Source organism: Rhizobium sp. BK661 (assembly GCF_024808825.1).
Lineage (GTDB): Bacteria > Pseudomonadota > Alphaproteobacteria > Rhizobiales > Rhizobiaceae > Rhizobium.
Genome location: NZ_JANTYT010000032.1, coordinates 1 through 47,572, shown reverse-complemented (window position 1 = coordinate 47,572; position 47,572 = coordinate 1). Strand labels below are relative to the sequence as shown.

Below are 47,572 nucleotides of genomic sequence, written 5' to 3'. Positions count from 1 at the left end.
GGAGCCTCACCTTGAGGACGCGGGGTGGAGCAGCCCGGTAGCTCGTCAGGCTCATAACCTGAAGGCCGCAGGTTCAAATCCTGCCCCCGCAACCACGCTACAGTATCCAAAAATAGCCGAAACTACGATCCAGCACGGCACAAGCGCTCCATGCCCCGCCATTCCTTTATCGAACGCATCGTCCAGGAAGCGCGGTTGAAGGCGCGCTGCGGTAAGTGGGTGATCTCGTACGCCGTTTCGAATATCCTGGCAAAGCTGCAGCTTAGACAGGGTCGAGCGCCGCCGATATCGCGCTCGGGACTTCATGAGTCCTCTACGATTGAGACCCAGAGCGTATCGGGTTTTTACCTGTCCCGTCGTCCAGTCCGAGGGGTTGGCTCCGAGGCCGTGTGAAAGATGTTGTGCAAATTCAAGGTTCTTAACCCCAAACACGTTTGATTGCATCGAATGCGGCCACAACAGTGGGATCACCCTTACGAGCTTCCATGCATATGAAGCTCAATGTCGTCGAAATTTTCACCGCATCGGCGATGAAGAGCCCGTGGGCCTGTTGTTCATGGAGGGCGATCGACTCGCGGCAGAGGCTCAAGCCGACGCCTGTGCGGACCATGGCGACCATCGACGCTTCCTGATCGACTTGGGAGACGATGTTCTGACGCAGGCCAAGATCGGTGAACAGTCGTGCCAGCAGCCGGTTATGCACCGAGGCGGGCGGTGTGCCGATCCATGGCAGTGCTGCCAACTGTACCCAATCCGCACCACGGACGAAGCTTGCAAGCGACGGCGGGGCAACGACGCGATAGGTCAGTTGTGCCAGTTCCTTGCCATAAAACAGTTTGGTGGCAGTTTCGTCAGAAAGCTCGACTATAGGATCGTAGTCCCTCGGGTCTCCGAGGAAGAATCCGGCATCCAGTTCATTCCGCCGAAGCCCTTCCGGCACATCGCCGCTCATGCCATGTCGCAATGTTGTCTCAATGCTCGGTCCGTTTTCGATCAGCGCCTTCAGAAACGCGCCCAGTCGCGTGAACTCCGGGTCGATGATGGTGCCGATCCGGAGTTTGCCCCGCACGCGCGTTGCCAGATGCCCGGCTGTCTGGCGGAAATCCGTCAGCGCCGCCAGCACCTGCTCGGCCTTGGCAGCCAGCAGCGCGCCCTCCTGCGTCAACTCCAAACCCGTGGAAGTCCGTCGGAACAGGGAGAGGCCGGTCTCTGCGGCAAGACGTTTCAGTTGCAGCGTCACGGCCGGCTGGGTGAGGTGCAATAGCTCCGCGGCGCGGGTGACGTTGCCCTCCCGCGCCACGGTGACGAATGCCCTCAATGTTCTCAGGTCGGCCGATTGCAGCATATTAGTTTCATTTATAATGCCTTCTATTATTTGTCATTGGATTTTCCGACCGCACCTCCGCTATGGCTCTGAACGATGTAGGCAGGGAGGCTGGCATGCAGCGACAGGATGTCGAAGCTTATGAGTGTGGGTGGTTCCGTCTGAACGGGCGGGCAGCACAATGACGCGTAACGCTTCGCTATCTACACAGCATGCTTTTGACTACATCATTGTCGGCGGCGGCTCCGCCGGCTGCCTGCTTGCCAACCGCCTCAGCCGCGATCCGGCGATGCGGGTGCTTCTCTTGGAGGCCGGCCGCAAGGACGACTATCCGTGGATTCATATTCCCGTCGGCTATCTTTATTGCATCGGCAATCCGCGCACCGACTGGCTGTATAAGACCGAGCCCGACGCTGGCCTGAACGGGCGCTCGCTGCGCTACCCGCGCGGCAAGACGCTCGGCGGCTGCTCCTCCATCAACGGCATGATCTATATGCGTGGCCAGGCCCGCGACTTCGACGGCTGGGCGGCGGCAACCGGCGATGACGCCTGGTCTTGGCAGAATTGCTTGCCTGATTTCAAGGCGCATGAGGATCATTACCGGCTGGACAACGGTGAGGACCCGAAGACTGGCGGCAACAGCCGGTTCTCGGACATGCACGGCCACGGCGGCGAGTGGCGGATCGAGAAGCAGCGGCTCAAATGGGATATCCTCGAATCCTTTGCAGAGGCCGCCGTCGAGGCCGGCATTCCGCGCTCCAACGATTTCAACAGCGGCGACAACGAAGGCGTCGGCTATTTCGAGGTCAACCAGCGCTCCGGCTGGCGCTGGAATACGTCGAAGGCTTTTTTGCGCCCCGCGAAGAACCGCCCAAACCTGGCGGTCTGGACGCAATCCCATGTCGAACGGCTGATCCTGGAAACCGACGGTTTCGGCCGCAGGCGTTGCGCTGGCGTCGTGGTCCAACGCCAACGGCAGAGCGCGGAGGTCCGTGCCCGCAGGGAGGTCATCCTGTCCGCCGGCGCAATCGGCTCGCCGCAAATCCTGCAACTGTCCGGTATCGGCCCCGCCGGACTGCTGAAGCGACATGGCATCGAGGTTGTGCATGACCTGCCGGGCGTCGGGGAAAATCTCCAGGACCATCTGCAGATCCGCGCCGTCTTCAAGGTCGGCAATGCAAAAACGCTGAACACGCTCGCCAACAGCCTATTCGGCAAGGCGATGATCGGGCTCGAATATGTTCTGAAACGCAGCGGCCCGATGAGCATGTCGCCCTCGCAGCTCGGCGCTTTCACCCGGTCGGACGACAGACAGGCCCACGCTAATCTCGAATATCACGTCCAGCCTCTCAGCCTCGACGCCTTCGGCGAGCCGTTGCACAGCTTACCCGCCTTCACCGCGAGTGTGTGCAATCTCAACCCGGCCAGCGTCGGAAACGTGCGCATTCGTTCCGGCAAGGCGTCGGATGCCCCGGCGATTGCGCCGAATTATCTGAGCACGGAAGAGGATCGCAGAATTGCCGCCGAGAGCCTGCGGCAAGTGCGCAAGATCGTGTCGCAGCCGGCGCTTGCAAAATACCAGCCTGAGGAATGGAAGCCCGGCTTGCAGTTCCAGAGCGACGAGGAACTGGCGCGGCTGGCGGGCGATATCGCCAACACCATCTTTCATCCGGTCGGGACGACGAAGATGGGCCGCGACGACGATCCGATGACAGTGGTGGACAGCCGTCTCAGGGTGCGCGGCATCGAGGGCCTGCGCGTCGTCGACGCAGGCGTCATGCCAAAGATCACCAGCGGCAACACCAACGCACCGACGCTGATGATCGCCGAAAAGGCGGCCGGCTGGATCGTCGCCGATGCGCGCGCATAGAAAAGTCTTGGGGAGATAAGAGCAATGACATCGATCGCACGTTCCGCGCTTCCACTTTCCGGCGTTCGGGTGGTTGATTTCGGGCAATATATCGCCGGCCCGGCCGTCGCCATGATCCTTGGCGATCTCGGCGCGACCGTCGTGCATGTCGATCCGCCCGGTGGTCCGCTCTGGGACACTCCTGCCAATGCCATCCTCAACCGCAACAAGGTGATCGTCACCCTCGATCTCAAATCGCAGCAGGGCTTGGATGAGGCGAAAGCGCTGGTGGCCGAGGCCGATATTATCGTCGAGAATTTCCGCCCTGGCGTGCTTGCCCGACTCGGGATCGATTTTGCCGAATTGCGTAAAGCACGGCCGGAACTGATCACCCTGTCGATTCCCGGCTTCGCCTCCGACGATGAGCTTCGTCGCGACTGGCGGGCCTTTGAGACGGTGATCGCGGCCTCGTCCGGCGTCTTTACGGATATGGGCCTCAATCGCGTCCTGATGGGCATTAACCCGTCTTTCTCGCCACTGCCGCTGTCCTCCGCCTACGGCACCATGCTTGCAGCGTCCGCAACGGTGCTGGCGCTTCAGGCGCGGGAGCGCACGGGTCATGGCGACCACATCGAAGTGCCGCTGGCAAGCGCGGTGATGGAGGGCCTCTCCTACAATTCCATCCTGATCGACGACTATCCGCTGCGCTACCAGACCCAGCGCGAGCGGGAGATCGAACGGCGGCGCAGCGAGGGCCTGCCGATGGATATGTCCTATGACGCCCTCCAGGAGTTCCTCGATCCCTTTTATCGCAGCTATGTGTGCGCCGACGGGCGCATGTTCTACGTCGTCTGCCCCAGCCACAAGAACCATGCGAAGCGCTGCCTGCAAGCCCTCGGCATTTACGACGAACTGGTTGCTGAAGGACTGCGCGAGGAGGAAGACACCTATCTGCCGGTGTCGCAATGGTCGTCGGACGTTTCGCTCGGCGTCTATCCGCTTCCGAAATTCTGGGCAGACAAGATTGCGGCCCGCATGAAGGAGGTTTTCCTGACCAGGACGGCGGCCGAATGGGAGTGCGTCTTCGGGGAAGGGCTGTTTCCGGGTGCGCCGCAGCGCTGGCTGAAGGAATGGATCGCCGACGATCACGCCAGGGCCGCCGGCCTGATGATCGAGGTTGACGATCCGATCCTGGGCCAAATGACCCAGCCGGGGCCGATGGCCTGGCTACAGGAGAGCGCCGAAGCCATGCTTGCGCCACGCCCGCGGCGTTGGGGGACGGCCAAGGACGCCTTGGCGATGCTTGCGGAGATGGAACGCCCTTCCTTACCGGTTCCGACCGACGCCCCCGGTGGCTGGTTGGATGGCGTCAGGGTGCTTGATCTCTGCAACGTGATCGCCGGCCCGCATTCGGTCGCCTATCTCGCCCGCTTCGGCGCAGAGGTGGTCAAGATTGACCCGGCCAAGCCGCTCTATGACTGTTGGAACACCGTGATCTTCGGCATGTCGCACATGCGTGGCAAACAGTCCTTGCTGCTGAACATCGGTTCGCCCGATGGCCGCGTCGTCTTCGAGGAGTTGGTGCGCTCCGCCGACGTCGTCGTCTGGAATGCCACCGACAGGCAGGTCAAGGCGATGGGGCTAGACGCCGAAAGCCTGAAGGTGCTCAACCGCCAAGCGATCTTCTGCCAGCTCGATTGCTTCGGCGGCGTGCGAACCGGCCCGCGCACCGACTATCTCGGCTATGACGACCTCGTTCAATCGGCGACCGGCATCATGCTGCGTTTCGGCGGATCGATGGAAACGCCGGAGGAACATGCCCATGTCGGCACCATCGATGTCATGTGCGGCTTCGGTGCGGCGCTCGGCATTGCCGCCGCCCTCTACCAGAAATCCAGAACCGGGATCGTCGGCCGCCCGCGCACGTCGCTGTCGGCGCTGACCGGCCTCGCGCAGATACCGTTCTGCTACGACTACGCCGGGCGCGGTCCCTTCGACGAGCCGTCCGGACGCGAAACCAAGGGCTATCATGCCCTGTCGCGGCTGTACGAAACGGCGTCAGGGGATCACCTTCTCTTGTGCGCTTCGGAAGCCGACCTGCCGCGCTTCCGCAAGGTTGAAGGGTTGGAGGGCATACCGGAAATGGCGGCATCGGATCGCGAGGCCTACCTCTCGCGGGCCTTCATGACTGCATCCGCTGAGACCTGGCAACAGCGGCTACAGGAAGCCGATATCGGCGTATCGCTTTGCGAGAATATCGAAACTGTCCGGAGCCGCAGCGCCCGCATTGCCGACGCTACGCCGGGGATCGATCGTGGCAGCTATTCCTTCTCGATCTTCCCGAACCATCCGAGTGGCCACACCGTCACCCAGCTCGATCCCTTCGCTATTCGTCCGACGGTCGGCAAGGTCACGGCCGTCGCGCCGGCCGAGAAGTACGGGGCGTCCACACGCGCCGTACTGAAATCCCTGAACTACACCGACGCCCAGATCGATCGGCTGATTGCCTCCGGTGCGATCAGCGAGACCTGGAGCGAGGAATATCTGCCGAGCTAGCAGAAAACGGCGGCTTCGGGTTCTGAGGAGGATACCGAAGCTGCTCGCAGCCCGCCAAGATATGCGATGGCGTTGGCGGGCCTGCAATTTCAACATCGCACATAGGGAGGAAGTGCCATGAAAGAACTCTTTGCCTCGACATGCCTTGCAGCGGCGATGCTGACCTTTGGCAATTCGGCGCAGGCTGCGGATTGCGGCGACGTCACCATCGCCAGCATGAACTGGCAGAGCGCGGAAGTGCTCGCCAGTCTGGACAGGTTCATCCTGACCGAGGGCTACGGTTGTAATGCCGAAATCATACAGGGCGATACGGTCCCGACGATCACGTCGATGACCGAGAAGGGCCAGCCCGACATCGCGCCCGAAGGATGGGTCGATCTTCTTCCCGATGTCGTCAACGCTGGCGTTGCAAACGGAAAGCTCGTCGTTGCATCGACCGTCCTGACCGACGGCGCGGTGCAGGGCTGGTGGATGCCGAAATACCTTGCTGACGCGCATCCGGATATCAAGACGATCGATGATGTCCTTAAGCATCCGGAGCTGTTCCCGGATCCCGAAGACAAATCGAAGGGTGCCATTCACAATGGCCCGCAGGGCTGGGGCGGCACGGTCGTGACCGCGCAGCTCTACAAGGCCTATGGCGGGGAAGCTGCAAACTTCACGCTCGTCGACACGGGTTCGGCTGCCGGCCTCGATGGCTCGATTGCCAAGGCTTACGAGCGCAAGGAAGGCTGGGTCGGCTACTACTGGGCCCCGACCGCGCTTCTCGGCAAGTACGACATGGTCAAGCTCGATTATGGCGTGCCGCACGAAGCGGCCGAGTGGAAGCGCTGCAACACCGTCGCGGATTGCCCCGACCCGAAAAAGAATGAGTGGCCGAGGGACACCGTCCAGACGCTCGTGACCAAGCCGTTCTCCGACGGCGCCGGCGAGGACGTCATGGGCTATCTCCACAAGCGCGCCTGGTCGAACGAAACCGTCAACAAGCTGATGGCCTGGATGACCGACAACCAGGCAAGCGGCGACGACGGCGCAAAACACTTCCTCGAAGAGAACGAGGCCATGTGGAAGGAATGGGTATCGCCTGAGGCAGCCGAGAAGATCAAAGCGGCGCTTTGAACTCGTTCAAGACGCTGCAGCGCGTCCAGAATGCGCTAGCTGTTATCGAGGAGGATAGATTTTGGATTGGCTGTTTAGCTTTCCGCACATGGATGACGCGTCTCTGCGTGATCTCAAGAAGGCAATCGACGAAGGCTTCCGCGGGTTCACGCGGGCCTATGGCGATGGTCTTGAAGCAGTTTTCGAGCCGCTGCAGCACTTTCTGATCTGGTCCGAGCGCTTCATGACCAAGACGCCCTGGCCGATCATCCTGGTATTGATCGCCGCCGTCGCGTGGTTCGCCAGCCGCAATTGGAAGATCGTCGCGGGAACGGTCGTGACACTGCTGCTCATCGGTTATTTCGACATGTGGGACGACACGATGAAGACGGTCTCGATGATCTTCGTCTGTACGGTGCTCTCGATCGTCGTCGGTATTCCCAGCGGTATCGCCATGTCGCGCTCCGACCGGGTGCAGAACGTCATCAACCCGATCCTAGACGTCATGCAGACCATGCCGAGCTTCGTCTATCTTATCCCGGTCGTCATGCTGCTCGGCATCGGCAAGGTGCCCGGCCTCATCGCCGTGGTCATCTACGCCATCCCGCCGATGATCCGCCTCACCAATCTCGGCATCCGCCTCGTCGACAAGGATGTGCTGGAGGCGGCCGATGCCTTCGGTTCGTCGAACTGGCAGAAGCTGAAGAACGTGCAGATGCCGCTGGCGCTGCCCACCATCATGGCCGGCATCAACCAGACGATCATGATGGCGCTCGCCATGGTGGTCATCGCCTCGATGATCGGCGTGCAGGGCTTGGGCCAGCCGGTTCTGAAGGCGATCTCCAACCAGTATTTCACGCTCGGCATCTTCAACGGCCTTGCCATCGTCGGCATCGCGATCATCTTCGACCGCGTCAGCCAGGCCTTCGGCGTGCGCCTTCAAAAGCACCGGGAGGTGGTCCATGGGTAACAAGAAAATTGGCGGCTTCGGCATCGAAATCAAAAAGCTCTACAAAATCTTCGGTCCAAATGGCGCCGACTGCGTAAAGCTCGTTGAGCAGGGTGTTACGAAGGCGGAACTGAACGAAAAACATGGTCATGTTCTTGGCCTGAGAGACATCAACATCTCCATGCCTGCGGGTGGCATTCAGGTGATCATGGGCCTTTCCGGATCGGGAAAGTCCACGCTTATTCGCCACATCAATCGCCTTATCGATCCGACGTCTGGTGAAGTCGTCATCGGTGAAGAGGATGTGGTCAAGATGGACGATGCGCAATTGCGTGAGTTCCGTCGGCATCAGACGGCAATGGTGTTCCAGAAGTTTGCGCTTCTCCCGCACCGCACCGTCCTCGAAAACACCCTCTATGGCTTGGAGATACAAGGGGCGCCACGGAACCGGCAGGTCGACTGCGCCATGCGATGGATCGAGCGGGTCGGGCTGAAAGGTTTTGAGAGCAAATATCCCAATCAGTTGTCCGGCGGCATGCAACAGCGCGTCGGTCTTGCCCGTGCGCTGGCGAACGATGCGCCGATCCTGCTGATGGACGAAGCGTTTTCCGCACTGGACCCGCTCATTCGCGTCGATATGCAGACCGTGCTCCTCGACCTGCAGAAGGAGATCAAGAAGACGATCGTCTTCATCACCCATGATCTGGACGAGGCGCTGAGGCTCGGGGACGGCATTGCGATCTTGCGGGATGGGGAAGTCGTGCAGCAGGGGACGCCGCAGGATATCGTGATGAACCCGGCCGACGACTACATCGCAAGCTTCGTCCGGGAAGTGAACCGCGCGCGGGTCATCAAAGTTGAGACTGTCGCCACCGCGCCGAACGGCTCGTCCGGCGAGCTGAAGATTTCGGTGCCGGCCGGCGCGACGCTGGAGGAAGCGGCAAGAGCAATGACGCTGGCCGGGGCAAGCGAGATCGCCGTCGTCGATGGCGACGGTCAGGTCACAGGTGTGCTGACGCTTCCCCAGGCGGTTCATGCCATGGTCAATGCGCAAGTCGTCTACTCGACATCCGACGCCAAGAAAGTTGCGTAGGAAAAAAGAAATCCAGAAATGGGAGCCTCAGATGTTTGACGCCGTCTTGATCAGAAAGTCCGACAGCGGGCAGGAAGCCGGTGTTTCCAAGGTCGAGACCGCGCAACTGCCACAAGGCGACGTGTTGGTGGACGTCGCGTGGTCGACCCTGAACTACAAGGATGCCTTAGCGATCACCGGCGCCTCGCCGGTCGTTCGCAGCTTCCCTATGGTGCCGGGGATCGATTTTGCGGGTGTCGTGGCTGAAAATTCCCATTCCGACTTTAAGCCGGGCGATCGGGTCGTGCTGAACGGCTGGGGCGTTGGAGAGCGGCATTGGGGTGGGCTGGCGGTCAGGGCGCGCGTAAGGGGAGATTGGCTCGTGCCTTTGCCAGAAGGGGTCAGTCTGCGGAACGCCATGGCGATAGGGACGGCCGGCTACACCGCGATGTTGTGCGTTATGGCGCTCGAGCGCAACGGTGTGCTGCCGGACAGCGGAGAGGTGGTGGTAACCGGCGCGGCCGGTGGTGTCGGCAGTATTGCAACCATGCTTCTGGCCTCACGCGGCAATAGCGTTGCTGCCGTTACAGGGCGGATGACCGAAGCGGATTATCTCACCGGCCTCGGTGCCACCTCTATCATTGACCGGGCTGAGTTCACACAGGTCGGCCGGCCCTTGGCCAAGGAGCGTTGGGCAGGAGCCATCGACGTGGCAGGCGGAGTGGTGCTGGCCAATGTACTGGCTTCGATGCGCTATCGCGGTGTCGTCGCCGCATGCGGACTAGCTGGTGGGATGGAACTCCCCACGACCGTCGCGCCCTTCATCTTGCGCGCTGTGACGTTGGTCGGGATCGACAGCGTTTTGTGTCCCAAACCCCAGAGACTGGCCGCCTGGCAACGACTGGCGCAGGAACTCGATATGGCGAAACTCGATGGAATGACAACGGAGGTCCACCTCTCTGACATTGTGTCAATGGCACCTAAATTCCTTGATGGTCAGGTGCGGGGCCGCATACTTGTGCCAATCAACCTGCAGGTTGGTTGATGTAGCCTTAGATTTTACTGTCGGCTAGGAAGCCTGGCGCAGGCAATAGCAGCGCGCATCTCCGCGCGGCGTCCTTGCGAGCAAAGGCAGCATCCAACTTCCGGAGGCGAAGGCGCTTGCATAGAGCCGCAGTTGTTGTGACCATATGGTGCCGATGCGACGGCAGTCGGACGACCGGGTCGCCTGCGCGCCAAGCGCGGATGGTGCTTATTCGGTTCGCGCCAAAGGAGGCAATCCTCGCGCCGCCTTGCTGGTAGGCTGCGGACTGAACAATCAAGAAGAGAATGTCCATTATTTGGGCAACTTCTCCCCGGTCGATGGCTGGAGAGACTATGCGTCCTATGTTCGACTATCCACGAAGCATAGCCCTAATACGTGGAGAATCGTTATGGTTGAACCAGCGTTTTCGCAACCGGAGACCGATGCTCCCCCCGACAATGGACTTGAGGCTTTGATCCAGCTCCTCTTCGAGGGCGAACGAACTTGATTGCGGGATTGCGGCACCGTGGATGGGCGCCGCACCCGATACAGAGATCACGGTAAATCGCCGAATTTGGAGAAATAAAGCATGGCCCGGCTTGTCTGGCACAGCTTCCCCTCTCGCTCCGTGAAAAATTGACCGTTGTCATGGCCGCGATGTGCTCTTCGTCCAGAATGAGGCATCATGCTAAAAGCCAAAAAAGATGCGTCCATCAGCGATTCCGCCGGCTTCCGGGGCATGTTCTCGCTTGGCCGGCTATCGCTCGGAGTGTTCTTCCCTATCGAGGCTTTCGAGAGGGACGAGCCCAGCATCCGCGATCAACCGCGTCTTGCCCGGCGCGCCGAGGAACTCGGCTTTGCCGGCCTTTGGACACGAGACGTGCCTCTGAGAGATCCGAATTTCGGAGATCTGGGACAGATCCACGATCCGTGGGTGTGGCTGGGCTGGATCGCTGCGCATACCTCGACGATCGCGCTTGCGACCGGATCGATCATTCTCCCCTTGCGCCACCCGCTCCATACTGCAAAGGCGTCCGCATCGGTCGATCAACTGACGGGCGGGCGATTCGTCCTCGGCGTCGCATCCGGCGATCGCCCCGTTGAGTTTCCGGCATTCGGTGTCGACTGGCACCAGCGCGACGTCCTCTTTCGCGAGAACCTGTCGACGATCCGCAGGGTGCTCATGGAGGAATTTCCAAGCGTCCAGTCGAGCTATGGCGCCTTGATGGGAACGGCGGACCTCGTGCCCAAACCCGTCTCTCGCCTGCCGATCCTGATCACCGGTTCGAGCCGCCAGAGTTTTGAGTGGATCGCCGAGCATGCGGACGGCTGGATCACCTATCCACGCGACCTCGCACGGCAGGCGGAGCTGGTCGCGAAATGGCGCGCAGCGGTGGAGGTCATGTCGCCTGGTGTGTTCAAGCCCTTCGTGCAGTCGCTCTATGTCGACCTGGCCGACGAGCCGGCCGAGCCGCCTCGGCCAATTCATCTCGGATTCCGAGCCGGCCGCAACTTCATGCTCGACTTCCTGAACGAACTCGCCAGCGCTGGCGTCAATCACGTCATCCTCAACCTCAAATATGGTCGGCGCGATGCGGGCGAGGTGCTGGAGGAGATCGGCCGGGAGGTCCTCCCGCACCTGGGCAAAGGTGTGGGGACGCCCCCTCTCGAGGCGGCTACTGCAAACTAGGTCGTGTACTCACAAGACCCAGCCTAACGTCCGCGTCAATCCAGGAGCGACTGAATCGCTCTAACGCCCGAAATGACGCGATGGGCCAACAACTGACATCGGAAGCTCACCTACTTTAGTGCAGCTTCGATGGCGTTAACCAAGTCGTTTTCCGTGAAGGGTTTCAAGATTATTCGCCAGTCCTTCAGTTCCTTCAGGGGGCCTCGATCGCTATAGCCGGGAGGATGACTGGCAAAGTTGGCCGCATCGCGCGTATCGCTTTCGCAAGCTCACCGCCGCTCATTTCCGGCATCGCGAAGTCCGCGAGAACGACATCTATTTCTTGATCCCTTGCGAGCAGCCGGAGCGCTTCATTGGCGCTCTCCGCTGACGCCGTTGCATATCCGAGAGCCTCGAGCAGGAGTTGATTGATGGTTGGCAGGCAAGCAGGCCTCGTCGTTCTGAGCGACGCGGATAGAAATTTCCTGTAATCTCAGGTGCGCCGGCATAAAGCGCCGCGCTCCTTGTCGGATCGATGCCGGATGGTCTTGTTGTGCGCGCAGGATCTGCAAAGCAAAGACGTTGCCGAGCGTCTCGGAGTCCACGAGCATACGGTTGGCAAGTGGCGCCGCCGGTTCCTACAAGATGGTATTGAAGGGCTGACAGATGAATATCGTGCCGGTCGACCACGAACTGTCTCTGATGCCCAGGTTGCTCAGGTCGTCGAGCGTACATTGAACACCACTCCCAAGGATGCCACGCACTGGTCCATCCGTTCGATGGCAGCCTCCAGTGGACTTTCGCATACCACCATCCGTCGGATCCGGATAGCATTTGGCCTGCAGCCGCATCGTGCCGGGACATTCAAGCTTTCCTCTGATCTGCTCTTCGTCGATAAGGTGCAGGACATCGTCGGACTTTACATGTCGCCTCCGGACCGGGCGGTCGTGCTTTGCGTGGATGAGAAGTCACAAATCCAAGCCCTGGATCGCGAGCAGCCTGTGCTGCCTATGGCGCCGGGCGTCGCCGAACGGCGCACTCATACCTATGTCCGCAATGGCACGACCGCCCTGTTCGCGCTCGACGTCGCGACTGGCGCCGTGATCGGTCATTGCTACAAGCGTCACCGAGCGACCGAATTCCCCGACTTTTTGAAGCGGATTGACGCCGAAATGCCCAATGGGCCGGACGTGCATCTGGTGATGGACAACTATGCCACCCACAAGACACCAAGGGTCAAGGCATGGCTCGCGCGCCGCCCAGACTGGCATGTTCACTTCACGCCAACGTCGGCATCCTGGATCAATCAGGTCGAGCGATGGTTCGCAGAGCTGACGCGAAAACAGTACACCGTTCCACTGCAGAACTTGAGGCCGACATCGACGCTTTCATCGAAACCCACAACGACAATCCCACCCCATATATCGCACGCAACCAGGGGCAACGGCCATTAGTGCAGCAGGTCGAACAGGCGCCCTGGTGGTCGGATTCCTGAGATTCGGGTCGATGATCCTGAAGGTCTCCGCAAGGGCGAGGCATAGTCCCCCGGCAATCTCGGAGAACCGTGCCTGGGTCTCGTCGCCGATCGTAAGATCGCTCGGCGGCAACCCGATCTGCCCGGACAGGTAATTCGTCAGGTGCAACTCCGCATTGATCAGCCGGAAGCGGTGGATCGTCTCCTGGAGCCCCTTGGTGATCGGGAGATCCCAGGGCTCGACCACGTCGCGACTGTTGGCCTTGGCGTTTGCCTCGCCGCGAACAACAAGGTCCGTGACTTTCCGACGAACGAAAGTCTCAAGCTGCTCGAGGTCGCTCTTGTCGAGATCGAGATCGCCCGCCCGGGGAAACATCTTCTCTGCCTATGAATGGTCGCCATTGCGCACCTCACCTGCTGGACCGCCACTATGAGGCCATCTGCCCGATCGCGCCTTTACGCTCGTCAGGGCGACGCGCCGCCAATTGTTCGACGACCGCGCTGCCAGAGGCTATGCAAAGGCGCCCTCAAGCCCTGTTTAGCGCCTGCTCGACCCAATCGACGATCGCCGACGTCGGCATCGCGCCCGAGGTGCGAGCGATCTCTTGCCCTTTGCTAATCATGATCATGCTCGGAATGCTGCGAATGCCGTAGCGCCCGGCAATAGCGGGTTCCGCCTCGGTGTCGAGTTTGCCAAGCCGCACCCGCGGCTCCAGCCGCGGTGCCGCACTCTCGAAATTGGGAGTCATCATCCGGCACGGACCGCACCATTCCGCCCAGAAGTCGATCACGACCGGCAGGTCGCTCTTGAGCGCGTGCGAATCGAAGTTCGCGCCGTTGAGCTCGACGACTTTGCCAGCGAAGAGGGGGTTGTGACACCTCCCGCATTTCGGGTTGCGGTCGAGTTTTGCGCGGGGGACGCGGTTCACTGATGCATCGACCGGACAGGCGACGAACAGGATCTCGCCAGATGCTTCCGGCCGGCTATCGGTGGTCGATTGGGACATCGGCGTCTCCTTGATAGGGCGCGGCAGGTAGGGTGCAGTCGGAGCGGCGCGCTAGCTTTGGCTGATCTGCACGGGAAGGCGCCGCTTCACGCTTCGATCAGTGCGCCGATCCTGTGCGTACGGCGAATGTCGACCAACTCCTCGGCTTCGCCAACGGATTGGACCATTGCGTTGACAGGGACCGGCATCACCCCCTCACCGTCTCTGGGACCAGACGGATACAGCGCGGTTGTAACCGGCTGGCAACCCCATTGGGCCAACGATCTCCTGGGCCTTATAGCAAGCCAACGCCCATCCGTCATTGACGGGCGTCAGCAATCGAGCGCGACCGGATAGTCGCCGATTCTTCATGCATGGCATGAACGATCGTTGGCCGAGCGCCGTCGTCGGTCTCGGCAGCAAATCGTAAGCCGCACTGACGGGCGTCAGTTGAGGCGGATCGCTGTGCTCCTAACATTCCGCGATGAGGGTCCTGGAGACCTGGCAATTCCAATCTCTGAAGGATGGAATATGGACGAGGCAGCTACCATTAAACAATCCCCCGGTGCTACTCATGCGCCGGACACGGACGTGCTGTTCCAGCCGTACCGGCTTGGACCCTTCAACCTGCAGCATCGCATCGTCATGGCACCGCTGACGCGCTCGCGGGCGCGCCAGCCGGGCAATGTGCCGAGTTCCCTTGCCGCCTGCTACTACGCGCAGCGCGCATCCGCGGCGTTGATCGTGAGCGAGGCAACCCAGGTCTCGATGCAAGGACAGGGTTACGCCTGGACGCCCGGCATCCACAGTCGTGAGCAGGTAGAGGCATGGCAACGGGTCACCCAAGCGGTGCATCAGGCCGGCGGATTGATGTTCAACCAGCTTTGGCACGTCGGGCGTATTTCGCATCCCGCCCTGCAGCCCGACAACATGCTCCCCGCCGCCCCGTCCGCCATCGTGCCGGAAGGGACGGCCTTCATCGAGAACGAGCGCGGCGAAGGCGAGCTGGTCCCGTTCGTGCGACCGCGCGCTCTCGACATCGAAGAAATGCCCTACATCGTGGCGCAGTATGAACGCGCCGCCAGAAACGCTCAGGCCGCCGGCTTCGATGGCGTCGAGATCCACGCCGCCAACGGCTATCTGCTCGATCAGTTCATCGAGACCGGCACCAACCGACGTACCGACTTCTATGGCGGCCCGGTCGAGAACCGAGCGCGATTGCTGATCGAGATCGCCGAGGCCGTGATGCGGGTCTGGGGGCCGGATCGCATCGGAGTGCGGCTGTCGCCGATGGGCACGGCGAACGACATCCACGACGACCAACCGGAGGCAACCTTTGGCTATGTCGCTGAGCGCCTGAGCGACTTCCGCTTTGCCTATCTGCATATCGTCAACCCGGCCATGGAGCAGATGCAGCGCGGCGACGCTCCGGATCCACGGGCGCTGGGTATGGTCGAGACGATCAGGAAAAACTTCAAGGGAACCCTGATAGTGGCGGGCGGCTTCAAGCCCGACACCGCGGCGCAGTGGCTTCGCGAAGGCAAGGCCGACCTGATCGCGTTCGGCCGACAGTTCATCGCCAATCCCGACCTGGCGGAGCGTTTGCGCACCGGCGCGCCTCTCAATGCCGAAGATCCGACGACGTATTATGGCGGCGGCGAGAAGGGATACACAGACTATCCATCACTGGCTCAGGATCGAGGCGAACAACCGAAGGCGTGCGTCGACGAGCGGTGGCGGTAAGCCGCGACGGCTTTCTCTGGAGCGGCAGTTCCCGCGATCGTTCCGGCAAACCAGCTCCTTCGAAACGGAAAAAACCAGGGCTTTCCACTGTGCCTTGAGCACGCTGTGGGTGATATGGATCCGGTCCGCGAACTCCCATACGGGCCCGCAGCCTCCGGTGCTACATCAGAGACCGGACAGATGGCAGCCTCCGACCACGTGCCAAGCTTCAAGAAACCGCTTGCGTCTCATGGGGCGTCCACAGATGGGAAGCGGACTGTCGGCTTGAGAGGGTGTCAACCGCCTCGCGCCAATTGCGGTCACTGGCCGCGAAGGCCTCTCGACGACCTGTGCAACCTTTTGCGTGCCTCCGGAGAGATGCCTTGGGCGGGGCACTGAGCGTGATACAGGTGCTTCACGCCGAGGCGGACGCAGGTGGACGTTCACCGCGGCAGCGGCCCCGCTCGCCGGGCACCGGTGGCGGCCGGGACTTTTTCACCTGTTGACATCCGTCAGGGTCACCAACCGCTCACCATTGCAGTGTGGGGGGCGGGGGAGGCCATCCGCAGGAAAGGAGCATGCATATGTCTAGCGTTGCAAGGACGGTCATAGTCACGTTGACCTTATCTGCGGGTGTCGGCCTTGGGCATGGCATGGCGCAGGACAGCACCCAGGTTTTGACCGGCACGGACGCCTTCGGCAGCTGGGAGCAGGACAAGCCTGGCGTTCGCCGCCAGTTCACGGTTGAGGATATGCCCCAGCCCACCGCCAGCGACACGCAGAATTTTGGCGCGATCGTTCCGATCCCGGAAGGCGCCAAGCCTCTCGTGCCGGACGGTTTCACCGTCGAACCGGTCGCGCTGAATCTCAAGGGGCCGCGAGCCATACGCGTTGCCCCCAATGGCGACCTGTTTATCGCAGAAAGCATGTCGAACGATGTCAGGGTGCTGCGCCTGGCAAAAGACGGCACGACGGCAGAGCCGCAAGTCTTCGCCAGCGGGCTGAACAAACCTTTCGGCATAGCATTCTATCCGCCGGGCGCCGATCCGGAGTGGATCTACATTGCCAGTAGCGACAGCGTCATCCGCTACCCTTACAAGAGCGGTGACATCGAGGCGAAGGGCGAACCTGAAGTCATTGTTCCACGCATCCTGTGGACGCATCACTATACCCGCGACATCACCTTTACGCCCGACGGCAAGATCTTGCTGCTCTCGGTGGGGTCGGGATCAAATGTCGCGCTCGATATGTTTCCAGTCTCGTTCTTGGGGGGCATCGAAGCGGTCAACAAGAACCTGCCGCTCGGCGCGACCTGGGACACGGAGGAAGGGCGCGCCATGGTCCTGGCCTATGATCCGGAGGGCAAAAACCAGCAGGTCTATGCAACCGGGCTCCGCAATTGCGCAGGCATCGCCATCCAACCGGCAACGGGTAATCCCTGGTGCGTCGTCAATGAGCGCGACGGGCTGGGCGACGACACACCATTCGAATATGCCACCGCGGTGCAGCAGGGCGCGACCTATGGCTGGCCCTGGTACTATATCGGCGGACACGAGGACCCGCGTCACGCCGGCGCGCGTCCCGACCTCAAGGACAAGGTGACGATACCGGACGTGCTGATGCAGGCCCATTCGGCGCCACTGCAGATCGCCTTTTACGAGGGCGAGATGTTCCCGGCCGAATATAAGGGCAGCGCCTTCGTTGCGATGCATGGCTCCTGGAACCGCGGCAAGCGTACCGGTTACAAGGTTGTCCGCCTCTTGTTCGATGAGGCTGGCAAGCCAACCGGCGCCTATGAGGACTTCATGACTGGAATGGTGGCTTCGGATACCGATGTCTGGGGCCGCCCTGTCGGCGTCGCCGTCGGGCAGGATGGGTCGCTATTCGTCAGCGAGGACGGTAATGGCAGCATCTGGCGTATCGCTTACGGCGGGTTGGCAAAGTAAATGGTGTCCTCGGCCGCTAGAAGCCAATTTGGGGTGATCGTCATGAGCGAGGCGTGAACCCTAGGAATGCGCGGCCCGTCTCGCAACCCAAGCCAAGTTTAGCGCTCGGAGCATCCAGAACCCGTACAGTCGGATGCGATAGGGCTCACCAATCCACCCGGCAATTTGCCACAAAGGGTGCGTCGCCCACGGCTGCAGCAGATGCAAGTTGTTGGCGGCGAAGATGGGCAACCGGCACAGCTTTGCCCTCAAGTCGAGGCACGCAACTGCCACGTCGTTTCGCCGATGTGCGACCCTCGACTAGTGAGACTGCGGCAACCGTCGAATATCCGTCGACCGAGTGGGGTGTGTTGCTGTAGCAGGGGCGCGGACCTTAAATGTACCTCCTCAGGAATGGGGCAGTCCGGCCCTTCTCGCTAGCGGCCTGGACTGGAGTTCCGTTGGCGACCACCTGCCCCCCATCGTCGCCGGCTCCGGGCCCGAGGTCGATGCCCCAGTCACTCGTGGCAGCGACGTCCATGTCATGATTCAGGATGACTACGGTGTTTTCCGAACGGCAATCGCTTCGCGTGGGAGTTTCGCAAGGACGGTGGGGCCGTCGACTACTGGCCCACGGGCCCTCTCGTCCTCGACGATCACGAGCTTATCGTCCAAGCCATACAGGGTCTGTCGGTTTGGGCTATGTCTGGGAGCAGCGTGCCACGGTCGGCCTGGCGGATGGCAGCCAAGGCAGGTGAACAAGATTGATAGTATCGTATTGCATTTGGCGCTACAAGTCGCTATTTTCCTCGTAAAGGAGATAAGTCATGGCCGCCACTGTCGAACGCAAGGAATACCCGATCTCCATGCGCTTGCCAGAAGCAGACGTCGCAATGATCGATCGTGCAGCAAGCCTGCGCGGCCGCTCGCGAACCGATTTCGTGCGGGAGGCCGCCGTGCGCGCCGCCGAGGAAGTCGTTATGGAGCAGGGACTCATCCGCATGAGCCCGGAAGGCTTTGCCGATTTTATGGGTGTCTTGTCCCGACCGGCCGCTCCTGTTCCCGAGATGGTGGAACTGGCCAGGCGCCCCGCTCCGTGGGAAGCCGACTACAAGCCGAAGCAATAAGCCGTGGCTTTATCGGCTCCAGAACCGCTTACGGCGGCGCATAATGTTTCCGAATTCTCCTGCGGCAAGCCGACGCTCGATCATTGGCTAAAGACGCGTGCGCTTTCCAATCAGGAGAAAGGTTTCACGGCGGTTCTCGTCGTCCACAAGGCGGGGCGCGTCGTCGGATATTATGGCTTGGCGCCGACCGCTGTCGTTCCTGCGATCCTGCCGCGCTCAATCCGTAACGGGCAACCGCCCGATCCGGTTCCCTGTCTTCTCCTCGGCCAGCTTGCGACGGACACGGAATGGGCGGGAAGAGGTATCGGTACAGGTCTGGTGAAACATGCCCTTGAGCGATGCGTCCAGGCCGCTGCTCTGATCGGTGGCCGAGCGTTGATGGTCAACGCCGTCGATCACGAAGCGGCTCAGTTCTGGCAGCGCCGAGGTTTCACGCCCTCGAAGGACGACCCGCTCGTCCTGTTTTGCTCGATCGCTGCAATCGCCGCATCGCTGGCGGAGGCGCGGTCGCAAGGGCAGGGCAAATAATCTGAAGTTTCCCAATCCAGCCAATCGGGCAAAAGCCAATGAACGCATTTGATAAAGGACCACGAAGAGGCTGATCACGACGGTCGGGATGAGATCACGCACCATCGGCATCAACCGCTACTTGGCATGTTCGTCGGCGATGTTGCGTGCCTAGAAGATCAGCTTGCGGATGCTGGTCTCGGCATTGGCGGGATTGAACTATTGAACTGCGCCTTCAGCTTCGCCATATTCTCATGGAAATACTCGACCGGCGCTTGCGAGTGGGCGGGTTGCAGAACCAGCGTCTCCCGCGTGACTCCAGTTCGCCCAGTTGATCATCCAGGATGGCAAAGCCGCAGCCGGCCGTCGGCATGGCGGTCCTGAATGAGTTGCACGAGGCTCGCCTGTTTCGACTTGATCGCAACAAGCTCCGCGTTCAATGGGCCCTTGCGCGAAGGCAGGCTCTTCTGCTTGCCCACCTCATAGGCGGGCGTCTTCTCTGCGGATTCCGACGTGAAGCCGGCCGCCAATCCGATCAAAGACCGGCAAGTTTTCGGCACTGAAGATCACTCCCTGGGTCAGCAACTTTGATATCAAATACCTCACGATGAACGAGGGCATGTAGATGCCGGCAAAGAGAAGGCTGAGTATGAAACATTTGCAACCAATGCTGCGCCTTGCGGCAAGCGAAACCAGCTCGCGTGAGATTGCCGTCGTGTTGGGAATTGCGTGAAGCACGGTGCAGGATAATTTGCAGCGCGCGGCGGCGGTGGGGTTAAATTAACCCCATCCCCGGGACCTAACTGACGATGCGCTCGAGAGCAAACTGTTTGCTCGGAATGGCATCAAACGGGGCACGAGAAGGAGGATCGAGCCCAATGGCTCCGATCTTGCCATCGAGCTCAAGAAGCCCGGCGTTACCGAGCTCTCCTGCGGGAGGAGCATCGTGGGTCGCACTCGACGGTTACGGCTATAGCCGCTTTGTGAACTCCTGCGTGGTTTCCAACAGCGGCTTTCACCGACGATGCGCGAGGAGCATGCGGCCGGCGACAAGGTGTTCGTCGACTATCCGGCAAAAAGATCCCGATGTTGATCGCAAGGCCCGATCCGCGAGGCGGAGATCTTCGTGGCGGTGCTCGGTGCATCGAGCTTCACCTATGCGGAGGCGAGCTGGACGCAAACGCTCCCCGACTGGGTCGGCTCGCATGTCCGGATGTTTCGCGTCTTCGGCGGCGTTCCCCGGCTGATCGTTCCCGACAATCTGAAGCCAGGCGTCCGTCGTGCCAGCTTTTTCGATCCCGAGATCAACCGCAGCTATGGCGCGATGGCCTCTTATTACGGCCTCGGCGTACTTCCAGCACGGCTAAAACGTCCGCGGGATAGATCGAAGTGGAAAATGGAGTGCGTTCGCCCAGTCCGCTGTTTTGGGCGGGGCCGGTTCCGAGAAAGGGGATGTTTCGCCTCTGTTGTCCGGTTCCGGTTGTCATGGCAGCCTACCTCCAAGTTCGTCTTCGATATGGACCCTGATGATTTCGTCGAAGGATTTTTCGGCGGTAAAGCCGAGCGCAGTTGCCCGCTTTACCTCAAATCCCGGTGCCCAGCCGGCGCACATGCGCATGATCATCTCATCAGGCTCCCGCCGGATCAGCGCCACGGCCTTCTCGCCGGCAACGCGGCGCAGCGCCTTGATCTGCTCGCCGACAGTCGCGCTGAGCCCAGGCATGGACAGGTTGCGCCGCGGGCCAACCTTCTCGACATCGATCGCCGCGCCATGGATGAGGAAACCGACGGCGGACCGAGGCGACGCATGCCAGTGGCGCACATCATCCGGTACGGGCAGAACGGCTTCCTGACCGACGAGGGGCTCGCGCAGGATGTTTGAAAAGAAACCGGAAGCCGCCTTGTTCGCCTTTCCAGGGCGAATGCAGATGGTCGGCAGGCGAATTCCGATGCCTTCGAAAAAGCCACGTCTCGAATAGTCCGAAAGCAACAACTCGCAGATCGCCTTCTGCGTTCCGTAGCTGGTCAGCGGCGTGGTGTGGAATTCGTCCGAGATGGCATAGGGCAGGGGGGCGCCGAACACGGCGATCGAGGAGGTGAAGACGACGCGGGGTTTGTAGCCATCCTCACCATGGGCCAGGCGGATCGCGTCGAACAGGAACCGCGTGCCGTCGAGGTTGATGCGATAGCCCTTGTCGAAATCGAGTTCGGCTTCACCCGATACGATGGCGGCGAGGTGGAAAATCACATCTGGACGGAGAGCGACGAGCCGCGCCGCTTCTCGGGGAGTCGAGAGGTCTGCCGTTTCCATCGCCACCTTTCCGCCGAAGCCTTGCGGCGGTTCTGGCGTAACGACATCAACGAGTGTCATGCTCTCGATCGGGCGGCTGTCCAGTGTGCCGTCTTTGGCGAGCCTCTGCGCGAGTTTGCGCCCGACCATGCCGGCGGCGCCGATGATGAGAATGTGCAACTGTTTTTCCTCCCAGCCTACGGAACACCGATCCGATGAGAGACAGGCACCACAATAAAATATATTGTAAGGTTGTCTGATAACCTTATATCATTCGTTTGAAAACAGCATATTTACTGCAGTGCCGGGTCCATCGACAGGTTTTTCGGTGCGTGCAAAAAAGTGAGGAAAACCGTGAACGAAATTGACGCTGGCATGGGCTTCGACCGGCAAAGGCATGCCATCGATGCCCTGAACCGATCCCTCGGGGCCGATATGGTACTATCGGGCGAGGCGGTCGATAAATATTGCCGGGACTGGCATGGAGACGTGACGTCCAGCGCGGTCGCGGTGTTGCGCCCGCGCACGACCGAAGAGGTGTCCGCGGCCGTAAAGGCTTGCGTCGCACTCGGCCTGTCGATCATTCCGCAGGGCGGCAATACGGGGCTGGCCTTGGGAGCAATCCCCGATCGTCCGGAGGATCAGGTGGTGATTAGTCTCGAGCGGATGAGCAAAATCCGCCGCATTGACGCTGACGACTTCTCCGCTGTGGTGGAGGCCGGGTGCATCCTGTCGGAATTCAAGGATGCTGTCGCGCGGGAGGGCATGTTCTTCCCGCTGGCGCTTGGGGCACAAGGGTCCTGCCGGATCGGCGGCAATGTGTCGACCAATGCGGGCGGTATCAATGTATTGCGCTTCGGGATGACGCGAGAGCTGGTGCTTGGCCTTGAAGCGGTTCTGCCGGACGGTTCGATTCTCGACGGATTGTCGACACTTCGCAAGGATAATCGCGGCATCGATCTGAAGCAGATCTTTATCGGCGCGGAAGGGTTGTTCGGTATCATCACCGCCGTCGCCGTAAAATTGACGCCGGAACCGGATCAGGTCGCAACCGCGCTTCTCGGGCTCAATTCGCTCGAGGATGGGATCACGCTTTTCCGCCGCGCGCGTCGCGATTGCTGCGATCTGATGTCCGCCTTCGAGTTCATGCCGCCGCTTGCTTTCGTCCTCGCCCGCGAGGCAATTCCGGACCTTGCGATGCCAATATCCGGAGATTACCCCGCCTATGTGCTTATGGAGATATCCGGGTCTGGCCTTGTCGATATCTACGACCTCATGGAGCGGTTCCTGGGTGCCGTTATGGACGAAGGGCTTGTTCCGGACGGTGTGATTGCAAGCTCAAGGACGCAGGCGCGCAACCTTTGGCTTTTCCGTGAGGCAATGAACGAGGGGCAGGCGAAGCGCGGGCCACATCTGCGGACGGACGTCTCCGTCCCGCTTTCGCGCCTTTCCGACTTCGTGCGCGACGCCGAACAGGCAGTGGCCGCTGCGGTGCCGGACGGTGTTTGTGTCTCCTACGGTCATGTCGGCGATGGCAATGTGCATCTGAACGTGCTGCCGCCGGGCGGCCTGTCCCGCGCAGAGATGGAGGCGCGCATCCAGGATGCGAAGAAGGCGATCAATGCGGTCGTCGATACCTATCACGGTTCGATCAGCGCCGAGCACGGTATTGGCCGTCTGAAGAAGGCGGACTATGAGATGCGTATCCCTCCGATCCAACGAGGATTGGTTGCAGCATTGAAAAAGGCTGTCGATCCGCAAGGCGTGATGAATCCGGGTTGCCAACTGGATTTCTAGCGGCATTCATAGGCGGCAGTGTGTTAAGGCGAAAAAGGCATGTCACTGGATTTTGGACAGATCAGGCGCAACGAGCATCTTCCGGCGCGAATTGCCGCCCAGATTGCCCGCGAGATCACGGACGGCCGTATACCGCCGGGGAGCAAGCTGCCGACCGAACACTTCCTCGCCAGCAGTTTCGGCGTCAGCCGCTCGGTAGTACGCGAGGCGATTGCTCAGTTGCGCAACGAGGGTCTGGTTGAGACCAGACAGGGCGTTGGAGCCTTCGCAACCGAGATCAAGGCGCGCCAGTCGATCCGCATCGAGCAGGATGATCTTCATGACCGCGCGAGCTTCCGGGATCTGTTCCAGTTGCGCATGCCGCTGGAAATCGAAGCCGCCGGCCTTGCGGCAACGCATCATGTCGATAGCGATCTGACAAAGCTTGACGAAGCCTTGGCGAGCATGATGGGGGCGGACAAATGGACGGATCAGGGGATCGTTGCCGACCTGATCTTTCATCGTGTCATTGCAGCTTCGACCCGCAACGAATATTTTGCCCTGTTCGTCGGCTTCATAGCAGAGCGCATCAGTCTTGCCATCAACGCCGCGCGGGCCGCAGCAGTCCTTGAAGAAATTGTGGAACTGACGATTGCCGAGCATGTGGCGATCCGCGATGCCATTGCTAGCCGCGACCCAAAACGTGCGCGCGAGGCGATGAAGCGGCATTTGCTCGGCGCGGCCAGTCGGCTGGATCTCACCCTTGAGGCGGATTGAAATCTTCCGGCGCTGCCCGCTTGCCGTTTTTATCAGGTGATTTTCGGCGCTGGACAGCGCACGGAAGTATGACTACAAAACAGGTCCATCATTGTCAGACATCCTGACAATCGGGCAAGATGACGGGAGATCATCGTGTCGTGGCTGTGAGGAGGTTTGCTTGGGTTCGACTACGTCACTTCGAGCTTCGGATATTCTGCCTACAGATGCCGCTGATGCGCTGCTTGTTGGTCGCGTCTGGTCGAATACGGCTGGCGGCCCTTGCCCAGCCTTAGTGCGGGGCGAGCGGCTCCTCGACCTGTCCTCGGTTTCCGTCACTGTTTCCGAACTGCTTGAAAAGGAGGATTTCGCCGGCGAATTGGAGGCGGCGGGAGAGCTTCCCGATCTCGGGTCGATCGATGATTTTCTGTCGGGTCAGGCTGGTCAATTACTGGCTCCGATCGATCTGCAGGCGATCAAGGCGGCCGGGGTCACGTTTGCCGACAGCATGCTTGAACGTGTGATCGAAGAGCAGGCGAAGGGAGATGCGTCCCGCGCGTCGGATATCCGCGGGCGTCTCGCGCCAGTTCTGGGCGACAGCCTTAGGGGTCTCGTCGCCGGTTCCGAGCAGGCTGCACGAGTGAAGGAACTTCTCCAGGAGATGAACCTCTGGTCGCAGTACCTTGAGGTGGGCATCGGGCCGGATGCCGAAATCTTTACCAAGTCGCAACCCATGTCGGCAGTCGGCTGCGCTTCACTGGTCGGGATCCATCCGATCTCGCAATGGAACAATCCCGAGCCGGAAGTGGTCCTCGTCCTCAGGTCCTCCGGCGAAATCGTCGGCGCCACGCTCGGAAACGATGTTAATCTTCGCGATATCGAAGGACGCTCGGCGCTGTTGCTCGGCAAGGCGAAGGACAACAACGCCTCGTGTTCCATCGGCCCTTTCATTCGCCTCTTCGATGACAAGTTCACGCTGGAAGAACTCGGCAAAGTCCGCGTTGCCTTGTCCGTCGAGGGCAAGGACGGTTTCCGAATGACAGGCGAGAGCCCAATGGAGGCGATAAGCCGCAGGCCCTCCGACCTTGCCCGTCAGTTGCTCAATCGCAATCACCAGTATCCCGACGGCGCTGTACTTTTCCTCGGCACCATGTTCGCTCCCGTGAAGGATCGGCGCGGGGCAGGGCAGGGATTTACGCATGAAATCGGCGACCGGGTGGAAATTGCGACACCGTTGCTTGGCCGTCTGGTAAACTGGGTCGATCGTAGTGATGCTTGCCCCGAATGGACCTTCGGCGTGGCTGCGCTGATGAAAAACCTGGCCAAGCGTGGCCTGTTGTAACGCAGACTGGGAGTAAAGCGTGCAGAAGGTAGTCGACCATTTCTACAAGGCTCTCGAATTCTTACTGATCATCCTGCTTTCGGGCATGGCGATCATGGTCTTCGTGAACGTCATCATGCGCTATACGTTAAACTCCGGCCTGACGGTCTCGGACGAACTCGCACGCTACTTCTTCATCTGGCTGACTTTCATTGGCGCCGTCGTGACGTTCCGGGAACATGGGCATCTTGGCGTCGAAACCCTCGTTGCGCTGCTGGGCCGCAAGGGGCGCATCCTTTGCATGATCCTGAGCAATCTGGTGATCATCGCCTGTGCGGCTATCTTCTTCTGGGGTACGTGGAAGCAACTGCCGATCAACTGGAGCATGAAGGCCCCGGTGACCGGCCTCTCCATGGGCTTCGTCTACGGCAGTGGCTTCTTTACCGGCTTCTGTTGCGCCGTCATCGCGCTGGAGCGCCTTTTCCGCCTGATCACGGGCCGTGTGACGCAGGAGGAAATCGAAGCGTTTGTGGGCGAGAATCTGACGATCGAACAGATGGCGGAGCGGACCTGATGACGCTTTTAGTTTTCGTCGCTTCACTGATTGGTGCCATGGCCATCGGGGTGCCGGTCGCATTCTCGCTGATGTTCTGCGGCGTTGTTCTCATGTGGTACATGGGAATGTTCAATACGCAGATCATCGCGCAGAACATGATTGCCGGCGCCGATACATTCACGTTGCTGGCTATCCCGTTCTTCATTCTGGCAGGAGAGCTGATGAATGCCGGCGGCCTGTCGCGGCGCATCATCGATTTCGCCATTGCCTGCGTGGGGCATATCCGCGGCGGCCTGGGCATCGTCGCGATCGTTGCGGCGCTGATCATGGCCAGCATTTCCGGTTCGGCGGCGGCCGATACTGCTGCGCTCGCGGCCATTCTCATTCCGATGATGGCAAAGGCGGGCTATAACGTTCCACGCTCAGCCGGCCTCATTGCCGCAGGTGGCATCATCGCGCCCGTCATCCCCCCGTCGATGGCTTTCATCGTGTTCGGCGTTGCCGCCAACGTCTCGATCACGCAGCTCTTCATGGCCGGTATCGTGCCGGGCCTGATGATGGGCCTTGCCTTGGTCGTGACATGGCTGATGGTCGTGCGCAAAGACAATGTCCAGCCATTGCCGCGTGTGTCGGGTGCGGAGCGCATTCGGGCAACCGGTCGCGCTCTGTGGGCGCTCGGCATGCCTGTCATCATCCTTGGCGGCATCAAGGCGGGCGTGGTGACGCCGACGGAAGCTGCCGTAGTCGCCGCAGCCTATGCGCTCTTCGTCGGCATGGTGATTTACCGGGAGCTCACGCCCAAGGAGCTTCCACGGGTTATCCTTCAGGCGGCCAAGACCACCTCCGTCATCATGTTCCTTGTCTGCGCGGCGCTCGTTTCCGCATGGTTAATCACAGCCGCCAATATTCCGGCGGAAATTACCGGCCTCATAGAGCCGCTGATCGACCGTCCGACCTTGCTGATGTTCGTGATCATGATCCTGGTGCTGATCGTGGGCACAGCCTTGGACCTGACGCCGACCATCCTGATCCTGACGCCGGTCCTGATGCCGATCATCAAGCAGGCAGGCATCGATCCGGTCTACTTCGGCGTTCTTTTTATCATGAACAACTGCATTGGTCTTCTGACGCCGCCGGTAGGGGTCGTTCTCAACGTTGTCAGCGGCGTCGGCCGCGTTCCCCTGGGCAAGGTTACGGTTGGAGTCTGGCCGTTCCTGCTCACCCAAACGCTCGTACTTCTGCTCCTGGTCCTGTTTCCAGACCTGGTTATCGTACCGGCTCGCTGGCTGCACTGAAGCCGGCTGGTCACTTCTGTTTCCAACATCCATGGGAGGATATCATGCGAAACCTGCTACTTGCCACAACTGCCATCGCCTTCACCCTGTCTGCTTCCGCGCCGGCCTTCGCCGAGTTTACCGAGCGTAACATCCGCGTCTCCAACGGCATCAATGCCGATCACCCGGTCGGTAACGGCATTGAGGCGATGCAGAAATGCCTGGACGAAAAATCAGGCGGGAAACTGAAGCTGACGGCATTCTGGGGCGGTGCCCTGGGAGGTGACCTGCAGGCGACCCAGGCACTGCGCTCGGGCGTCCAGGAAGCCGTCGTGACGTCCTCTTCGCCGCTCGTCGGTATCGAGCCTGCACTTGGCGTCTTCGATCTGCCGTTCCTCTTCTCCACCTCGGAGGAAGCCTACAAGGTGCTGGACGGCAAGTTCGGCGAGATGATGAACGAGAAGCTGGCGGCCGTGGGCCTCGTCAATCTCGCCTATTGGGAAAACGGCTTCCGTAACCTTTCCAATTCGGTTCGTCCGGTGAACAAATGGGAGGACTTGGAGGGCATGAAGGTTCGCGTCATGCAGAACAACGTGTTCCTCGATACCTTCCAGAACCTTGGCGCCAATGCGACGCCCATGGCATTCGGCGAAGTCTTCTCGGCTCTCGAAACCAAGACGATCGATGCCCAGGAAAACCCTTATGTGACCATCGACACGTCGAAGTTCTTCGAAGTACAGAAATATATCACCCAAACCAACCACGCCTACACGCCGTTCCTCTTCCTCTTTTCCAAGGCGATCTTTGATACGTACTCGCCCGAAGATCAGGCCGCTTTGCGGGAATGCGCTATTGTCGGGCGTGACGTCGAGCGTCAGGTCATTGGCGATCTGAACAAGAAATCGCTGGAGAAGATCAAGGCAGCCGGTCTTGAGGTGAACGTGCTTTCGCCGGAAGAGCAGGCCCGCATCCGCGAGAAGTCCATGGTCGTCTATCAAAAGCACAAGGCTGAGATCGGCGCCGATGTCGTCGATGGCATCCTCGCCGAGCTTGCCGCGATCCGCAAGTAAACTGCGGGCAGGCCAGATTTCGGTGTGATCGTCGTAAGAGCCCGCTGCGTCGTCAGCGGGCTCTTGGCTTTCAGGATAAACGCGTCAGGGTAGGTCGAGTGGTGCGTCGGGTTGGCGCTTCTTGAGCTGTTGCTCTCGGAAGAAGATGAACAGCCCGGAGCCGATGATCAATACCGCGCCGAACACCATCGTGAGACGCGGCACATCGCCGAAGAACATCCAGCCGAAGACGATCGCCCACAGGAGTAAGGTGTATTGCAACGGTGCGACCGTGGCGGCATCGGAGATCTTCAGCGCGCGGTTGACGAGGATGTGTGCGCCCATTGCTACTGCGCCGAGCAGGCATAGCAAGCCGACCTCCGGAGCAGATGTCAGGGGCTTCCAGTCCCATGGAGCGAAGAGAAGACCGGCAAGTCCGGCGCCGGCGAGCTGGAACAGCACCAGCGTCTTGTCTGGCGTGGCCCGAAGTCTTCGGCCGGAAAGCAGCATGAAGGCGAATGCGAAAGTGCCAACAATCGAAATGACGGCCGGCACGGTGAACATCGCACTCGATGGTTCAAGCGTGATGATCACGCCGATGAAGCCGATGAAGATCGCCGTCCACCGGCGCCAGCCGACCTTTTCGCCCAAAAGCAGAGGGGAGGCAGCCGCCACATAGATCGGCGCCGCCAGCCAGTAGGTCATGACGTCGGCCAGCGGCAGATACATGACAGCGTAATAGAAGCAAAATACCTCCAGCGTCGAGAACAGCACCCGCGCCGCCTGCATCAGCGGCCTCTCGGCCTCAATGATCGGTTTCCAGCCCGCCCGCCAGAGAAAAGGCGACAGAATGAGCAACGCCGCCAGACTCCGGATAAGGATCAGCTGACCCAGTCCGTAGCTGGCGACAAGCCATTTTCCCATCGCGTCATTCAACGCAAACATGAGCATGCCGAGCAGCATGAGGCCCGGTCCGGCAAGCGAACCAAAGCGCATCCCCGTCACGGCGGTTTCATCGTTTGTGGTCATGACTATCCTCGGACAAATCAGATGGCCGAACAATCGGAGACACGACGGCTGACGGTGAACGCCCGCTCAAGCTCCGGGTTGAGTTCCATTCCAAGCCCCGAGCCCGGCGGCACCGTAATCATCCCGTTGCGAACCTGCGGAAGCGCGGTGACGAGGTCGCGATACCAAGTGTTGTAGAAAGCACGCACGCTTTCCTGAACAAGGGCATTGGGCGCGTTGAGAGAAAGATGGGTGGACGCGCAGAGAACGACCGGACCTGTGCAATCGTGCGGGGCAACGGGAAGATGCCAGGCCTCTGCCATGGCGGCGATCTTGCGCGCTTCCGACAGTCCGCCACACCAGCTGATGTCGAGCATCACAACGCCAGCCGCGCCCGTTTCGAGATAGTCGCGGAAGGCCCAGCGCGATCCGAGGGTTTCCGAAGCAGAAATCGGTGCCGGCGAAACCTCCGCGTAGCGCTTGAGGCTGGCGAGGCTGTCCATCTTGATCGGGTCTTCATGCCAGAATGTATTGTAGGGGGTGAGCGCCTTGGCGATCTGCATGGCGGGCAACAACTGCCACATCGAATGGAACTCGACCATGATGTCCATCCGGTCCCCGACGGCGGAGCGGATTTTTTCGAATGGTTCGAGCGCCTGTTTCAGATCCGGCATGGATATGTAAGTTCCGCGCGATTTTTCGGCAGCGGTATCGAATGGCCAGATCTTCATCGCAGTGATGCCCTCTTCGAGCAGCGACTGGGCGAGTTCATCGGCGCGGTGCAGGAAGCCGTTCAGATCGTCATAGCCCTTCCCATCGGACAGGCCGTAATTGGCGGTCGTCTGCCCTGTCGCCTTCTTGATGTATTCCGTACCGGCGCAGGTGTTGTAGGTGCGGATTTCCTTGCGGGTGAAGCCGCCCAGCAACTGCGCGATCGGCAGACCCGTCGCCTTGCCGAAAAGATCCCAAAGCGCGATATCGAAGGCGGAATTGCCACGCACTTCGGCGCCGGATGACCGAAAGCCGAGATAGCCGACGAGGTCGGCTGCAAGCCTGTCGATCTCAAGAGGATCGCGTCCGATCACGCGCGGAGCAATATATTCATGCACGTAGGCCTCAACCGTTTCCGCGCCGAAGAACGTTTCTCCAAGTCCTGTCAGACCCTCATCGGTGCGCACCAGCACCCAGAGCAGGTTGGCGCGTTCCGCAACGCGAACGGTTTCCAGGCTTGTAATCTTCATCATTCCCTCCCGCCGAATATCTGCTCTGTTACGAGCACCGCCATTTCCTCATCCAACCTTATTGTCATGTTGTCGGACATCTTAGAAGCGTCAATCGGAATTGTCCCGGCAGAGACTTGAAGTTTGGCGGAAATTTTTAAGTTTGGCGGAAATTTTTTCCAGGCTACTAACTGCAAAAGCCAACGACTTGAACGGATCAGGTCAATCTTGGCTGATCCTAGCAATACTCGCCGCATCTCCGATATCGCCGCCGTCGGATTTTTGCGCGGCGATCATTTTGCCCGAGCATTCAAGCAGCGTACGGAAAAACGGCTCGGGACTTTAGAGGGTTAAATTCCGACGGGAACCCGGATACGGATAGTGTGGCGCGGGCCTCAGAGGCCAGCTTCGACGACTGGATAAGGCAACTTTCTTCGTAGCCGCCTTGGCAGACCTTGGCGGGAGAAGTTCCGTATCCACCTTTCGCGCTTTGCGTCTTTCCTCGGAGAGTTCGTTTCCTTCCCCAAGACTGTCATATCCTTCGAAAGAATGCAGGCACGAATATTACAATTCTCCGTGGACTGGCCCCCGCAACTGCCTACGCTACACCATCCCACGATAGCCGCAAACCATGACCCAGTGCGCCAGAGCGCAACCTTATCCGGTTGCTGTTTTATGCGGAGCAGGTGAAGCAAACCCCCCTTAGTCTGGTGCAGACAACAGATCGCTTCCGCGTGTGGCAGGCCGTGGCGTTGATCGCGTGCCCAAAAATACCAAAGACCAGGTAAAAAAATGTCTGTAGGCGCTGATCGAAGATGGTTTGCTTTCGGCTGATGAAAGTGAAGAAATAAGGCATCTGATCGACTACCGGAACATGGCCGGCCACGAGTTTCACGAGCTGGTTGCGGATTTCGCTTAATTGGGACATCGGTTTCAGAAAGATCCTTTGAGGTGAGTGCGTTATCGCAGCCTCACTTGCCAGAGCGACGGTCGCTATTCATTCCCATGGGATCTTGCTGAAATCCTTGTCCGGGACTTTGTGAAACCCGCAAAGCTGGTCGCAGACGTAAGTACCGACCATTCCGTCAGAGATCGGTTTGATTTCGCTATCAATGATGCCCGCGCCTATAATTACGAGCGCTCGAAAGGCTGAAACGCTATCTCGACCTGCTTCAAGAAAGGCAGGTCAGCCACCACCGCCGACGACAATGGCGGAAGCACTGAAGGCGGCTGGGCACACGCTGTTGTGCGCCATTCACAGGAGCAGATATGCAAGCTGATCTATTCTGCTCCCTGACAGCAATCTCTTCATTCAATGCAAACCGCTCAAAGATCTTAATGCGGTTGGCTTCGACCGAAAGGACCTTTTGACCGCATCGACCACGTCCGCAAGTCGACTGCGATTGTTCGATACCGCTGAAATTTTTGCTGGTCATACCTTGAAACCGAAATAGGCAAAAACCAAATCGATTTCCGCCAGCCGCTAGAACAGGGCTGGCCTTGCTGGGAGTGCTGTCTTTCGGCGCTTCATACCCATGTTGCTTCAAGGAGGATATGGCTATGGCAACATCTTATGACTACACGCCACTCTTCCGGTCGAGCGTTGGCTTTGACCGCGTCTTCAATCTCCTGGAGAACGCTCAGCGTGCCCGCTCAGTCAGTGACTGGCCGCCGTATGATATCGTCAAGACCGGCGACGACAGCTATCGAATTTCGATCGCTGTTGCGGGCTTCGCGCGCGATGATCTGGACATTATTTTCCAGTCGAATCTCCTGACCGTGACCGGTAAGAAGCAGGACTCGACTGCGGAAGGCTATCTCCATTGCGGCATTGCGTCCCGACCGTTCGAACACCGCTTCGAGCTTGCGGATCACGTCAGGGTCAACGCAGCAGAGTTGGTCAACGGTCTGCTATCGGTCGATCTCATCCGTGAGATCCCCGAAGCTCTCAAGCCGCGGAAAATCGACATTGAGATCGATCCGGCGCTGCCGGCTCCGGCGGCTCAGATCGAAGGACAGAAGGCTGCGTAATCCAACGCTGAAAATCGAGGCGCCGCTGGAGCGGCGCCTGGCAGCATGGCGGGTTGGAAAGGAGAAAAGCATGAAACCCGATATGTTCACGAAACCCGTATCCGTTCTCGTCGGCCTCGGAATGCCGGTCGAGGTGAAGTCAGTCATGGATGCTTACCGGTATCTCGTTGAGTGGCCAGTCTCGACGAGAGACGCCTCGCATTCGATTGCTATGAATGCCTGCAGAGCTGCATTGCTCGGTGAAATCGAAGCAGAGACCGTCCGCGGCCTCTTTAGGGGGTTCGCCGAGAAGCACGATCTGCTCGCGCCGACGATTGATCCCGTCGTCACATCACGGTCCCGTCGTGACCGGGACCCACACATTTGCTGAGGTTCAACGACGATGGACGCAGTGCTTCAGCAGATAGCCAACGATGCTGTAACGAAAGGGCCGACTTCTCTGGTGCCGCACCACGTAACTCTTCGACGTCCGATCGATATAGTCAATTCGCGCGTCCTGTCGGCGCATGACAAAAGGACGATCCTTGCTGCGTGGGCCTCGGATTACTACGCAGTGGAGTCCGAGCCAGCCCTGAGAAAAATACCGGGCACGCCCGCGCCGGTAACGATAGATGAGGTTCAGTCGGCTCTCCTGGAACTTGATCGACGATTCAGTTTCTAGCTGCAAGAGATTAATTCATACAGCGGCAACATGAGTTTCGATGCTGCCGCTCTATCGCGATCTCTCTCGAAAGCCTTGCGCTGGCACGCGTTGGACAGCGGTTCTCGGGTGCGCGGGGGAGGTGCGTCTAGCGGCTATATTTCCGACGGATGCACCGAGGCTGTGGTTGCCGCGGAAGCCGTGGTGGCGATCGGCAACAACTCCAGCCGCTCCTTCGCGACGAAGAATGCACGGTGTTACCCAGAGGATGCTGACACGCACTCTCCGCGAGGGATGCGCTGGTCACACCGGAACGTCGCTGCAGGACAGCCGGCTTGGAACGACGACCTTATCCGACGATGCCTCATGATGATATTCTCTCGTCGTTATTGTGCCCGCCAAGATTTGAACCCAGCGCAAATTTGTGTGTTGCCTTGATGATGTGTATAGTCCTCAGCAAGTTGCCGGCCTAGGAGGAAAGAATGTCGGACGCACTTCGGATCGCCTATGGCGATTTCGGCCGGGTTGCGCTTCTGGACATGGACCGTCCTCTGGTGCGCCATGCCCATCCTTACTGTCATGTGCTCATCAAGGTTGAAGGCGCTGACAGTTTCTTTGCCGTCGGCGACAAAATCGTACCACTGACGGAAACCCAAGCGGTCCTGGTCAATGGCTGGGAGCCGCATGCCTATGTTCACGATCCACTACGTCCGAAGACGTTGATCCTGGCACTCTATATCGAGCCCGAATGGCTGAAGATGTTTCGCAGCGGCTGGCAGGCGAGCGGCGCGCCGGGCTTTTTCGCGCAGCCCCAAGGCGAGATTTCGCCGCTCATACGATCTATCGCCCGGGATCTAGCCGCGGAGATGATGATGCGGCCGGATGCGCGAGCAAGCCATGAGCAACTGCTGGCACGGTTGATGATTGCCGTCATCGAGCGGTTTAGCGCCTGGCGGGAACATAACGGCTCGATCCGCAGCCTCGCCGCGTCACCGCTCGTCGATTTCCGCATTCGGCGCGCTATGCAAGCAATGCGGGAAGACTACCAGCACGGCGAGAACATGAATGCGCTCGCCACCAGGGTCGGGCTGTCGCGTGCCCATTTCTTCCGCCTTTTCGAAGCGCAGGCACATGTCTCCCCCCGCGTCTATTTCAACGTCATCCGCGTGGAGGCCGCCGTCGATGCCAGCGTGAATTCCGACGACAGCTTTTCCCTGATCGGCGAGCATCTCGGCTTTTCCGCTCCCACGCACTTTAATCGCTTCTTCCGTGATCACCTCGGCGTGTCGCCGGGCGAGTTCCGCAAGGTCGCAAGAGCCTCGACCGGCGTGTGAAGCAAGGCGCTTACCGCGCCGCAGCATATTAAATGATACTGCAGGGTCATGCGCGAGACTGCCGCGTATCGCCAACCTCCCGAAAATTTAGAACCCTGAGGGCCTGAACTGCGCCTTGGGATGAGGTGCGTCCGGCCTAACGCCGGAAGCGCCATGGCTTGTGGTTCGGGCAAGACCGTCTGCGAGCCGGGGACGTTTCCAAAGCCGGCGGGAGGAAGAGAATTGACCATCAGCGACACCACGGCGGGGATTTATCCGGCCGAACGCAAACAGATCGTTAGCGCCATCGTCTCATCCCTGCTGGGGTGGTCGCTGGATCTCTACGATCTCTTCATTCTTCTTTACGTCGCGCCCGTCGTCGGCGCACTGTTCTTTCCCTCGAGCCATCCGACATGGTCGCTCGCCGCGGTCTACGCATCCTTCGCGGTGACGCTGCTGATGCGACCGATCGGTTCGGCGATCTTCGGCCACTTTGCCGACGCGCGCGGCCGGAAGGGTGCCATGTTGGTCGCTATCGTTGGTGTCGGCATCAGCACTGCCGCCTTTGGCCTTCTGCCGACTATCAACCAGGTCGGCTGGATCGCCCCTGTCCTCTTCCTTCTCCTGCGTCTTGTGCAGGGCGTCTTCGTCGGGGGCGTCGTGGCCTCAACCCATACGATCGGAACGGAATCGGTTCCGGAAAACTGGCGCGGCGCCGTGTCCGGTCTTGTTGGCGGCGGCGGCGCAGGCATCGGTGCGCTGTTCGCCTCTATCGTCTTCCTGATCACCTCCACCATTTTCCCGGGCGACGCCTTTGCCGAGATGGGCTGGCGGGTGATGTTCTTCTCCGGCCTGATCAGCGCACTGCTCGGCTGGTTCATATTTAACAACCTGGAAGAATCGCCGTTCTGGAAGGAGTTACAAAGGAAGAAGGCTGCGAGTAAGACCGCAACTCAGGACACCGTCGTCGCCTCGCCCTTGAAGCGCCTTTTCTCGCCCCAGTACCGGAAGATTCTGCTCCTCAATCTGCTGATCACCACGGGCGGTGGCGCCGGCTACTACCTGACTTCCGGCTACATGCCGACCATGCTCAAAGTGGTCAACGAGATCCCCAACAGCACATCCTCACTGATCCTGATGGGCAGCAGCGTCGCCGCCTTCATCGCCGCGGTGGTGATCGGCATGCTGAGCGACCGCATCGGCCGCAAGCCGACCTTCCTGATTGTCGGCGTGCTTGCCGCCATCCTTTTGCCGGTCTGCTATCTCGGCATGGCATCGGCGACGACCATTCCTACCGTTACGCTCTATGCCATGGCGATCGCCTTTATCGGCAATGCCGGGTACGCGCCGGTGCTGATCTTCCTCAATGAGCGGTTTCCAACGGAAATCCGCGCCAGCGGAACGGGCCTGTCTTGGAATATCGGCTTTGCCATCGGCGGTATCCTGCCGACCTTCGTCTCGCTGGTAAGCGCAACGCCGGCGGATATCCCGACCTCGCTGTCGATCTTCGCTGCCTGCGTCTTCGTGCTCTTCCTGATCGGCGCGATCGCCACGCCGGAAACCAAAGGCGCTTTGCGCTGACGCGACCGTTAGCGGCCGGGCCCGCCGGCCGCCCCTCTTTCACAGCCTGAAGGTATCACAGTGAACACCACATCGCAGACATTCGATATCAAGGAGGCACGGGCGATCGCGACAGAGACATGGGTCGGCAAGTCCATCCCCCGCGTCGAGGATGGTGCCATCCTAACCGGGCGTGGCCGCTATATCGATGACCTCGCGATCAAGTCAGGCACCTGTCACGCTGCCATTCTCCGCTCCCCTCATGGCCATGCCCGGATCGAGGCGATCGACACCGAAAAGGCAAGGGCTCTGCCGGGCGTCGTTGCCGTTCTCACCGCCGAAGACATCCAGCGTCACGGCAGCTCGCTGGTCGTCGGCGTCAAGGCGCCGATCGAATGCTGGCCGATCGCCACCGACAAGGTGCGCTATTTCGGCGAGCCGGTAGCGATCGTCGTTGCCTCCAGCCGCTATGTCGCCGAGGATGCGCTTGATCTGATCGAGATCACCTATGCTTCGCTTGCTGCCGTTACCGACCCCGTCGAGGCACTCGGCGAAGGCGCTCCTATCCTGCATGAGGGCCTGAAGGGCAATCTCGCCAACGAACGCAGCTTCACCTATGGCGAACCGCAGGCCGCTTTCGAGGCTGCGGCGCACACGATCTCCATCGATATCCGCTACCCGCGCAGCGCCTGCACGCCGATCGAGACCTACGGTGTCGTTGCCGAATATGATCCGACCGACGACAGCTACGATATTCTTGCCAATTTCCAGGGGCCATTCAGCATCCATGCGGTGATGGCCCGCGGCCTCAACGTCCCTGGCAATCGCCTGCGGCTGCGCACCCCTGCTGATTCCGGGGGCAGTTTCGGCGTCAAGCAGGCGATCTTCCCCTACGTCGTGCTGATGGGGATCGCCGCCCGCGTCGCTGGCCGGCCGGTCAAATGGATCGAGGACCGACTCGAACATCTGATGGGCTCGGTCACCGCCACCAACCGCGTCACCCGGCTGGATGCGGCGGTCGAGGCCGATGGCCGCATCACAGCGCTGCATTGGGATCAGCTCGAAGATTGCGGAGCCCATCTGCGCGCGCCGGAACCGGCGACTCTCTACCGCATGCACGGCAACATGACCGGCGCCTATGCGATCCCCAATGTATCGATACGCAACCGCATCGTGCTCACCAACAAGATGCCGACCGGCCTCAACCGCGGCTTCGGCGGCCCGCAGGTCTATTTCGCGCTCGAAAGGCTGATGCAGCGAATTGCCGTAGAACTTTCGCTCGATCCGCTCGATGTCATGCGTGTCAACATGATCCCGGCTTCCGCCTTTCCTTACCGGACGGCGACCGGCGCCCTTTATGACAGCGGCAACTACCAGGCGGCCATGGACATCGCCACTCGCGAGGGCGGTCTGGACGAGCTTCTGGCGCTGCGCGACCAAGCCCGGGCCGAAGGACGCATCTTCGGCATCGGCTATGCCGCCGTCGTCGAGCCGAGCGTATCGAACATGGGCTATATCACTGCCGTTCTCAGCCCCGAGCAGCGCATCAAGGCCGGGCCGAAGAATGGCGCCCAGGCCACCGCGACGATCGGCATCGATGCGCTCGGATCGGTCTCCGTCCATGTCGCGTCCGTGCCGCAGGGACAGGGGCATCGCACGGTCCTGTCACAGGTTGTCGCCGACGTCCTTGGCCTGAAACCCGCCGATATCCGCGTCGTTTCGGAACTCGATACGGCGAAGGACGCCTGGTCGATCGCTTCGGGCAATTATTCCAGCCGCTTTGCCGCCGCCGTCGCTGGTGTGGCCGATATCGCCGCCCGGCGCGTGCGCGCGAAACTCGCGGCGATCGCGGCAAAGCAGCTGAAAGCGGATATGGTGGCGATCGTCTTCGAAGGTGGCCGCGTGCACGCAGGCGATCCGACGAAAAGCCTTCCCTTCGCCCGTGTTGCATCATCCAGCCATTGGTCCCCGGGTGACTTGCCGCAGGGGATCGACCAGACAATCCGCGAAACCGCCTTCTGGACGCCGCCGGAACTGACAGCGCCGGACGAGCAGGACCATGTCAATTCGTCCCTCTGTCACGGCTTCATCTTCGATATCTGTGCCGTTGAGATCGACCGCAAGACCGCGGCGCTGACAATCCGCAAATACGTCACCATGCACGATTGCGGCCGCATCCTGCATCCGGGCATGGTCGAGGGGCAGGTGACCGGCGGTTTTGCTCATGCGCTGGGCGCGGCGCTTCTTGAGGAGTCGAGCTATGGCGCCGATGGCAGTCTGCAATCTGGCACGCTTGCTGACTACCTGATCCCGACGATCATGGAGACGCCGGCGCTCACCATCCTGCATTACGAGAGCCCGTCCCCCTTCACGCCGCTCGGCGCCAAGGGGGTCGGCGAGGGCAATTGCATGTCGACGCCGGTCTGCATTGCTAATGCCGTCGCCGACGCACTCGGCATCCGCGATATCGAATTGCCGCTTGCGCCGGCAAGGCTCGCCGAACACGTCTTCGGCGAGGAACCGGCGCCGAAGACGCCCCCCAAGGCCAAGCCGAAGCCGAAGACCGCCAAGGCCGGCGAACGGGCTCTGTCGGGGGAAGGCGAGGCGATCGTCCAGGCGCCGCGCCAGCGCATCTGGGACATGCTCCTCAATCCTGACGAACTTATGTCGATCATTCCCGGCGCCCACGGTGTAAAGAGAGTCTCCGCCACCGAATTCAGCGCCGACGTGACGCTCGGGATCGGCCCTGTCAAGGGACGCTATTCCGCCGTCATCAAGTTGTCGGATCTCAACGAACCGGACTCGGTGAGGCTCAGCGGCGGTACCAGCGGCGCGCTCGGCAATGGCGAGGGCACCGGCACCGTGATGCTGACGGAAGATCCGCCCGGCACGACGAAGATCCGATATCAGTACACGGCTGCCGTCGGCGGTAAGGTTGCCTCGATCGGCGGGCGCCTGCTGGACGGCGCTGCGCGGGTCGTCATCGGCCAGTTCTTCGAGGCGCTCGCCGCCAAGGCGGGCGGTAAGCGGCGCGGTTTCAATCCGATTGACACGATCCGACAGTTCGCAACGGCTATGGGGCTGATCCGATGAAACCGGCACCTTTCGACTATCTGCGCGCCGCCGACCTCGCCGAAGCTTTGGACATGCTGGACAAGGAGCAGGGCAATGTCCGTATCCTCGCCGGCGGCCAGTCACTGATCCCGATGATCAACATGCGGCTGGCGCGTCCGGCCGTGCTTGTCGACATCATGGCGGTTGATGCGCTACGCAAGATCGAGGACGACGGGAACAGCATGCGGGTCGGCGCCGCCGTGCGGCAGGCAAAGCTCGAACGCCATGCCGGCCTTCGTGACCGTCAGCCGTTGCTCGCCGCGGCGCTGAAATGGGTTGGGCATGCCCAGACCCGGGCCCGCGGCACCGTCTGCGGATCGGTCGCGCATGCCGACCCGTCCGCGGAACTGCTCACCTCACTGATTGCGCTCGAAGGCACGGTGCACCTGATGTCGCGCAAGGCAAAAAAGGAGCGCATCCTGCCGGCGGAGCAATTCGTCACCGGCATGATGGCGACAGCGAAGGCCGACAACGAAATGATTGTTGCTGTCACCTATCCGACAGCAAAGCCGGGGCATGGCTATTCATTTCGGGAGATTGGACGCCGGCATGGCGATTTCGCAATCACCGCCTGCGCCGCCATCGTCAATGAGCAGCAAGCCTTTCTGACCGTCGGCGGCGTGGCTGATGCCCCGACGCGGCGGGCGCTGCCGCTTCCGGGTACGGCCGATTTCGATGATGCGCTCAACCAGTTTGCCTGGGACCTCAATGCCCGGGATGATCTTCATGCCACGGCCCGCTACCGGCGGGATCTAGTGCGCCAGCTAGGCCGCCAGACTATCGAGGAGGCCGCGTCATGCCGCGCCTGACCGCCGACGGAAAACATCCTGTCACTTTTACCCTCAACGGCCGTACCGTGTCCGGCATGGCTGAGGCGCGCATGCTGCTCACTGATTTCCTGCGCGCCGAGCTTGGTATGACAGGCACGCATGTCGGTTGCGAACATGGCGTCTGTGGCGCTTGCACGATCCAGATAGATGGCGCTATGGCACGCGGCTGCCTGGCGCTTGCCGTGCAGACCGAAGGCTGCGACGTGCGCACTGTCGAGGGGCTTTCGCTCGACGGAAGCCGCCTCTCCATCATCCAGGAGGCGTTTCGCGAACATCACGGCCTGCAATGTGGCTTCTGCACCGCCGGCTTCCTGATGACGCTCGATGCCTTCCTGAAGGAAAAGCCGGAGGCGAGCGAGGCGGAGCTTCGGGAAGCTCTGTCCGGCAATCTGTGCCGGTGCACCGGCTATGCACCCATCATCAAAGCGACCCTCGCAGCCCAGCAGAAACTGCTGGCGGAGCGGGTGGCGGACACGGAGGAAACTAATGCTTGATCTTGGAACGACTTTTCTGGCGAGCCTAGAGCGGGAGCCGGGGGCGCTTGCGATCGTCGACGGGGACGTGCGGCTCAGCTATCGTGATCTTTATAAAAGCATATCGGCGCTTGTCGCCGCCTTCGACGATCTCGGTATGCAGCCAGGCGATCACCTGGTCAGCGTGTTGCGCAACCGCTGGCAGACGGCGACGCTGCACTGGGCCTGCCAGTTTTCCGGCGTGATCCTGACGCCGATCAATTGGCGCGCCAAGGCAGACGAGGTGAGCTATGCGGTTAGCGATTCCGAAGCCCGCGCAGTCGCTTTCGAGGAGTTTTCCGCCGAAGCCTGTCGCAGCGCCCACCTGCCTGACGGCATCCATCTGATTTCTCTTTCGCAGCCGGAAGCCGGCGAATTCTTTTTCGATGCGCTGCTCGATCGCGACGCGGCTCCGGCCCGGCCGCGTGTCGGGGCGGATGCCTGGTCGCTGATGCTCTATACGTCAGGCACGACCTCGCGGCCAAAGGGCGTTCCGCGGCGGCAGCGCGCCGAACGCGCGGCAGCGATCGCCCATGTAGCCCAAAACCTTTATGCCTATGGAGAGAAGACGCTTGGCGTGATGCCGCTCTATCATACGATGGGGGTCCGCTCGCTGCTTGCCTCCGCTATCACCAACGGCACCTTCGTCTGTATGCCGAAATTCGATGCCTCCGAGGCGTTGCAGATGATCGAGCGTGAGAAAATCGACAATCTCTATCTCGTTCCGACCCTCTATCACTCGGTCGTCAATCATCCAGATTTTACCGCTACCGACATTTCCTCTGTGCGCAAGCTCGGCTTTGCCGGAGCACCGATGACGGAAGGCCTCCTTAAAGTGCTCGACGCCGCCTTCAAGCCGGATCTCTTCGTCAATCACTACGGCTCGTCGGAAATCTACACCTGCACCATAAACCAGCGCGCCCAGATCAAGCCCGGTAGTGCCGGACGATCGGGCATCAACCAGATGATCCGCGTCGTCGCGCTCGACACCAATGATCCGGAGAACCGCGTGCCAGCCGGCCAGGAAGGCCAGATAATCGCGCTGATGGCCGGCGACGAGGCTTTCGAAGGCTATTGGCGGCGGCCGGATACGGATGTGAAATCCTTCAAGGATGGCTGGTATTTCAGTTCTGATACGGGCTATTTCGACGAGGACGGCGATCTCTTCGTCACAGGCCGCGTCGACGACATGATCATCAGCGGCGGCGAAAACGTCTCGCCGGTCGAGGTGGAAAGCTTGCTGTCGCTGCATCCGGGCGTCTCGGAAGTCGCGGTCGTCGGCCTGCCGGACGAAAAATGGGGCCGTGTTGTCACAGCCTTCATCAGCCGGACCAATGACGTGACCGACGCCGAACTGGACGCCTATTGCGCCATGTCAACTCTCGCCAATTTCAAGCGACCGCGCCGCTACGTCTTCGTGACGGAAATCCCGAAATCGCCCGTCGGCAAGCTTCTGCGCAGGAAGCTGGTAGACGGCGAATACCAACTTGAATCAATGCAGAAGGAAAAGAGCCCAGCATGAGCAATCCCTTGTCCAATCTCGACGGCTTTCGTGTAGAGATCAATGCCGAGCAGCAGCGCGGCGACATCATCCTTTCCCGCCCACCATTCAACACCGTGTCAATGGCTCAGCGCGACCAGCTGAAAACCGCCTTTGAAGCGCTTGACGCGGACGACCGCGTGCGCGTTATCGTGCTGCGCGCCGAGGGCGAGCATTTCTCGTCCGGCGGCTATATCATGGGCTTCCTCGAAGCGACGCCTGAGCATGTCTCCAAGCTGGCCTGGAACATCGCCGCGCCGGCGCGCTGCGAAAAGCCGGTCATCGTTGCCAATCGCGGCTATTGCTTCGGCGTCGGTTTCGAAATCTCGCTCGCCTGCGATTTCCGCATCGTCTCGGAAACGGCGGAGTTTGCGCTTCCCGAGCAGAAGCTCGGCCAGATTCCCGGCTCGGGCGGCTCGGCCCGTCTCCAACAGATCGTCGGCATCACACGCACCAAGGACATTGTTATGCGGTCCAAGCGTATCAAGGCCACGCAGGCTTACGACTGGGGTATTGCCACAGAACTCGTCGCCGATGGAGAGCTCGAGGCTGCAACCGACGCACTGGTAAAGGAACTTACGGCCTTCTCGCCATTGGCGCAGCGCACTGCAAAAAAGCTCTTGAATGACAGCGAGGACACGTCGCTTTCTGCGGCAATCGAGCTGGAAGGCCATTGCTACAGCCGCCTGCGTTCTTCTGAAGACTTTGCCGAGGGCGTTAAGGCTTTCCATGAGAAACGCAAACCTGCCTTCAAGGGCCTCTGAACTCTAAGATTGAGCGGAACCAATCGGTGCCGGCCATAACCGCGCGCCGATTGCCGTTGGGGTAACGGATCCATGAGCATTGGCAAGTTTGAGGCGAGCAGCATGATGCTCCGCCTCGAGATGGGCCTTCACATTGAAGTGACGCGCTGGGGACCCATGCCGCCTCAACCGCAGATCGTATTACTCCATGAGGGACTAGGAAGCGTCTCGACATGGCGGAGATTTCCTGAGCAACTCGCTCTTGAAACCGGCCTCGGTGTCGTCGCCTATTCTCGCGAAGGATATGGTAGATCATCACCGCTTCAAGGTCCAAATGACGTTGATTATCTGGCAGTGGAGGCGCGTCGGCTTCCCGGAGTTCTTGATGCGATAGGCATCCGTCAAGCATACCTTCTTGGCCATAGTGATGGTGCCACGATAGCTCTACTTGCCGCAGCTCTGCATGGGGATAGGATTCGGGCAGTCTTAGCGGAAGCACCGCATCTTTATGTCGAGCCGGAGACGCAAAAGGCAGTACGTGACGTCGGTCTAGCGTGGGAAGAAGGCGCGCTCAAGAGGGCCCTTTCGTGCCACCATCATAGGCCCGAGCCGATCTTTCGTCGATGGCATGACCTCTGGACAAGCGAGGGATTTGCCCAAAGGTTCGATATCAGATGGTGTCTGTCGAAAATCCGATGTCCGGTCCTTGCGGTCCAGGGAACTGAAGATGCTTTCGCATCGCCAAGGCAGCTTGCCGACATCCAGCGGATTGTTGCCTTGGGAAGGACGTTCTGGCTTGAAGGGTGTGGGCATGAGCCACATCGCTCCTTTCCTGACGCAATCATTCGGATGGCCACAGATATGCAACGTATTTGAAGCTCGCCCGGTGTTGGGTTCCACGTCGGCGAGGCGTGCCCGGTGAAGGTGAGGCGCCGAAATTTTTACTGAGTTAACACCTGTTCGAAAAGGTTATAGGTTCGAGTCTAGTCCAGACCTTCATGGATCAGGCGTCGATGTTCGGTCGCTTCGATCTGTTCGCTGACGCATCCTCTACGAGGGCGCCTACTGCGGCAGAACGTTCTTCCCATATCAGGATGAGTTAAGCGGGCAATGCATAAAACAGCATCCGGGGGACGGTAACATGAATGGGTTCTGCCCACCGCTGGAATTCGGAGTTAGAGCTTGCCAATTGGAGCGTTCCCGCGGGCGGTCTCCACTTTCAGCGAGCCTCCCGGCAGCGGGCGCAACAACTCTTCCTCAGGCTTGTCAAGGTCGATCCACGCTTTCCAATCCCTCGGTCGAAGGACAACGAGCTGACGATTATGAAAAGGCTCCACGTCCGATCCCGGCTCCGTTGTCAACATCGCGAACGCCGAGGGCTGGCCTTTCCTGCTGGGTCGCCATATCGCAGCGATCGCCATGAACGTCGCGTCAACGAACGTCAACCGATGTTTGATCTTTTGATCTTTTTTCTTGGTAGGCTCGAAGAAGGCGCTGGCTGGTACAAGGCAGCGATGGCAATCGCTGAAATGTCTTCCTTGCGATCGAACGTTGAATACCGGGCCGCGCTTGCCGATGGGCGGAAAGCCGAACTTCATCTGCGCTAGCTCAACAATATTGTCGCCCGCAGGTCGGATGACCGGGGCCATGTCGCCGACCTTGATGTGGTCAGCCGGCGGCATGTCCAGTTCCGTTTGGTTTGTCGGCATGCCAAGCGCGAGATCCTGCATGACCTTGCAGTATTCGGCGTAGCTGGCGCGCTGTTCATACTCGTTGCACATTGGCAAGGCCTAAGTGTTCGGGAACCGTTCAGAACATCGCCATGGAACGGGGCCATCGACTGCGCTGATGCTTAAGCTTTCAAGCTTGGATGCTACTGACCCTTACCTTTAACGCCAGCGGCAATTGGAGTATTTATGAGTAGGAAGCTTAGCTCCACGGTTCGCAGTCAGCAAGTCATATGTCATCTGGCTGCTGAAGGGGGCTTACCTCACCGGCTATTGCGGTGCAAAACGGGAGGGCCTTCGCGATGACACATCATTCGATCACAAACGAGATCGGCAAGTTTTCGAGGCATCGGATGTGGGCCGGAAATCTCAAGCCCCTCACACGCGCAACGCAAAGGGGCGCATCGTGCGGCGGCAATCGCAGGCCGTGAATTTCTTCAAGGCCCGAGGCTGTCTCTGCTTAATCGAGAACCTTGGGGACAAGGAAGTAGTTGCGTTCACTGAGAGGTGCATTCGCCACGATCTCTTCGGCATGATTGCCTTCGGTCACCACATCCTGGCGCATTTTCATGGCTGTTGGCACAACCGAGGTCATCGGAGGGATTCGTTCGACATCAACCTCCAAAAGCTGCTCGACGAAGGTCAGAATTTCGTTCAGCTCGCCACTCATTATTTCAGCCTCGTCTTCGCTGAAAGCGAGACGGGCAAGGTGGGCAATACGTCTAATGGTCGCGATATCTATCGACATAGGTTGCGTCCGATTTGATGGCTTCCGTCGCCTTTTGCCGATCTGAGCCTTCTGCCGCTAACACTGACTGCTTAAAAGAAATCTGGCAAGTCCATCTCGAGGGCCCGCTGCGGTCGGTTCGCTTTACGCATCAGCGCCTGACGGGCCGTACTAATGGCGCCGTATTGAAGGCTGCACTGAGATTTGCGAAACTTCTCCAAGGCAGCACTTGAGCCGGGCTTCTCAAATACCAGATCGTCTGCCGTCAGTCGCTGGCACAGGGCTGGCAATGCTGGAAGCGCCGTCTTTCGGCGCTCCTTGACCGAGGCCGCGCGGGCCGACCATTTTCCGCCTTTCCGACGGCGCATTTATATCAGGCGGCCCCTCAAGATATTTGGACCGGAAATTCAATTCCCATCGAAAAAGTGCATTCATCTGATGGCTCGTGCCAGCTTTCGCTCTTCATAACTGTTCCGGCGGCCGCTTTTAGGCTTGGAGGCGCGGTAGGCTGTGTGTTTGAGCCGTGTCCTTTCCTGGCTGACCGTATCGCCCTGGATGCTTCAATTTGCGGCGAACATGAACGCGATGTGGACCCATGTGGTCCCGGTCGGTTCCCGGACTTCCCCAAGACCTCGTGGGCCATGTCTGCATCAACGCCAGGCAATCCGCTCCGGCGGTCTCTATGCGGGGGCTGAAATGTTGTCCACCGACGGGGTGCATAGCCGTTGCCGAGCTTCTTCTGAAGGAGGCTACGCATGACTGTGTGTCATGAGTTACATTCGTCCTTCCAGTCAATCTCATACTCTTCAAGATAACTGTGCACCGCAGCACCAACCGTGGGGTAAAAACACTGCCTCCCTGACGACGGCGTTCATTGCATTGTAGGCGCCGTGATCGTCGCCTCCGCTATCACCACGACGCGGGGCTTTCGCGCGAACGCGTTCCAGCGCGCTACACTCGGAGGGACGTTGCCTTGAGCGGATTGCGGACCTTGGCTCTACTCGTCCTCCTCATCGAGAAGCTGTCTTCTAATCTGCATCAGCTCATTTTTTCGTGCTTTGCTAACCTCCGGCATCCGAAGATCTAGCCTCTCGAAAGCTGCCGAGATCACCTCCGATACTGCTAATCGCGCGAACCATTTGTTGTCGGCGGGAATGACGAACCAAGGAGCCCACTCGGTGCTGGTATTCTCCAGCATATCCTCGAATGCCGTTTGGTAGCTGTCCCAGTATTTTCGCTCTGCATAATCCGCCGGTGAAAACTTCCAGTTCTTTTCTGGCTCCTCTATCCGCGCCAGGAAGCGTTTTTTCTGCTCGTTCTTGGACACATTAAGAAAGAACTTCAAAACGATTGTGCCGTTTTGCCGGAGGTATTTTTCGAAATTATTTATCTCCTTGAAGCGCTTCTGAAAGATATCTGCTTTGTGAGCGCTCGGCGGGAGCTTCTGCTTTTCAAGCAGTTCCGGATGAACTCTGACAACCAAAACGTCCTCGTAATATGATCGGTTGAAGATACCGATCATGCCGCGACCAGGCACCGCTTTTGATGCACGCCAAAGGTAGCCATAATCCAGATCTTCCGCTGACGGCGCCTTGAAGCTGGTAACCTGGCAGCCCTGCGGATTGATTCCGGACATCACATGGCGAATCGCGCCATCCTTACCTGCCGCATCCATAGCCTGAAAGATGATCAACAGAGCGTAGTTATCCTGAGCATAGAGGATTTCCTGCATCGCGGACAGTCGCTCGACGTTTGCCGCCACCTTCTCGAGCGCCCCCTCTTTGTCATCATAGCCGCCGGTGAAATCCGGATCGAAATCCTTCTTTAGCGAAACGGCCTTTCCAGGCTCCACTGCTATGTCCCGGAAGCGAAAGCGTACACGGCCACTGTCGCCGACGGGGATCTCACGTTTCTTATCGAAGTCCAGATCAAGTTTCATCTCATGCTCCTCCATGACATGTCCTGTTTGGGATAAGCGCGGCCTTGTGTCTCCTGACTATGAATCCTTGTATGCCGACCCCGTGATGGGACGTCCAAATATGATCGCTGCTCCCTGCCTAGAGCTGTATCAACCCAATCCACAGCGGTAACAATAAAAATACCGCAATATAGCCCATGCCGCGCGAATGGCGTGAGATGAGTAAGCACCCCGGAGCCCCCGACACGAACCAGCTGAAACATCCGATTCTGTCGTCTGCGCGATCCCCGTTGACCTTGCCCCGTTGAAATAATCCATTTTGAAGTAAGCTCTGGCCCATTGAGAGGACCAGGGAATGAAGCGCAGCCGTTTCACAGACGAACAG

The 47,572-nt window shown here is 59.9% G+C and carries 40 protein-coding genes, 1 tRNA gene and 1 pseudogene; 30 read left to right on the top strand and 12 right to left on the bottom strand.

What is annotated here, in order from left to right; genetic code table 11:
• Window positions 1-18: 18 nt before the first annotated feature.
• Window positions 19-95, top strand: a tRNA-Met gene (locus tag FHX16_RS30115).
• A gap of 323 nt (window positions 96-418) precedes the next feature.
• Here FHX16_RS30115 and FHX16_RS30110 read toward each other — a convergent pair.
• Window positions 419-1,345: a LysR family transcriptional regulator gene (locus FHX16_RS30110; protein WP_183864685.1), complete on the bottom strand. Its 927-nt coding sequence runs from the start codon at window positions 1,343-1,345 to the stop codon at window positions 419-421.
• A gap of 160 nt (window positions 1,346-1,505) precedes the next feature.
• Between FHX16_RS30110 and FHX16_RS30105 the strand changes: the two genes are divergently transcribed.
• The 7 genes from FHX16_RS30105 to FHX16_RS30075 all read left to right on the top strand — a co-directional run bounded on the left by FHX16_RS30105 (window position 1,506) and on the right by FHX16_RS30075 (window position 11,562).
• Window positions 1,506-3,194, top strand: coding sequence for a GMC family oxidoreductase (locus FHX16_RS30105; RefSeq protein ID WP_183758554.1), 1,689 nt, complete (start codon window positions 1,506-1,508; stop codon window positions 3,192-3,194).
• Window positions 3,195-3,218: 24 nt separating this feature from the next.
• Window positions 3,219-5,729 carry a CoA transferase gene (locus FHX16_RS30100; protein WP_259131970.1) on the top strand — a complete coding sequence of 837 codons (2,511 nt, stop codon included), beginning with the start codon at window positions 3,219-3,221 and terminating at the stop codon, window positions 5,727-5,729.
• A 117-nt stretch (window positions 5,730-5,846) separates the two neighbouring features.
• A complete protein-coding gene (locus FHX16_RS30095; protein ID WP_259131969.1) occupies window positions 5,847-6,848 on the top strand; it encodes an ABC transporter substrate-binding protein in 1,002 nt (333 codons plus the stop codon).
• 61 nt (window positions 6,849-6,909) lie between these two features.
• Window positions 6,910-7,797 (top strand): proline/glycine betaine ABC transporter permease, encoded by an 888-nt coding sequence (locus tag FHX16_RS30090; protein WP_259131968.1) that lies wholly within the window; start codon window positions 6,910-6,912, stop codon window positions 7,795-7,797.
• Window positions 7,790-8,869, top strand: a complete 1,080-nt coding sequence (locus FHX16_RS30085) for a glycine betaine/L-proline ABC transporter ATP-binding protein (protein WP_259131967.1) — start codon at window positions 7,790-7,792, stop codon at window positions 8,867-8,869. The genes FHX16_RS30090 and FHX16_RS30085 overlap by 8 nt, the downstream gene beginning before the upstream one ends.
• 31 nt (window positions 8,870-8,900) lie before the next feature.
• A complete protein-coding gene (locus FHX16_RS30080; RefSeq protein WP_259131965.1) occupies window positions 8,901-9,893 on the top strand; it encodes an MDR family oxidoreductase in 993 nt (330 codons plus the stop codon).
• 664 nt (window positions 9,894-10,557) lie between these two features.
• The gene (locus FHX16_RS30075; protein ID WP_183758565.1) at window positions 10,558-11,562 is read left to right on the top strand and encodes an LLM class oxidoreductase; all 1,005 of its coding nucleotides are present in this window, start codon (window positions 10,558-10,560) and stop codon (window positions 11,560-11,562) included.
• A 193-nt stretch (window positions 11,563-11,755) separates the two neighbouring features.
• Here FHX16_RS30075 and FHX16_RS31750 read toward each other — a convergent pair whose 3' ends face one another.
• On the bottom strand, window positions 11,756-11,962 hold the full coding sequence (locus FHX16_RS31750) for a response regulator (RefSeq protein ID WP_405049343.1): 207 nt from the start codon (window positions 11,960-11,962) through the stop codon (window positions 11,756-11,758).
• A gap of 76 nt (window positions 11,963-12,038) precedes the next feature.
• Between FHX16_RS31750 and FHX16_RS30070 the strand changes: the two are divergent.
• Window positions 12,039-12,964 (top strand): annotated as a pseudogene (locus tag FHX16_RS30070) (IS630 family transposase); the annotation flags it as partial.
• Here the strand turns inward: FHX16_RS30070 and FHX16_RS30065 are convergent.
• Window positions 12,930-13,391 carry a DUF1931 family protein gene (locus FHX16_RS30065; protein WP_183758566.1) on the bottom strand — a complete coding sequence of 154 codons (462 nt, stop codon included), beginning with the start codon at window positions 13,389-13,391 and terminating at the stop codon, window positions 12,930-12,932. The pseudogene FHX16_RS30070 and the gene FHX16_RS30065 overlap by 35 nt on opposite strands.
• Before the next feature lie 151 nt (window positions 13,392-13,542).
• Window positions 13,543-14,022 carry a thioredoxin TrxC gene (trxC, locus tag FHX16_RS30060; RefSeq protein ID WP_210281058.1) on the bottom strand — a complete coding sequence of 160 codons (480 nt, stop codon included), beginning with the start codon at window positions 14,020-14,022 and terminating at the stop codon, window positions 13,543-13,545.
• 510 nt (window positions 14,023-14,532) lie between these two features.
• On the opposite strand from trxC, the gene FHX16_RS30055 reads away from it, so the two are divergent.
• The 4 genes from FHX16_RS30055 (at window position 14,533) to FHX16_RS30040 (ending at window position 19,303) form a co-directional block, all read left to right on the top strand.
• Window positions 14,533-15,744 carry an alkene reductase gene (locus FHX16_RS30055; RefSeq protein WP_183758568.1) on the top strand — a complete coding sequence of 404 codons (1,212 nt, stop codon included), beginning with the start codon at window positions 14,533-14,535 and terminating at the stop codon, window positions 15,742-15,744.
• Between the two features lie 563 nt (window positions 15,745-16,307).
• Window positions 16,308-17,669, top strand: coding sequence for a PQQ-dependent sugar dehydrogenase (locus FHX16_RS30050; protein WP_183864692.1), 1,362 nt, complete (start codon window positions 16,308-16,310; stop codon window positions 17,667-17,669).
• Between the two features lie 806 nt (window positions 17,670-18,475).
• On the top strand, window positions 18,476-18,775 hold the full coding sequence (locus tag FHX16_RS30045; protein ID WP_183864693.1) for a DUF1778 domain-containing protein: 300 nt from the start codon (window positions 18,476-18,478) through the stop codon (window positions 18,773-18,775).
• 3 nt (window positions 18,776-18,778) lie between these two features.
• Window positions 18,779-19,303 (top strand): GNAT family N-acetyltransferase, encoded by a 525-nt coding sequence (locus FHX16_RS30040; RefSeq protein ID WP_183864694.1) that lies wholly within the window; start codon window positions 18,779-18,781, stop codon window positions 19,301-19,303.
• Between the two features lie 314 nt (window positions 19,304-19,617).
• Here FHX16_RS30040 and FHX16_RS30035 read toward each other — a convergent pair whose 3' ends face one another.
• Both FHX16_RS30035 and denD read right to left on the bottom strand, forming a co-directional pair.
• A complete protein-coding gene (locus FHX16_RS30035) occupies window positions 19,618-19,842 on the bottom strand; it encodes a hypothetical protein (protein ID WP_183864695.1) in 225 nt (74 codons plus the stop codon).
• Between the two features lie 923 nt (window positions 19,843-20,765).
• Complete coding sequence (gene denD, locus FHX16_RS30030) at window positions 20,766-21,752, bottom strand: D-erythronate dehydrogenase (protein ID WP_183758358.1); 987 nt, start codon at window positions 21,750-21,752, stop codon at window positions 20,766-20,768.
• Window positions 21,753-21,947: 195 nt separating this feature from the next.
• Here denD and FHX16_RS30025 point away from each other — a divergent pair, with 195 nt between their 5' ends.
• From FHX16_RS30025 to FHX16_RS30000, 6 genes are all read left to right on the top strand, one after another.
• Complete coding sequence (locus FHX16_RS30025) at window positions 21,948-23,369, top strand: FAD-binding oxidoreductase (RefSeq protein WP_183758480.1); 1,422 nt, start codon at window positions 21,948-21,950, stop codon at window positions 23,367-23,369.
• Window positions 23,370-23,408: 39 nt separating this feature from the next.
• Complete coding sequence (locus FHX16_RS30020) at window positions 23,409-24,125, top strand: FadR/GntR family transcriptional regulator (RefSeq protein ID WP_183864696.1); 717 nt, start codon at window positions 23,409-23,411, stop codon at window positions 24,123-24,125.
• Window positions 24,126-24,285: 160 nt separating this feature from the next.
• Complete coding sequence (locus FHX16_RS30015) at window positions 24,286-25,446, top strand: fumarylacetoacetate hydrolase family protein (RefSeq protein WP_183758362.1); 1,161 nt, start codon at window positions 24,286-24,288, stop codon at window positions 25,444-25,446.
• Between the two features lie 19 nt (window positions 25,447-25,465).
• Entirely contained in the window at window positions 25,466-25,999 is a 534-nt protein-coding gene (locus FHX16_RS30010; RefSeq protein WP_183758364.1) for a TRAP transporter small permease, read from the top strand.
• Entirely contained in the window at window positions 25,999-27,276 is a 1,278-nt protein-coding gene (locus FHX16_RS30005; RefSeq protein ID WP_183758366.1) for a TRAP transporter large permease, read from the top strand. Before FHX16_RS30010 ends, FHX16_RS30005 begins: the two co-directional genes overlap by 1 nt.
• A 44-nt stretch (window positions 27,277-27,320) precedes the next feature.
• The gene (locus FHX16_RS30000; RefSeq protein WP_183864697.1) at window positions 27,321-28,325 is read left to right on the top strand and encodes a TRAP transporter substrate-binding protein; all 1,005 of its coding nucleotides are present in this window, start codon (window positions 27,321-27,323) and stop codon (window positions 28,323-28,325) included.
• An 84-nt stretch (window positions 28,326-28,409) separates the two neighbouring features.
• On the opposite strand, the gene FHX16_RS29995 is transcribed toward FHX16_RS30000, so the two are convergent.
• Together FHX16_RS29995 and FHX16_RS29990 are read right to left on the bottom strand one after the other, a co-directional pair.
• Window positions 28,410-29,333, bottom strand: a complete 924-nt coding sequence (locus tag FHX16_RS29995) for a DMT family transporter (protein ID WP_405049341.1) — start codon at window positions 29,331-29,333, stop codon at window positions 28,410-28,412.
• A 17-nt stretch (window positions 29,334-29,350) separates the two neighbouring features.
• Complete coding sequence (locus FHX16_RS29990; RefSeq protein WP_183758370.1) at window positions 29,351-30,553, bottom strand: mandelate racemase/muconate lactonizing enzyme family protein; 1,203 nt, start codon at window positions 30,551-30,553, stop codon at window positions 29,351-29,353.
• A gap of 1,539 nt (window positions 30,554-32,092) precedes the next feature.
• On the opposite strand from FHX16_RS29990, the gene FHX16_RS29985 reads away from it, so the two are divergent.
• The 10 genes from FHX16_RS29985 to FHX16_RS29935 all read left to right on the top strand — a co-directional run bounded on the left by FHX16_RS29985 (window position 32,093) and on the right by FHX16_RS29935 (window position 43,691).
• Complete coding sequence (locus FHX16_RS29985) at window positions 32,093-32,563, top strand: Hsp20 family protein (protein ID WP_183864698.1); 471 nt, start codon at window positions 32,093-32,095, stop codon at window positions 32,561-32,563.
• Between the two features lie 70 nt (window positions 32,564-32,633).
• Window positions 32,634-32,933: a DUF982 domain-containing protein gene (locus tag FHX16_RS29980; RefSeq protein WP_183758376.1), complete on the top strand. Its 300-nt coding sequence runs from the start codon at window positions 32,634-32,636 to the stop codon at window positions 32,931-32,933.
• Window positions 32,934-33,685: 752 nt separating this feature from the next.
• Window positions 33,686-34,537 carry an AraC family transcriptional regulator gene (locus FHX16_RS29970; protein ID WP_183864699.1) on the top strand — a complete coding sequence of 284 codons (852 nt, stop codon included), beginning with the start codon at window positions 33,686-33,688 and terminating at the stop codon, window positions 34,535-34,537.
• Between the two features lie 153 nt (window positions 34,538-34,690).
• Entirely contained in the window at window positions 34,691-36,097 is a 1,407-nt protein-coding gene (locus FHX16_RS29965; protein ID WP_259131956.1) for an MFS transporter, read from the top strand.
• Between the two features lie 87 nt (window positions 36,098-36,184).
• Window positions 36,185-39,169, top strand: coding sequence for a molybdopterin cofactor-binding domain-containing protein (locus FHX16_RS29960; RefSeq protein WP_405049342.1), 2,985 nt, complete (start codon window positions 36,185-36,187; stop codon window positions 39,167-39,169).
• Window positions 39,166-39,999: a xanthine dehydrogenase family protein subunit M gene (locus FHX16_RS29955; RefSeq protein WP_183758382.1), complete on the top strand. Its 834-nt coding sequence runs from the start codon at window positions 39,166-39,168 to the stop codon at window positions 39,997-39,999. Before FHX16_RS29960 ends, FHX16_RS29955 begins: the two co-directional genes overlap by 4 nt.
• Window positions 39,987-40,514 carry a (2Fe-2S)-binding protein gene (locus tag FHX16_RS29950; protein ID WP_183864701.1) on the top strand — a complete coding sequence of 176 codons (528 nt, stop codon included), beginning with the start codon at window positions 39,987-39,989 and terminating at the stop codon, window positions 40,512-40,514. The genes FHX16_RS29955 and FHX16_RS29950 overlap by 13 nt, the downstream gene beginning before the upstream one ends.
• Entirely contained in the window at window positions 40,507-42,054 is a 1,548-nt protein-coding gene (locus FHX16_RS29945) for an AMP-binding protein (protein WP_259131953.1), read from the top strand. Before FHX16_RS29950 ends, FHX16_RS29945 begins: the two co-directional genes overlap by 8 nt.
• Window positions 42,051-42,836, top strand: coding sequence for an enoyl-CoA hydratase/isomerase family protein (locus tag FHX16_RS29940; protein ID WP_183758388.1), 786 nt, complete (start codon window positions 42,051-42,053; stop codon window positions 42,834-42,836). Before FHX16_RS29945 ends, FHX16_RS29940 begins: the two co-directional genes overlap by 4 nt.
• Window positions 42,837-42,908: 72 nt before the next feature.
• Window positions 42,909-43,691, top strand: coding sequence for an alpha/beta fold hydrolase (locus FHX16_RS29935; protein ID WP_183864702.1), 783 nt, complete (start codon window positions 42,909-42,911; stop codon window positions 43,689-43,691).
• Window positions 43,692-43,990: 299 nt separating this feature from the next.
• Here FHX16_RS29935 and FHX16_RS29930 read toward each other — a convergent pair whose 3' ends face one another.
• Together FHX16_RS29930 and gatC are read right to left on the bottom strand one after the other, a co-directional pair.
• Window positions 43,991-44,545, bottom strand: coding sequence for an SOS response-associated peptidase family protein (locus FHX16_RS29930; RefSeq protein ID WP_310503164.1), 555 nt, complete (start codon window positions 44,543-44,545; stop codon window positions 43,991-43,993).
• Window positions 44,546-45,002: 457 nt separating this feature from the next.
• Window positions 45,003-45,290 (bottom strand): Asp-tRNA(Asn)/Glu-tRNA(Gln) amidotransferase subunit GatC, encoded by a 288-nt coding sequence (gatC, locus tag FHX16_RS29925; RefSeq protein WP_183758393.1) that lies wholly within the window; start codon window positions 45,288-45,290, stop codon window positions 45,003-45,005.
• Between the two features lie 489 nt (window positions 45,291-45,779).
• Here gatC and FHX16_RS31745 point away from each other — a divergent pair, with 489 nt between their 5' ends.
• Complete coding sequence (locus tag FHX16_RS31745; protein ID WP_183758397.1) at window positions 45,780-46,028, top strand: SPW repeat protein; 249 nt, start codon at window positions 45,780-45,782, stop codon at window positions 46,026-46,028.
• A gap of 238 nt (window positions 46,029-46,266) precedes the next feature.
• On the opposite strand, the gene FHX16_RS29920 is transcribed toward FHX16_RS31745, so the two are convergent.
• Together FHX16_RS29920 and FHX16_RS29915 are read right to left on the bottom strand one after the other, a co-directional pair.
• Window positions 46,267-47,208 (bottom strand): polyphosphate kinase 2 family protein, encoded by a 942-nt coding sequence (locus FHX16_RS29920; RefSeq protein WP_246712782.1) that lies wholly within the window; start codon window positions 47,206-47,208, stop codon window positions 46,267-46,269.
• A gap of 118 nt (window positions 47,209-47,326) precedes the next feature.
• On the bottom strand, window positions 47,327-47,572 hold a 246-nt coding region (locus tag FHX16_RS29915; RefSeq protein WP_259131947.1), incomplete at its 5' end, for a hypothetical protein.

What these genes read in the sequence shown, in the direction of transcription:
- FHX16_RS29980 (WP_183758376.1), top strand. Translation starts at nt 32,634, where the DNA reads ATGAAACCCGATATGTTCACGAAACCCGTATCCGTTCTCGTCGGCCTC.
- FHX16_RS30105 (WP_183758554.1), top strand. Translation starts at nt 1,506, where the DNA reads ATGACGCGTAACGCTTCGCTATCTACACAGCATGCTTTTGACTACATC.
- FHX16_RS30095 (WP_259131969.1), top strand. Translation starts at nt 5,847, where the DNA reads ATGAAAGAACTCTTTGCCTCGACATGCCTTGCAGCGGCGATGCTGACC.
- FHX16_RS30075 (WP_183758565.1), top strand. Translation starts at nt 10,558, where the DNA reads ATGCTAAAAGCCAAAAAAGATGCGTCCATCAGCGATTCCGCCGGCTTC.
- FHX16_RS29945 (WP_259131953.1), top strand. Translation starts at nt 40,507, where the DNA reads ATGCTTGATCTTGGAACGACTTTTCTGGCGAGCCTAGAGCGGGAGCCG.
- FHX16_RS29995 (WP_405049341.1), bottom strand. Translation starts at nt 29,333, where the DNA reads ATGACCACAAACGATGAAACCGCCGTGACGGGGATGCGCTTTGGTTCG.
- FHX16_RS29940 (WP_183758388.1), top strand. Translation starts at nt 42,051, where the DNA reads ATGAGCAATCCCTTGTCCAATCTCGACGGCTTTCGTGTAGAGATCAAT.
- FHX16_RS29965 (WP_259131956.1), top strand. Translation starts at nt 34,691, where the DNA reads ATGGCTTGTGGTTCGGGCAAGACCGTCTGCGAGCCGGGGACGTTTCCA.
- FHX16_RS29920 (WP_246712782.1), bottom strand. Translation starts at nt 47,208, where the DNA reads ATGAAACTTGATCTGGACTTCGATAAGAAACGTGAGATCCCCGTCGGC.
- FHX16_RS30085 (WP_259131967.1), top strand. Translation starts at nt 7,790, where the DNA reads ATGGGTAACAAGAAAATTGGCGGCTTCGGCATCGAAATCAAAAAGCTC.
- trxC (WP_210281058.1), bottom strand. Translation starts at nt 14,022, where the DNA reads ATGTCCCAATCGACCACCGATAGCCGGCCGGAAGCATCTGGCGAGATC.
- FHX16_RS30005 (WP_183758366.1), top strand. Translation starts at nt 25,999, where the DNA reads ATGACGCTTTTAGTTTTCGTCGCTTCACTGATTGGTGCCATGGCCATC.
- FHX16_RS30020 (WP_183864696.1), top strand. Translation starts at nt 23,409, where the DNA reads ATGTCACTGGATTTTGGACAGATCAGGCGCAACGAGCATCTTCCGGCG.
- FHX16_RS29930 (WP_310503164.1), bottom strand. Translation starts at nt 44,545, where the DNA reads ATGCAGGATCTCGCGCTTGGCATGCCGACAAACCAAACGGAACTGGAC.
- FHX16_RS30045 (WP_183864693.1), top strand. Translation starts at nt 18,476, where the DNA reads ATGGCCGCCACTGTCGAACGCAAGGAATACCCGATCTCCATGCGCTTG.
- FHX16_RS29970 (WP_183864699.1), top strand. Translation starts at nt 33,686, where the DNA reads ATGTCGGACGCACTTCGGATCGCCTATGGCGATTTCGGCCGGGTTGCG.
- FHX16_RS29950 (WP_183864701.1), top strand. Translation starts at nt 39,987, where the DNA reads ATGCCGCGCCTGACCGCCGACGGAAAACATCCTGTCACTTTTACCCTC.
- FHX16_RS30110 (WP_183864685.1), bottom strand. Translation starts at nt 1,345, where the DNA reads ATGCTGCAATCGGCCGACCTGAGAACATTGAGGGCATTCGTCACCGTG.
- FHX16_RS29955 (WP_183758382.1), top strand. Translation starts at nt 39,166, where the DNA reads ATGAAACCGGCACCTTTCGACTATCTGCGCGCCGCCGACCTCGCCGAA.
- FHX16_RS29935 (WP_183864702.1), top strand. Translation starts at nt 42,909, where the DNA reads ATGAGCATTGGCAAGTTTGAGGCGAGCAGCATGATGCTCCGCCTCGAG.
- FHX16_RS30050 (WP_183864692.1), top strand. Translation starts at nt 16,308, where the DNA reads ATGTCTAGCGTTGCAAGGACGGTCATAGTCACGTTGACCTTATCTGCG.
- FHX16_RS30055 (WP_183758568.1), top strand. Translation starts at nt 14,533, where the DNA reads ATGGACGAGGCAGCTACCATTAAACAATCCCCCGGTGCTACTCATGCG.
- FHX16_RS30100 (WP_259131970.1), top strand. Translation starts at nt 3,219, where the DNA reads ATGACATCGATCGCACGTTCCGCGCTTCCACTTTCCGGCGTTCGGGTG.
- FHX16_RS30025 (WP_183758480.1), top strand. Translation starts at nt 21,948, where the DNA reads ATGGGCTTCGACCGGCAAAGGCATGCCATCGATGCCCTGAACCGATCC.
- FHX16_RS30065 (WP_183758566.1), bottom strand. Translation starts at nt 13,391, where the DNA reads ATGTTTCCCCGGGCGGGCGATCTCGATCTCGACAAGAGCGACCTCGAG.
- gatC (WP_183758393.1), bottom strand. Translation starts at nt 45,290, where the DNA reads ATGTCGATAGATATCGCGACCATTAGACGTATTGCCCACCTTGCCCGT.
- FHX16_RS29990 (WP_183758370.1), bottom strand. Translation starts at nt 30,553, where the DNA reads ATGAAGATTACAAGCCTGGAAACCGTTCGCGTTGCGGAACGCGCCAAC.
- FHX16_RS29985 (WP_183864698.1), top strand. Translation starts at nt 32,093, where the DNA reads ATGGCAACATCTTATGACTACACGCCACTCTTCCGGTCGAGCGTTGGC.
- FHX16_RS30000 (WP_183864697.1), top strand. Translation starts at nt 27,321, where the DNA reads ATGCGAAACCTGCTACTTGCCACAACTGCCATCGCCTTCACCCTGTCT.
- FHX16_RS30080 (WP_259131965.1), top strand. Translation starts at nt 8,901, where the DNA reads ATGTTTGACGCCGTCTTGATCAGAAAGTCCGACAGCGGGCAGGAAGCC.